The sequence below is a fragment of the Rhodococcus sp. MPR-R1B genome (assembly GCF_058793255.1).
Window position 1 is genome coordinate 1 of sequence record NZ_JBXAFO010000034.1, and the last position, 53,373, is coordinate 53,373.

The 53,373-nt window shown below is 63.3% G+C and carries 49 protein-coding genes; 39 read left to right on the forward strand and 10 right to left on the reverse strand.

The annotated features are described in order from the left end of the window. Window positions 1–104: 104 nt before the first annotated feature. The 3 genes from AC1Q61_RS29135 to cofC are packed head-to-tail and all read right to left on the reverse strand — an operon-like array spanning window position 105 to window position 4,093. Entirely contained in the window at window positions 105–1,031 is a 927-nt protein-coding gene (locus AC1Q61_RS29135; protein ID WP_007729338.1) for a bifunctional NUDIX hydrolase/histidine phosphatase family protein, read from the reverse strand. A 17-nt stretch (window positions 1,032–1,048) separates the two neighbouring features. Beyond that, window positions 1,049–3,292 carry an RNA degradosome polyphosphate kinase gene (locus AC1Q61_RS29140; protein ID WP_003942685.1) on the reverse strand — a complete coding sequence of 748 codons (2,244 nt, stop codon included), beginning with the start codon at window positions 3,290–3,292 and terminating at the stop codon, window positions 1,049–1,051. Between the two features lie 51 nt (window positions 3,293–3,343). Continuing rightward, entirely contained in the window at window positions 3,344–4,093 is a 750-nt protein-coding gene (gene cofC, locus AC1Q61_RS29145) for a 2-phospho-L-lactate guanylyltransferase (RefSeq protein WP_080552786.1), read from the reverse strand. Between the two features lie 126 nt (window positions 4,094–4,219). Between cofC and AC1Q61_RS29150 the strand changes: the two genes are divergently transcribed. The 3 genes from AC1Q61_RS29150 to AC1Q61_RS29160 all read left to right on the forward strand — a co-directional run bounded on the left by AC1Q61_RS29150 (window position 4,220) and on the right by AC1Q61_RS29160 (window position 7,544). Further along, complete coding sequence (locus AC1Q61_RS29150) at window positions 4,220–5,218, forward strand: NAD(P)H-dependent glycerol-3-phosphate dehydrogenase (protein WP_003942670.1); 999 nt, start codon at window positions 4,220–4,222, stop codon at window positions 5,216–5,218. Next, a complete protein-coding gene (locus tag AC1Q61_RS29155) occupies window positions 5,215–6,366 on the forward strand; it encodes a cystathionine gamma-lyase (RefSeq protein WP_042925741.1) in 1,152 nt (383 codons plus the stop codon). Before AC1Q61_RS29150 ends, AC1Q61_RS29155 begins: the two co-directional genes overlap by 4 nt. A gap of 71 nt (window positions 6,367–6,437) precedes the next feature. After that, window positions 6,438–7,544: a D-alanine--D-alanine ligase family protein gene (locus tag AC1Q61_RS29160; protein WP_042450837.1), complete on the forward strand. Its 1,107-nt coding sequence runs from the start codon at window positions 6,438–6,440 to the stop codon at window positions 7,542–7,544. On the opposite strand, the gene AC1Q61_RS29165 is transcribed toward AC1Q61_RS29160, so the two are convergent. After that, window positions 7,545–8,237, reverse strand: a complete 693-nt coding sequence (locus AC1Q61_RS29165; protein WP_007729332.1) for a DUF3515 domain-containing protein — start codon at window positions 8,235–8,237, stop codon at window positions 7,545–7,547. Window positions 8,238–8,314: 77 nt separating this feature from the next. Between AC1Q61_RS29165 and AC1Q61_RS29170 the strand changes: the two genes are divergently transcribed. The 3 genes from AC1Q61_RS29170 to AC1Q61_RS29180 are packed head-to-tail and all read left to right on the forward strand — an operon-like array spanning window position 8,315 to window position 10,548. Further along, window positions 8,315–9,346: a thiamine-phosphate kinase gene (locus AC1Q61_RS29170; RefSeq protein WP_080961221.1), complete on the forward strand. Its 1,032-nt coding sequence runs from the start codon at window positions 8,315–8,317 to the stop codon at window positions 9,344–9,346. 9 nt (window positions 9,347–9,355) lie between these two features. After that, on the forward strand, window positions 9,356–9,877 hold the full coding sequence (locus AC1Q61_RS29175) for a gamma carbonic anhydrase family protein (protein WP_007729328.1): 522 nt from the start codon (window positions 9,356–9,358) through the stop codon (window positions 9,875–9,877). Further along, entirely contained in the window at window positions 9,877–10,548 is a 672-nt protein-coding gene (locus AC1Q61_RS29180; RefSeq protein WP_020907272.1) for a uracil-DNA glycosylase, read from the forward strand. The genes AC1Q61_RS29175 and AC1Q61_RS29180 overlap by 1 nt, the downstream gene beginning before the upstream one ends. 66 nt (window positions 10,549–10,614) lie before the next feature. On the opposite strand, the gene AC1Q61_RS29185 is transcribed toward AC1Q61_RS29180, so the two are convergent. After that, window positions 10,615–11,409 (reverse strand): enoyl-CoA hydratase-related protein, encoded by a 795-nt coding sequence (locus AC1Q61_RS29185; protein WP_003942812.1) that lies wholly within the window; start codon window positions 11,407–11,409, stop codon window positions 10,615–10,617. Between the two features lie 145 nt (window positions 11,410–11,554). Continuing rightward, window positions 11,555–11,746: a 50S ribosomal protein L28 gene (rpmB, locus tag AC1Q61_RS29190; RefSeq protein ID WP_003942669.1), complete on the reverse strand. Its 192-nt coding sequence runs from the start codon at window positions 11,744–11,746 to the stop codon at window positions 11,555–11,557. Window positions 11,747–12,079: 333 nt separating this feature from the next. Here rpmB and AC1Q61_RS29195 point away from each other — a divergent pair, with 333 nt between their 5' ends. The 24 genes from AC1Q61_RS29195 (at window position 12,080) to trmD (ending at window position 40,389) form a co-directional block, all read left to right on the forward strand. Then, the gene (locus AC1Q61_RS29195; protein ID WP_003942755.1) at window positions 12,080–13,789 is read left to right on the forward strand and encodes a DAK2 domain-containing protein; all 1,710 of its coding nucleotides are present in this window, start codon (window positions 12,080–12,082) and stop codon (window positions 13,787–13,789) included. Between the two features lie 73 nt (window positions 13,790–13,862). After that, window positions 13,863–16,124 (forward strand): ATP-dependent DNA helicase RecG, encoded by a 2,262-nt coding sequence (recG, locus tag AC1Q61_RS29200; protein WP_003942757.1) that lies wholly within the window; start codon window positions 13,863–13,865, stop codon window positions 16,122–16,124. Window positions 16,125–16,244: 120 nt separating this feature from the next. Beyond that, window positions 16,245–19,649: a pyruvate carboxylase gene (locus AC1Q61_RS29205; protein WP_042924446.1), complete on the forward strand. Its 3,405-nt coding sequence runs from the start codon at window positions 16,245–16,247 to the stop codon at window positions 19,647–19,649. Then, complete coding sequence (gene rsmD, locus AC1Q61_RS29210) at window positions 19,646–20,212, forward strand: 16S rRNA (guanine(966)-N(2))-methyltransferase RsmD (RefSeq protein WP_030535425.1); 567 nt, start codon at window positions 19,646–19,648, stop codon at window positions 20,210–20,212. Before AC1Q61_RS29205 ends, rsmD begins: the two co-directional genes overlap by 4 nt. Next, window positions 20,209–20,703: a pantetheine-phosphate adenylyltransferase gene (gene coaD / locus AC1Q61_RS29215; RefSeq protein ID WP_003942776.1), complete on the forward strand. Its 495-nt coding sequence runs from the start codon at window positions 20,209–20,211 to the stop codon at window positions 20,701–20,703. Before rsmD ends, coaD begins: the two co-directional genes overlap by 4 nt. A gap of 131 nt (window positions 20,704–20,834) precedes the next feature. Beyond that, entirely contained in the window at window positions 20,835–21,596 is a 762-nt protein-coding gene (locus AC1Q61_RS29220) for a DivIVA domain-containing protein (RefSeq protein ID WP_003942696.1), read from the forward strand. A 189-nt stretch (window positions 21,597–21,785) separates the two neighbouring features. Continuing rightward, window positions 21,786–22,346 (forward strand): YceD family protein, encoded by a 561-nt coding sequence (locus AC1Q61_RS29225; protein WP_007729319.1) that lies wholly within the window; start codon window positions 21,786–21,788, stop codon window positions 22,344–22,346. 2 nt (window positions 22,347–22,348) lie between these two features. Then, entirely contained in the window at window positions 22,349–22,531 is a 183-nt protein-coding gene (gene rpmF / locus AC1Q61_RS29230; RefSeq protein WP_007729318.1) for a 50S ribosomal protein L32, read from the forward strand. Window positions 22,532–22,550: 19 nt separating this feature from the next. Next, window positions 22,551–23,324 (forward strand): ribonuclease III, encoded by a 774-nt coding sequence (gene rnc, locus AC1Q61_RS29235; protein WP_003942759.1) that lies wholly within the window; start codon window positions 22,551–22,553, stop codon window positions 23,322–23,324. 8 nt (window positions 23,325–23,332) lie between these two features. Next, the gene (mutM, locus tag AC1Q61_RS29240; protein ID WP_003942752.1) at window positions 23,333–24,202 is read left to right on the forward strand and encodes a bifunctional DNA-formamidopyrimidine glycosylase/DNA-(apurinic or apyrimidinic site) lyase; all 870 of its coding nucleotides are present in this window, start codon (window positions 23,333–23,335) and stop codon (window positions 24,200–24,202) included. Window positions 24,203–24,244: 42 nt separating this feature from the next. Further along, the gene (locus tag AC1Q61_RS29245; protein ID WP_003942740.1) at window positions 24,245–24,697 is read left to right on the forward strand and encodes an OsmC family protein; all 453 of its coding nucleotides are present in this window, start codon (window positions 24,245–24,247) and stop codon (window positions 24,695–24,697) included. Then, window positions 24,697–25,620 (forward strand): SMP-30/gluconolactonase/LRE family protein, encoded by a 924-nt coding sequence (locus AC1Q61_RS29250; protein ID WP_042924442.1) that lies wholly within the window; start codon window positions 24,697–24,699, stop codon window positions 25,618–25,620. Before AC1Q61_RS29245 ends, AC1Q61_RS29250 begins: the two co-directional genes overlap by 1 nt. A gap of 5 nt (window positions 25,621–25,625) precedes the next feature. Further along, window positions 25,626–25,910: an acylphosphatase gene (locus AC1Q61_RS29255; protein WP_007729313.1), complete on the forward strand. Its 285-nt coding sequence runs from the start codon at window positions 25,626–25,628 to the stop codon at window positions 25,908–25,910. A gap of 26 nt (window positions 25,911–25,936) precedes the next feature. After that, entirely contained in the window at window positions 25,937–29,524 is a 3,588-nt protein-coding gene (gene smc, locus AC1Q61_RS29260; RefSeq protein ID WP_211920387.1) for a chromosome segregation protein SMC, read from the forward strand. Window positions 29,525–29,566: 42 nt separating this feature from the next. Then, window positions 29,567–30,991, forward strand: coding sequence for a signal recognition particle-docking protein FtsY (ftsY, locus tag AC1Q61_RS29265; protein WP_211920385.1), 1,425 nt, complete (start codon window positions 29,567–29,569; stop codon window positions 30,989–30,991). A gap of 247 nt (window positions 30,992–31,238) precedes the next feature. Further along, window positions 31,239–32,498: an ammonium transporter gene (locus AC1Q61_RS29270; RefSeq protein ID WP_051649690.1), complete on the forward strand. Its 1,260-nt coding sequence runs from the start codon at window positions 31,239–31,241 to the stop codon at window positions 32,496–32,498. Between the two features lie 56 nt (window positions 32,499–32,554). Continuing rightward, the gene (locus AC1Q61_RS29275) at window positions 32,555–32,893 is read left to right on the forward strand and encodes a P-II family nitrogen regulator (protein ID WP_003942772.1); all 339 of its coding nucleotides are present in this window, start codon (window positions 32,555–32,557) and stop codon (window positions 32,891–32,893) included. Next, window positions 32,883–35,390, forward strand: a complete 2,508-nt coding sequence (locus AC1Q61_RS29280) for a [protein-PII] uridylyltransferase (RefSeq protein WP_003942689.1) — start codon at window positions 32,883–32,885, stop codon at window positions 35,388–35,390. Before AC1Q61_RS29275 ends, AC1Q61_RS29280 begins: the two co-directional genes overlap by 11 nt. A gap of 115 nt (window positions 35,391–35,505) precedes the next feature. Further along, window positions 35,506–37,083: a signal recognition particle protein gene (ffh, locus tag AC1Q61_RS29285; RefSeq protein ID WP_042924437.1), complete on the forward strand. Its 1,578-nt coding sequence runs from the start codon at window positions 35,506–35,508 to the stop codon at window positions 37,081–37,083. A 3-nt stretch (window positions 37,084–37,086) separates the two neighbouring features. Continuing rightward, complete coding sequence (locus tag AC1Q61_RS29290; RefSeq protein ID WP_050656640.1) at window positions 37,087–38,169, forward strand: amidohydrolase family protein; 1,083 nt, start codon at window positions 37,087–37,089, stop codon at window positions 38,167–38,169. Between the two features lie 209 nt (window positions 38,170–38,378). Further along, a complete protein-coding gene (rpsP, locus tag AC1Q61_RS29295) occupies window positions 38,379–38,849 on the forward strand; it encodes a 30S ribosomal protein S16 (RefSeq protein ID WP_003942818.1) in 471 nt (156 codons plus the stop codon). Further along, on the forward strand, window positions 38,846–39,088 hold the full coding sequence (locus AC1Q61_RS29300; protein WP_003939023.1) for an RNA-binding protein: 243 nt from the start codon (window positions 38,846–38,848) through the stop codon (window positions 39,086–39,088). Before rpsP ends, AC1Q61_RS29300 begins: the two co-directional genes overlap by 4 nt. Before the next feature lie 14 nt (window positions 39,089–39,102). Next, window positions 39,103–39,675 (forward strand): ribosome maturation factor RimM, encoded by a 573-nt coding sequence (gene rimM / locus AC1Q61_RS29305; protein ID WP_042924434.1) that lies wholly within the window; start codon window positions 39,103–39,105, stop codon window positions 39,673–39,675. A gap of 9 nt (window positions 39,676–39,684) precedes the next feature. Then, window positions 39,685–40,389, forward strand: a complete 705-nt coding sequence (gene trmD, locus AC1Q61_RS29310) for a tRNA (guanosine(37)-N1)-methyltransferase TrmD (RefSeq protein ID WP_003942745.1) — start codon at window positions 39,685–39,687, stop codon at window positions 40,387–40,389. On the opposite strand, the gene AC1Q61_RS29315 is transcribed toward trmD, so the two are convergent. Continuing rightward, window positions 40,386–40,961 (reverse strand): dihydrofolate reductase family protein, encoded by a 576-nt coding sequence (locus tag AC1Q61_RS29315; protein ID WP_042450814.1) that lies wholly within the window; start codon window positions 40,959–40,961, stop codon window positions 40,386–40,388. The genes trmD and AC1Q61_RS29315 overlap by 4 nt on opposite strands. A gap of 68 nt (window positions 40,962–41,029) precedes the next feature. On the opposite strand from AC1Q61_RS29315, the gene AC1Q61_RS29320 reads away from it, so the two are divergent. Beyond that, window positions 41,030–41,608 carry a TetR/AcrR family transcriptional regulator gene (locus tag AC1Q61_RS29320; protein WP_042450812.1) on the forward strand — a complete coding sequence of 193 codons (579 nt, stop codon included), beginning with the start codon at window positions 41,030–41,032 and terminating at the stop codon, window positions 41,606–41,608. Window positions 41,609–41,612: 4 nt separating this feature from the next. Here the strand turns inward: AC1Q61_RS29320 and AC1Q61_RS29325 are convergent, their stop codons facing one another. Next, the gene (locus AC1Q61_RS29325) at window positions 41,613–42,059 is read right to left on the reverse strand and encodes a GtrA family protein (protein ID WP_030535434.1); all 447 of its coding nucleotides are present in this window, start codon (window positions 42,057–42,059) and stop codon (window positions 41,613–41,615) included. After that, window positions 42,056–44,254 carry a hypothetical protein gene (locus AC1Q61_RS29330; RefSeq protein ID WP_215515851.1) on the reverse strand — a complete coding sequence of 733 codons (2,199 nt, stop codon included), beginning with the start codon at window positions 44,252–44,254 and terminating at the stop codon, window positions 42,056–42,058. Before AC1Q61_RS29330 ends, AC1Q61_RS29325 begins: the two co-directional genes overlap by 4 nt. 172 nt (window positions 44,255–44,426) lie before the next feature. On the opposite strand from AC1Q61_RS29330, the gene AC1Q61_RS29335 reads away from it, so the two are divergent. Together AC1Q61_RS29335 and rffA are read left to right on the forward strand one after the other, a co-directional pair. After that, window positions 44,427–45,413, forward strand: a complete 987-nt coding sequence (locus AC1Q61_RS29335) for a glycosyltransferase (RefSeq protein ID WP_042924429.1) — start codon at window positions 44,427–44,429, stop codon at window positions 45,411–45,413. Further along, window positions 45,403–46,545: a dTDP-4-amino-4,6-dideoxygalactose transaminase gene (rffA, locus tag AC1Q61_RS29340; protein ID WP_003942806.1), complete on the forward strand. Its 1,143-nt coding sequence runs from the start codon at window positions 45,403–45,405 to the stop codon at window positions 46,543–46,545. Before AC1Q61_RS29335 ends, rffA begins: the two co-directional genes overlap by 11 nt. 26 nt (window positions 46,546–46,571) lie before the next feature. Here rffA and AC1Q61_RS29345 read toward each other — a convergent pair whose 3' ends face one another. Continuing rightward, the gene (locus AC1Q61_RS29345; protein ID WP_007729299.1) at window positions 46,572–47,558 is read right to left on the reverse strand and encodes a serine hydrolase; all 987 of its coding nucleotides are present in this window, start codon (window positions 47,556–47,558) and stop codon (window positions 46,572–46,574) included. Between the two features lie 75 nt (window positions 47,559–47,633). Between AC1Q61_RS29345 and AC1Q61_RS29350 the strand changes: the two genes are divergently transcribed. The 6 genes from AC1Q61_RS29350 to AC1Q61_RS29375 all read left to right on the forward strand — a co-directional run bounded on the left by AC1Q61_RS29350 (window position 47,634) and on the right by AC1Q61_RS29375 (window position 53,329). Beyond that, the gene (locus AC1Q61_RS29350; protein ID WP_047271289.1) at window positions 47,634–49,973 is read left to right on the forward strand and encodes a Tex family protein; all 2,340 of its coding nucleotides are present in this window, start codon (window positions 47,634–47,636) and stop codon (window positions 49,971–49,973) included. 104 nt (window positions 49,974–50,077) lie between these two features. Further along, window positions 50,078–50,965, forward strand: coding sequence for a hypothetical protein (locus AC1Q61_RS29355; RefSeq protein WP_003942742.1), 888 nt, complete (start codon window positions 50,078–50,080; stop codon window positions 50,963–50,965). Window positions 50,966–51,054: 89 nt separating this feature from the next. Next, window positions 51,055–51,396 carry a 50S ribosomal protein L19 gene (rplS, locus tag AC1Q61_RS29360; RefSeq protein WP_003942791.1) on the forward strand — a complete coding sequence of 114 codons (342 nt, stop codon included), beginning with the start codon at window positions 51,055–51,057 and terminating at the stop codon, window positions 51,394–51,396. A gap of 55 nt (window positions 51,397–51,451) precedes the next feature. Further along, on the forward strand, window positions 51,452–52,255 hold the full coding sequence (gene lepB, locus AC1Q61_RS29365; RefSeq protein WP_003942787.1) for a signal peptidase I: 804 nt from the start codon (window positions 51,452–51,454) through the stop codon (window positions 52,253–52,255). A gap of 50 nt (window positions 52,256–52,305) precedes the next feature. Next, window positions 52,306–52,986 (forward strand): ribonuclease HII, encoded by a 681-nt coding sequence (locus AC1Q61_RS29370; RefSeq protein WP_076948478.1) that lies wholly within the window; start codon window positions 52,306–52,308, stop codon window positions 52,984–52,986. Between the two features lie 37 nt (window positions 52,987–53,023). Further along, window positions 53,024–53,329 carry a DUF2469 domain-containing protein gene (locus AC1Q61_RS29375; RefSeq protein WP_003942715.1) on the forward strand — a complete coding sequence of 102 codons (306 nt, stop codon included), beginning with the start codon at window positions 53,024–53,026 and terminating at the stop codon, window positions 53,327–53,329. Window positions 53,330–53,373: the final 44 nt, after the last annotated feature.

The following is a 53,373-nucleotide window of genomic DNA, read 5'->3' on the forward strand; positions in this document are numbered from 1 at the left end:
CCCCCCACCTCTTTTTTGCTGTCTGGGAGAAGTGTGAATTCTCCTGTGTTTCAGTGCTTTGCAAAACTACCGAATCGAGCTGGGTGTCGGTTGGTCCAAATCCCTCAGGAGTTGGCGACTTTGGGGAGCGGGCTGTCGAGGTGATCCGCGGCTACCAGACGGCCGTCGAGGAACGAGAGCACCCAAGTGCTCGCCTTACGGTTGCGCGCCGAGGGCAGTGTTACACCGGCCGTATCAGCCCACCAGCGCATTAAATCGGGGATGACGCCTCCTTGGCTGCAGATTACGGGAGTGCCCTCCAGCGCGGCGATCTGCAGCGCACGCGCCCTGGCGGCGTCGGGATCGGCCTCGTAACCTTCTTCGGTCAGAAGAGGTTCCGTCGAAATCTCTACACCCAATGCCTCCGCCAATGGCATCACAGTGTCGATGCAGCGCGTACGGTCAGCCGCGAAAACCGAATCGGCTCCGAAGATTTTCAGCTGTTCGACCAAGGCGGCGGATTGCTCTTTGCCCTTGGCATCGAGTGGACGCACATTGTCGTCGCCCTTGTATCGCTTACGGCTCCCAGCTTTTGCGTGGCGGACGAGTAATACCGTTTTCGTGTCAGGCCGAAGGGAAACGAAGCGGCGAAGAATCATTCGATCCATCGGGTAGGAAAGATGATCGGCGACCTCGGTGACCGGAAGCCAATAGAGAACATCCACTTCGCTATTCGGCCCGAAATCTCCGTCCACTGCTTCGGCCGACCAGTATTCGACCCGTTTGAGTTTGCGATGTCCCGGGATCGGGTACGTCACGCCACCGAGGTGCCTTCCGAAACGTCCGGTGATCGAGGTCTCTTCGCGGACCTCCCGAACTGCTGCGGTCAAGAAGGTCTCGCCGGGATCGAGCTTTCCTTTGGGGAATGACCAGTCGTCGTACTTCGGTCGATGTACGACGGCGATCTCGATGGCGGAAGGATCCTGAGGAGCCTTCCGCCACAGAACCGCGCCTGCGGCAAAGATGTTGGCTTTGACCGGCTTGTCGCTCATTGTGTGATCCGAGCCCGTCAAGACCCGCTGGCGGTGCGGCTGCGCATCAACGACTGTTGATGCTCACGTACGTCCTCACCGCGTTCGGGGGCAGCGACCCAACTCCCGTCCGGATGCAGTACCCAGCAGCGAGTTCGGGGATCGAGCGCGGAGTCGAAGATGTCACCGAGTTGCTTCGACAGTTTCGGGTCCTTGACCTGCACCATGACCTCGACGCGGCGATCGAGGTTGCGGTGCATCATGTCTGCGCTGCCGATCCAGAATTCGTCGGCCGAGCGGAAGTGGAACATTCGCGAGTGTTCGAGGAAGCGTCCGAGAATGGAACGTACTTCGATGTTTTCGCTGAGGCCGGGAACGCCCGGCTTGAGCGCGCAGATTCCGCGGACCACGATCTCGACGGGGATACCGGCCTTGGACGCGCGGTACAACGCGTCGATGACCTGCTCGTCGACCAATGCGTTGGCTTTCAAGCGGATACCGGCATCGCGGCCTGCAAGCTTGTGAGCGATCTCGTTGTCGATCCGCTCGATGATCCCGCGGCGAACTCCGTACGGCGCTACGAGAAGGTTGCGGTAGCTCGTCTTTCGGGAGTATCCGGTCAGCGAGTTGAAGAGGTCGGTGAGGTCTGCACCGATCTCCGGTGCTGCGGTGAGCAATCCGACGTCCTCGTACATGCGCGCGGTCTTCGGGTTGTAGTTGCCCGTGCCGATGTGGCAGTAACGACGAATGGTCGAGCCCTCTCGTCTGACGACGAGGCACGTCTTGCAGTGAGTCTTGAGACCGACGAGACCGTAGACGACGTGAACGCCGGCCTGCTCGAGTTTGCGTGCCCACTTGATGTTGGCCTGCTCGTCGAAGCGGGCCTTGATCTCCACCAGCGCGACAACCTGCTTGCCCGCTTCGGCGGCGTCGATCAGTGCATTGACGATGGGGGAGTCGCCGGAAGTGCGGTACAGGGTCTGCTTGATCGCGAGCACCTGCGGGTCGGCGGCGGCCTGTTCGATGAAGCGTTGAACGCTTGTGGAAAACGAGTCGTATGGGTGGTGGACGAGCACGTCGCCTTCGCGCAGGGTCGAGAACACGCTCTTCGGAGTCTCGCGTTCACCGAACGCCGGATGCGTTGCCGGGACGAACGGAGCGTCTTTGAGAGCGGGGCGGTCGACGGCGTAAACCTGCCAGAGGCAGGACAAGTCGAGGAGACCGGAAACCTCGATCACGTCGGCCGGATCGACGTCGAGTTCACGCAGAAGCAGTTCGAGCATGTGCTCGGTCATGTCGTCGGCAACTTCGAGGCGAACGGGTGAACCGAAACGACGACGCGCCAATTCACGTTCGAGTGCCTGCAGCAGATCCTCGTCCCGATCTTCTTCGACCTCGAAATCGGCGTTGCGTGTGATTCGGAAAGCGTGATGTTCGACGATTTCCATTCCAGGGAACAGCACGTCCAGATGAGCCGAAATCAGTTCTTCCATCGGGAGGAAAGAATCGATGGTGGACGAAGATGTCGTGCTCTTGACTCGCACGAACCGGCCGACGTTGTCGGGAACCTTGACGCGAGCGAAGTGTTCGCCGCGGGTGACGGAGTCCTTCACCGTCACGGCGAGGTTGAGGCTCAGCCCGCTGATGTAGGGGAACGGGTGAGCGTGATCGACTGCCAACGGCGTCAGTACCGGGAAGACCTGCTCGTGGAAATGCGCCGAGAGTCGGCCGTGATCGTCGGCGCTGAGGTCGGCCCATCGAACGATTGAAATGCCTTCTGCCGCCAGGGCAGGGCGGACCGAGTCGAGAAACACGTGTGCGTGCTTGTCGGCGAGTTCCTGGGTGCGACGCGCGATGAGCGCCAATTGTTCGCGTGGGGAGAGGCCGTCGGCGGACCTGACCGACAGTCCCGTCTCGTCGCGGCGCTTGAGTCCGGCGACCCGGACCATGAAAAATTCGTCGAGATTGGAAGCGAAGATGGCGAGGAACTTTGCGCGTTCGAGCAACGGCAGTGACTCGTCGGCGGCCAATGCGAGAACACGGGCATTGAAATCGAGCCAGCTGAGTTCGCGGTTGAGGTAACGATCCTCGGGAAGTCCGACGAGCAATTCGGGTAGCTCTGCCTTGGTAGCTGCAGGGGGAGCGCCCGGGATGTTGGTGGCGACCGCGACGGCCTGAGATCGCGGCGAGGTGGCCGCGCCGTTCTCGTGCCGGCCGGAGCTGTGGTCTCCGTCCGACTGGTCTTCGGAAATACGGTTTTCGAGTGCTTCGCCATTGCTCACTCGTCGATCATCCCCCACAATCGCGCGGTCCGACAATCGATGAAAGAAAATTCATCGACTGTTCGACGGCGTGGCCTTGAGTCTGGTCAACGAAGCCGATGTCGCGGGGCCTACTCCCAGTGCTCGCACAGTGCCGAGATCGGCATGGGTGTCGACGTCGGTGCGCAGTCCCGGCCATTGGCCGTTGAGTGGACGAGCGCCTGAATTGGCATGTCCAAGTGCGGATTCCGGCCCGAACCGGGGGTCGAGCGCGCTTTCGCCGCACGCAAACAATGCGGAAGTGCCGGTGCCGTGGTGATCGACGACGACTGAACGTCCGCCGCTTCGGGCCGCGGCCACGGCTTCCGTCAGTTCGCTCGGTTGCATGGCGGGCAAGTCGGCTTGCAGCACAACGAGGTCGACCACTCCGCGCTTGGCTCGGATATCGGCGGCCGCTGCACTCAACGCCGCGTTGAGGGTTTCCTCCGTGCGCGGTGTTGCGCCGTTGGTTCGGGCGCCGTCGGGAGCTGGATCGGCGTAGACCGTCACGCCGACGGAATATGCAAGGGCGGCAACGGTGGGGTCTGGGGTGACCACTGTGACGCTGTCGATGGCCGAGACGGCTGCAACTGTGGCGAGGGTGTCGTGAAGCATGGCCAACACGAGGTCTGCACGCGCGTCCGAGTCGAGTTCGCCCGCGAGGCGGGACTTGGCCGATCTCAAGGACTTGACGGCCACTATCGCATGCATGGGGCGTTCGATCTCCGTGCGCGCATGCGGTGTCTCCACGGCGTGTGGGTACGGGGGTTCCGCGCTGTCCATCCCTCGATCTTGCCAGTCATCACGCTCGGTGTCCGCGGCTGCCCACCGCAGTGCACCACAGGCGATACTCTGTGCAGACGATTTTTCTGGCGGCGACCCGCTTCGCCGGGTAGACGGGGTGAGCGTGTGAGTAAGGCAGCTGTATTGGGCGCAGGTTCGTGGGGAACGGCGTTGGCGAAGGTGATGGCCGAGGCCGGAACCGACGTGACGATGTGGGCCAGGCGTGAAGAGGTCGCGAAGCGCATCGACACCACGCACGAGAACAGCGACTATCTGCCAGGCATTGCTTTGCCTTCGTCGATTCGCGCGACCCACCACCACGAGGAGGCGATGGCAGGTGCTGACTTCATCGTGCTGGCGGTTCCCTCGCAGTCGCTACGGGGAAACCTGGAGCAGTGGAAAGGCTCGATCGGGCCCGATGCGACTCTGCTGAGTCTGGCCAAGGGTATCGAGACCGGGACGCTCATGCGCATGAGCCAGGTCATCGTGTCGGTGACCGGCGTGGAACCGGGGCGCGTCGCGGTGCTCTCGGGCCCGAATCTTGCACACGAGATCGCCGGCGGGCAACCCGCGGCGACGGTGATCGCCTGTTCGGATTCCTCGCGTGCCCTCGCTCTCCAGGATGCTTGTGCTACCGGCTATTTCAGGCCGTACACCAACTCCGACGTCATCGGATGCGAGATCGGTGGTGCGTGTAAGAACGTGATCGCGCTGGCCTGCGGCATGGCCGCCGGCAGTGGATTCGGCGACAACACGGTCGCCAGCATCATCACCCGTGGGCTCGCCGAGACGATTCGTCTCGGCGTTGCGCTCGGCGCCAAGGCGTCGACTCTTGCAGGCTTGGCGGGTGTCGGTGACCTGGTAGCGACATGCACGTCCGAGTTGTCGCGAAACCGGACGTTCGGAGAGCGGCTCGGACGAGGCGGGTCGATGGAGTCGGCACAGAAGGCAACCAACGGTCAGGTCGCCGAGGGCGTGAAGTCGTGCACGTCGGTACGCGCACTCGCTGCCGGATACGACGTGGAGATGCCGTTGACCGACGCGGTCCACCGGGTGTGCCACGAAGGCATGGCCGTCAGCGATGCGATCGGTCAGTTGCTCGGACGCCGGACGAAGCCGGAATGAGTGAAATCGGTGTGGGTCGCTTCGAGGATTACGGGGATTCGACGCGCAGCGTGAGCGCCGTCGCGCGCGAACACGCCGCGGGTCAGCCCATGCAACTGGGCCCGATATTCGCTGCGCCGTACCAACTTTCGGCGGACGAAGGTTCCGAGTCCGATACCTATGCACGTGCATCGAACCCGGGTTGGCGCGGACTCGAATCCGCGCTCGCGGCGCTCGAGAGAGCGGACCACGCCCTCGTCATGGGATCGGGGATGTCCGCGATCACCGCTACCTTGCGCAGCGTCCTCGTCGCGGGGGATACCGTCGTCGTGCCCTCGGACGGGTATTACCAAGTGCGGTTGTACGCGAACGAGCGCCTCGCGCCGTTGGGAATCACCGTTCGCGAGGTTTCGACTCTGCAGATGGGCGACGCGAGCTTCGTAGATCTGCTCGACGCGTCACCGGGCCGCGTGGTCGTCGTCGCCGAGACGCCGTCCAACCCGGTGCTGGACGTGGTCGACCTTCGCGTGCTCGCCGACGTGTGCCACCGTTCGGGTGCGCTGCTGATCGTCGACAACACGACCGCGACACCGCTGGGTCAGCGCCCGCTCGAATTGGGTGCCGACGTCGTGGTGGCCAGCGGTACCAAGGCTCTCAGCGGGCACAGTGACCTCCTGATGGGTTACGTCGCCACCTCCGATACGGCGGTGAGTCGGCAAATCGAGCGTGAGCGACTTCTCTCGGGAACGGTGCTCGGCCCCTTCGAGACGTGGCTTGCGCACCGGAGTCTCGGCACGGCAGGCCTGCGATTCGGGCGTCAGTGCGACAACGCGCTGGCGCTTGCCGAGATGTTGGTGGATCACAAAGCAGTCCGGTCCGTTCGTTACCCCGGCCTTCGCGGTGACCCGTCCTATGCAACGGCATCCGGTCAGATGAATCGATTCGGTGGATTGGTGAGCGTCGAGTTGGATTCGGCTCAGGCATTCCACTCGTTCGTCGAAGCGAGCGCTCTCGTCACGGCTGCTACCAGCTTCGGCGGGATCCACACGACGGCGGATCGCCGTGCGCGCTGGGGCGATCCGGTCAGTGCGGGGTTTGTCCGAATCGCTTGTGGCATCGAGGACACCGCCGATCTCCTGGCCGACATCGAGCGCGCACTCGACGCGTAAACGGGCCGGGTCGACGAAATCGGTCCGGCCCGATCGCGTGCCGCAGTCGATTCGGCGGTACGGTTTGACGCGTGAACAGCAGTCGTACCCGCGTGGCCGTGATCTTCGGTGGCCGGAGCAATGAGCATTCAGTGTCCTGTGTTTCCGCCGGAAGCGTCCTGAGCAACCTCGACCCCGATCGGTACGACGTCGTACCGATCGGCATCACCGTCGACGGTTCCTGGGTGCTCGGTTCGAGCGACCCCAGTTCCCTCGCGATCAGCGGGCGCGCGCTGCCGTCGGTCGACAAAGACGGAACGTCGGTGGTCCTCAGCGCGGACCCCACCCGCGAGGGCGAGGTCATCTCCTTCGACGGCTCCGACGCCGGTGCTGTGCTCGCGTCGGTCGACGTCGTGTTCCCCGTTCTTCATGGGGCTTACGGCGAAGACGGCACGATCCAGGGTCTGCTCGAACTTGCCGGGGTTCCGTACGTCGGACCCGGAGTTCTGGCCAGCGCCGCCGGCATGGACAAAGAGTTCACGAAGAAGCTTCTTGCTGCTGAAGGACTTCCCGTCGGAGTGCAGGTCGTGCTTCGACCGGGAACCGCAACGCTGACCGAAGAGCAGAAGGCGGAATTGGGCCTTCCGGTTTTCGTCAAGCCCGCTCGTGGAGGCTCGTCCATCGGCATCACTCGGGTGAGCAATTGGGACGGTCTGGACGGGGCGATCGCTCATGCACGCCTGCATGATCCCAAGGTGATCGTCGAAGGCGCGATCATCGGCCGCGAGGTGGAATGCGGCGTCCTCGAATTCCCGAACGGCGACGTCAAGGCGAGTGTGGTCGCCGAGATCCGGATGCCGGATTCCGACGCCGATTCGGACGCGTTCTACGACTTCGACACCAAGTACCTCGACGACGTCTGTGAATTCGACATCCCCGCGAAACTCGACGAGTCGGTGAGCGACCAGATTCGAGAGCTTGCTGTCCGCGCGTTCAAGGCACTCGATTGCCAGGGACTCTCGCGGGTCGATTTCTTCGTCACGGCTGACGGCCCGGTGATCAACGAGATCAACACGATGCCCGGGTTCACTTCCATCTCGATGTACCCGAAGATGTGGAACGCCACCGGAATCGATTACCGCACTTTGATTTCGACTCTGGTCGACACCGCCGTCGCTCGCGGCACCGGCCTTCGCTGATCAGGGAACCGCGACCGGCGCCGGGTCGAGAGGCTTCTGTTCGAGAGTCGCCGTGATGGTGTCGGAGATTTCCTGAATCGGCGTCGGACCGGTCCCGTCGGGGATCGTGATACCGATGTATTCACCGCGGTCTACGGCAAACCAAGTGCTCGCCGCCAAACCGATGTCGGTTCCCGAGACCTGGAACCACTGGACACCGTTCACGACCTGTAGTGCTGCAGCCTGGTCGAACTCGGACGGACGGTCGAGTCCGCAGCGCAAGACGATCGGCTCTCCTTCGCTGCGCTGCCACGCTGCCGCACCGGCCGGAGCAGGTTCTACCAATTCGGCTTTCGTGAAGTCGTCGATCTTGTCGGGGAGCGCGCCGAGAAGGGAAACGCAGGCCGGCGACTCCGCTGCCGGTGCCGGCACGGGTCCCAATGCAACCGGCGAGAGTTCAGCGTTGTTTCCCGCGACGACGGCCGCGATCACTACTCCGACGATCAGGGCTACCGGGAGTGCGATGGCGGTGGCGATCAGCGCCGGACTGCGGCGCTCTGACGGATCGTCGTCGCCGTCGGGGTCGATGTCGGCGTTGTCTGCGGTGGAGGTGTTTTCTGCCATGCTCAGTTCTTCGCTCGGGTCCTGGTCCAGTCGATCAGCGGTCTTGTCACTTCTGAGAGCATGTCGGTGAATCGGTAGGATTGCCGACACACGCGTGAGCTTGCAGAAGCATTCACGACCACAGCTAGAAGGTACCGCAGGCCGCTTACGAGCGAATTGCGTCGGCATTGGAGAGACTCATCGCATCATCGGAGTTCACTGCATCATCGGAGTTCGGGTCGGAGCCCACTGTCGAGCAGGTGGGGGAGTTCGACGTGATCGCGCGATCTCTTCTCGGCCGAATCCAACCGGTCACCACTGAATTGGGGCCGGGTGACGATGCCGCCATCGTGACTTCCGGAGACGGCCGTGTGGTTGTCTCGTCCGACATGTTGGTCGAAGGTCGACATTTCCGAATGGATTGGTCTTCACCACGCGACATCGGCCGGAAGGCAGTGGCACAGAACGCTGCTGATGTGGTCTCGATGGGAGCGCGGCCGACGGCCTTCACGGTGTCTCTGGGGTGCCCGCCTTCGACACCCGTCGACGTGGTCGACGCAATCTCCGCGGGAATCTGGGACGCGGCAACCGATCTGGGTGCCGGTGTGGTCGGCGGTGACCTGGTCCAGTCACCGGTGATCGTGGTGTCGGTGACCGTGCTCGGCGATCTCGGTGGCCGTGCGGCAGTTCTGCGTTCGGGAGCAAAGATCGGTGACAAGATCGCGGTCGCCGGGTTGTTCGGTTGCTCGGCAGCAGGGTTGGCACTACTGCTCGACGAAGCCGTACTGCTCGACAAGCCCGCAAACTTTCCAGATTTGCTTGCCTCCCATCGCGTTCCGAATCCTCCGTATCAATCGGCATGGGACGCCGCAGAATCAGCACATTCCATGACGGACGTGTCCGACGGATTGATCGCGGATCTTCGACATCTCGCAGAGGCCTCGCACGCGCGGTTCGACATCTTCTCGGCTGCGGTTCCGACCTCACCCGATGTCGCATCGGCGGCCGAGGCGCTCGACGTCGATCCGCTGGACTGGATCCTCTCCGGTGGTGAAGATCACGGATTCGCAGCAACTTTCGGGCCTGAGGTCGAGATTCCGTCGGGTTGGATCGTGATCGGTGAGGTTGCCGCCGGTTCGGGCGTGAGCGTCGACGGTTCGCTTCGCGAGAGCGGCGGGGGCTGGCACAGCTTTTCGACCACCGGTACCACCGCGGTATAGGTTGCTTTCATGGCTGTATACGCACTTGGAGACAGAGTTCCGGACATTCATCCGGACGCATACGTCCACCCGGACGCGGTGGTGATCGGCGCCGTGACTCTCGCAGCGGGTACCTCGATCTGGCCGCAAGCGGTATTGCGTGGTGACTACGGAACCATTTCGGTGGGAATCGGATCGAACATCCAGGACGGAACCGTCATCCATTGCACCGCCATCGACGCGACTGTCATCGGTTCCGGTTGCGTCGTGGGCCACAACGCGCACATCGAGGGATCGACCATCGAGGACCATTGCCTGATCGCGTCGGGGTCAGTTGTTCTCAACGGAACGGTGATCGGGACGGGGTCGATCGTCGCCGCTGGTGCGGTGGTGGCCAACAAGATGCAGGTTCCCCCGCGCAGCATGGCACTCGGTGTGCCCGCCAAGGTCCGTGCGGGATACGAAGTTCCGCTCGGCCACCTCGACGGAAACGTCAAGATGTACGCAGCCAATGCGGCGTACTACCGCGACGCGTTGCGCAGGCTCGACTGATGGCGCCGCTTGCAGAGATCGTCGATCCAGGGTGGGCGCGGGCACTCGAACCGGTCTCGGAGCAGATCTCCGCGATGGGTAAGTTCTTGCGCGAAGAGATCGCTGCGGGACGGGAGTATCTGCCTGCGGGAGAGAACGTCTTGCGTGCATTCACGAATCCGTTCGACGACGTTCGGGTGCTCATCGTCGGTCAAGACCCCTATCCGACGCCCGGTCATGCTGTCGGGTTGAGCTTTTCGGTTGCCCCGGACGTGCGGCCGGTTCCGCGAAGTCTCGGTAATATCTACAAGGAGTATCACCAGGATCTCGGGTTGCCGATACCGCCGAACGGCGATCTGACGCCGTGGTCGAAACAAGGTGTGCTGCTTCTCAATCGCGTACTCACTGTGCAGCCGGGTCAAGCCGCTTCTCATCGTAAGAAGGGCTGGGAGCCGGTGACCGAGCAGGCTATCCGCGCTTTGGTGGCGCGGTCGTCACCGATGGTGGCGATCTTGTGGGGTCGTGACGCGGCCACTCTCGCGCCGATGCTGGGCGACACACCGATCATCGAATCAGCGCACCCGTCACCGCTTTCGGCTTCGCGCGGGTTCTTCGGTTCGCGCCCGTTCAGTCGTGCGAACGAACTCTTGACCGGACTCGGAGCTGACCCGGTGGACTGGAATCTGGGCTGATCGATCAACGTCTGCACTCACCCGGCATGCCGAACGTCGTGACACGACATTCGGCATGCCAGCTGACTAGGCCTGCTTTGCGGAAGTGAAATCGGGCCGACGCTTGTCGACGAACGCGTCGACGCCCTCGCGTCCGATCGGGCTGTTCGCTGCGATGGCGATGGACGCGGCTTCGGCGTCGAGTTGCTCGGCGAGCGAGTTCGTCCGCGACGAACGCAGCAGTGCTTTGATTCCCGAGTACGACGTACTCGGTCCGTTGGCCAGAGCGCGGGCGAGGCGAGCTGCCTCTTCTTGGACCTCGTCGTCACCGACGAGTCGGGTGAGGATCCCCAGGCGGACGGCTTCGTCGCCACCGATCACCGAATCGTTGAGAAGAATCTCGCGAGCGCGTGCCACGCCGACGATGCGTGGAAGCGTCCACGACATTCCGCCGTCCGGGGTGAAACCGATGGAGGGGTACGCGGGGCGAAGCTTGGTGCCGGTGCCGCCGATTGCGACGTCGGCGAGGCAGACCAGGCTCATTCCGGCGCCGGCAGCCCATCCGTGGACCCCGGCCACCACTGGAGCGGTCGCAGCGTCGAGCGCGCGAACGAACACGTGGAAGACGCGGGCAACCTCGGCGACGTACTCGCCGCGGTCAGGGGCTGCGGCGAACGCACGGACGTTGCCGCCGGCACAGAAGTTTGCGCCTTCGCCGACCAGAAGGATGCTCCCGATGTCGTTTCCGACTGTCTCGAGCGCCTGCGCGCCCTGAACCAGTCCTTCGTCGTCGAGGGAGGTGCCGTTGGCGGCGGTGGAAATGGTGATGCGGAGTACGCCCTCGTCGAGGGTCACTTTGCTCAGGTCATCGATGGAAGTCACTCAACGCACATTACGGGTGTCCGACAGCCATACGAAACACGGGGACACATAGATACAGCCACATAGATACAGCCACATAGATACAGCTCTGCCCCCGTCACCGAAGTGACGGGGGCAGAGCCTGCAATAGTTTGTGCTCGGGCAATCAGCCCCGAGCGACCTTGCCTGCCTTCAGGCAGGAGGTGCACACGTTGACCTTACGGGTGTTACCCGGGGCAACCTCGGTACGAACAGACTGAATGTTCGGGTTCCAGCGACGATTGGTACGCCGGTGCGAGTGCGAGACCGACTTACCGAAGCCGGGCCCCTTGGCGCATACGTCGCAGACGGCAGCCATAGTCGCGAACTCCTTGTTAGAAATGAATATTGAAGTGGTTACCCTACACGGTAGGGCAGCCAGAATTACAATCCGAATATACTCGACTTCGAACCGATCCTTGACCGCTCACTGTGCAGTCGAACGTGAAAACAGTCAATCAGCAACAAACAAAGTGCAGCATTATTTCGTGTAGCCCGTTCGAGGCAACCGTGTAAGAGTAACCGCTTCCGGCCCGAATGGCCAAACCGCCCGGTAATGACGGTTGCGCAGAAGCGTCGGACTACCCTCGACTGCACCGATCACCGATCTCTTTTTCATCGTCAGTCTTTCCATCGTCGAGGGGAACCGTCAGTGGGGGAAGTGCAACGCGTCGCCGAGGAAGCGGAATCCGTCGCGGACGGACATCTGCTGCGGCGCTGGGCCCGCCGGGCGGTCGACAGCCTCCAGAAACGTCGCGGTGAGATCAACAGCCTCAACGTCTTTCCCATCCCTGATTCGGATACCGGCACCAATCTGCTGTTCACGATGCGGGCTGCACTCGATTCCGCCGAGACGATCGAGGACGACGTCCGCAGTGCGGGCCGCGTCGCCAACGCTCTGGCTCGGGGCGCCGTGTCCGGTGCTCGCGGTAATTCCGGAGTGATCCTCTCCCAGGTGATCAGGGGCATCGCCGAGAGCGTTCAAGGTGAGCACATCGACGGCCGTAGCTTCGCGAACTCGCTGACCACGGCGACGACGCTGGCCTCTCGGGCTGTCTCCGATCTGGTGGAAGGCACCATCGTCACGGTATTGCGTGCATCGGGAGAAGCAGCGCAGGAGTGCGTCGACACCAGGACACCGAGCGGCGAGGATCTTGCATCCGTGGTTGCCGCCGCTGCCGATGCCGCTGCGGTCGCACTGAACAAGACGCCGGAGCAACTGGACGTTCTCGCGTCCGCCGGGGTGGTCGATGCCGGGGGATTCGGTCTGGTTCTGATCCTCGACGCCTTTGTCGAGGTGCTGACCGGGAAGCCGCAGGTTCGCGAAGATCTGGGGACGCCGGACCCGAGGTCGAGCGCAGTTGTCGACGTCAGCGCATTCGATCACGATTGGGCTCACAAGAGCCCGATCGAATGTGGTGATCACTCGGAACAGGATTTCGAGGTCATGTACCTCGTCGACGACTCCGACGACGATCGCATGACGGCGCTGCGCACGCGGCTGTCCGTCCTCGGAGATTCGACGGTCATCGTCAGCGACGGTTTCGGCGGCTGGTCGGTGCACGTGCATTGCTGCGATGCCGGTGCAGCCGTGGAAGCCGGCCTCGAGGCCGGGAAGGTGCACGGTATTCGCATCAGCAGTTTTCTCGTCGACGAACGCGACCAGTTGGTGGCACGGGCGGAGAGGCGATTCCCCGGGGCCGGCGCGCGCGGCGTACTGGCCGTCGTTGCCGGTGACAGCGCGGCGGCGTTGTTCGAGAGTGAGGGTGCGACGGTTCTTCGGTGCGACGATGCGCCGGTGACACGCGCACAACTGCTCGGCCGCATTCGTCAGATGGAACGCAGCGAAGTTCTGGTGCTTCCGAACGGAGCTTTGACCGCGCAGGAACTCGTCGCAGTCAGTGCCGCTGCACGCGATCCGCTTCACCAGGTTCTGCTGCTGTCGACGTCGTCGATGGTCCAGGGCTTGGCAGCACTTGCCGTTCACGACCCTCAGCGCAACGTCGCCGACGACGGCTTCACGATGTCCGAGGCGGCGGCCGCCACGCGCTGGGGATCGTTGCGGATCGCGGTCGAGCGTTCGCTGACCTACGTCGGGACATGTGATCCGGGTGACGCGATCGGTCTGATGGGGCACGAGGTGGTGCTCATCGGTCCCGACGTCGCGGAGTCGAGTGCGCGACTGGTCGACCTCGCGCTCGGATCCGGCGGCGAACTCGTGACCCTACTCATGGGCGCCGACGCGCCGGACGACCTGGCCGGGCAGCTCGAGGCGCACGTCGTCGCGCACCACCCGGGCGTCGACGTGCTCGTCTATCAGGGTGATCAGCCGGGTGACCTGTTCCAGTTGGGTGTGGAGTGATCGAACCTGGTCTGTCGGTGACTGCTGATATACGAACACATGTGCTTACCGCGACACTGTGCTGGAGGAACTGATGGCGACGCTCGCCGACCCACTCGATCGGCTGCTGGGAAAGAAGACCGCGGACGCGCTCGACGAGGCATTCGAGATCCGCACCGTCGAGGACCTGCTGCGTCACTACCCACACCGGTACGCGTCGGCAGGCAAGGAACTCGCCGAGAAGGAGCCGCCCGAGGGTGAGCACATCACCATCATCGCGCGGGTGGCGTCGGCCGCCGTCGTGAAGATGAAGAACCGTCCGGGGCAGATGTTGCGAGTATCGCTGGCGACTGATTCGCAGACCGTCGACGTCACGTTCTTCAACCCGCAGAAGGTGCGGCACGTCATCAAGCCCGGCGTTCGGGCGATGTTCTCCGGGACGGTGAAGTACTTCCGCGGCAAGTGGTCTCTCACTCATCCGAGCTACCTGATTCTCCCGGAACCTCGTGTCGGCGAAGAGGATTCGGTAGTTCCGCTTGCATCCATCAAGGGAGCCGGTGACCTTGCGGGCCTGGCTCGCGCAAATCAGGATCCCGGCGCCGAACTCGATCTGTCCGTCTTCGACCGCGCGTTGATCCCGCTGTACCCGGCGACCCGCGAGGTCGAGAGCTGGACCATCATGCGGTGCGTGCGGCAAGTGCTCGACCAACTCGATCCGATCGAGGAGCCGTTGCCCGCCGAGACTCGGGCCGAGCACGGATTCATCGGTTTGGACGAGGCGCTGCGCACCGTTCACCTGCCAGATACCAAGGAAGACATCGAACGAGCACAGGATCGTCTGCGTTTCGACGAGGCGCTGTCTCTGCAGTTGGTCCTCGCGATGCGTCGTCACGACAATTCCGAGCGTGTGGCTCCGGCCTGCGCTCCGGTCGCCGGCGGGATCGCGGACCAGTTCGAGGAGATGCTCCCGTTCACTCTGACGGAGGGACAGCAAGCAGTCGCGGAGGAGATCTCCACCGACCTTGCCCGCCCACACCCGATGAGCCGCCTTCTTCAGGGCGAGGTCGGGTCAGGCAAGACGATCGTGGCTCTGCGCGCGATGCTGCAGGTCGTCGATGCGGGTTATCAGTGCGCGTTGCTCGCACCCACCGAGGTCCTGGCAAATCAGCACGCGCGATCACTGCGCAAGATGATGGGCTCGCTGGCTGCAGGTGGTGAACTCGGTTCTGCCGAACATTCCACCCGTATCGCCCTTCTTACCGGCTCACTGCCTGTCGCTGCGAAGCGCGCAGCGCTGCTCGAAGCCGTGACCGGCGACGCCGGGATCGTCATCGGTACCCATGCGCTCATTCAGGACAACGTCGAGTTCTTCAACCTCGGCATGGTTGTCGTCGACGAGCAACACCGCTTCGGCGTCGAGCAACGTGATCAGTTGCGATCACGTGCCCGTGAAGGACTGAGTCCGCATCTGCTGGTGATGACGGCAACGCCGATTCCGCGAACCATCGCCATGACCGTGCTCGGCGACCTCGAGGTCTCGACCCTGCGAGAGCTTCCACGTGGGCGAACCCCTATCAAGAGCAGTGTCGTGCCCGCGAAGCAGAAGCCGCAGTGGGTCGATCGCGCATGGGAACGAATCCGTGAGGACGTCGCCGACGGCCGTCAGGCGTATGTCGTGTGCTCGCGGATCGGTGACGGCGAGCAGGGTGCAGGCGAAGATCAGTTCACCGAGGAGAAGCAGCCCGAGACCAAGTCGGCGGTCGACGTCTTCGAAGAGCTGTCGAGTGGTCCGCTGGCCGATCTGCGAGTCGGGTTGCTGCACGGTCGACTGCCTTCCGACGAAAAGGACGTGGTGATGAGCGCGTTCAACGTCGGTGACATCGACGTCCTCGTCTGTACGACCGTTGTCGAAGTCGGTGTCGACGTTCCGAACGCGACGGTGATGGTGATCGTCGACGCCGAGCGGTTCGGCGTCAGTCAGCTCCATCAGTTGCGTGGCCGCGTCGGTCGAGGGAAACACCAGGGACTGTGCATCCTCGTCACCGGAAGCAATCCCGGGGGGCCGGCGTACGAGCGGCTCTCGGCGGTGGCAGCGACCAACGACGGGTTCGAACTGGCTCAACTCGACCTCGCGACCAGACGTGAAGGAGACATCCTCGGTGCGGCGCAGTCGGGCACAACCTCGAATCTGCGGCTGCTTTCCCTCATGGCCCATGGAGACATCCTCGAGTCCGCCAGGGAGTTCGCTCAGGGAATCGTCGACTCCGATCCGTCGCTCGACGGTCATCCCGCCCTCGCTTCCATGGTGACCGCTGCCCTGGACTCCGACCGGATCGAGTACCTCGAGAAGTCGTGAAGGGTATGACGACAAGCTGAAATCGAATAGCACGAGGACCGCCGGGTTGGTTTCTCGATTCAGTCCGAAATATGAGACTCCGCATGTAGACGCAAGATGAAATCGGGGTAGTTTTCTCGAATGTTCTCCAAAGTGCTCGTCGCGAACCGCGGCGAAATTGCGATCCGTGCCTTCCGCGCCGCCTACGAACTAGGTGCCGGAACCGTCGCGGTGTTCCCGTACGAGGATCGGAATTCGATCCACCGTCTCAAGGCAGACGAGAGCTACCAGATCGGGGAGAAGGGTCACCCCGTTCGCGCGTATCTCTCGGTCGAGGAAATCGTCGCCGCCGCCAAGAGCGCCGGAGCCGACGCCATCTACCCCGGTTACGGCTTCCTCTCCGAGAACCCGGACTTGTCGGCGGCGTGTGCCGAGGCAGGCATCAAGTTCGTCGGCCCGTCCGCCGAGATCCTCGAGTTGACCGGAAACAAGGCTCGGGCCATCGCAGCGGCAAAGGCCGCCGGTCTCCCGGTGCTCGCGTCTTCGGAGCCGTCAGCGGACATCGACGAGTTGCTCGCAGCCGCCGAGGACATGAACTTCCCGCTCTTCGTCAAGGCTGTCGCAGGCGGCGGTGGGCGCGGAATGCGCCGTGTTGCGGAGCGCTCACAGCTCAAGGAATCGATCGAAGCCGCAGCGCGCGAAGCGGAATCGGCCTTCGGCGATTCGACGGTCTTCCTCGAGCAGGCCGTCATCGACCCGCGGCACATCGAAGTGCAGATCCTCGCCGACGAGCAGGGCAACGTCATCCACCTCTTCGAGCGTGACTGCTCGCTGCAACGTCGCCACCAGAAGGTGATCGAGCTCGCTCCGGCGCCCAATCTCTCGGAAGAGTTGCGCGCCAAGATCTGTGCCGACGCCGTCGCCTTCGCGAAGGAGATCGGATACACGTGCGCGGGCACCGTCGAGTTCCTTCTCGACAAGCGCGGCAACCACGTCTTCATCGAGATGAACCCGCGAATTCAGGTCGAGCACACCGTCACCGAAGAAGTGACGGACGTGGACCTGGTCCAGTCGCAGCTCAAGATCGCGTCCGGTTCGACGCTTGCAGAACTTGGTCTGTCACAGGAGACGATCAAGCTTCGCGGCGCGGCGCTGCAGTGCCGCATCACGACCGAGGATCCGGCAAACGGATTCCGCCCGGACACCGGCCGTATCACCGCGTACCGCACCCCGGGCGGAGCCGGTATCCGCTTGGACGGTGGCGCCACACTCGGCGCCGAGGTCGGAGCGTACTTCGATTCCATGCTGGTCAAACTCACTTGTCGCGGTCGCGACCTCGAAGCCGCTGTGGCGCGAGCTCGCCGCGCGGTCACCGAGTTCCGCATTCGTGGTGTCTCGACCAACATTCCGTTCCTGCAGGCGGTTCTCGACGACCCGGACTTCCGGGCCGGACGTGTGACGACCTCCTTCATCGAGGAACGTCCTCAGTTGCTGACTCTGCGTTCTTCGGCAGACCGCGGCACGAAGATCCTGACCTACCTCGCGGATGTGACGGTCAACAAGCCTCACGGTGAGCGGCCCTCGGCGGTGTACCCGCAGGACAAGCTGCCCAAGATCGATCTTTCGACGCCTCCTCCTGCCGGTAGCCGTCAGCGCCTGCTCGAACTCGGACCCGAAGGTTTCGCGAAGGCACTGCGTGAGCAGAAGGCCGTCGGCGTCACCGACACCACCTTCCGTGACGCGCACCAGTCGTTGTTGGCCACGCGAGTTCGAACCAGCGGACTGCTCGGAGTTGCCGGGCACGTTGCGCGGTTGACGCCGGAACTGCTCTCGATCGAAGCCTGGGGCGGCGCGACCTACGATGTGGGACTTCGCTTCCTGCACGAGGATCCGTGGTACCGGCTTGCCGCACTGCGTGAGGCGATTCCCAACATCTGCCTCCAGATGCTTCTTCGCGGTCGAAACACGGTGGGCTACACGCCGTATCCCGAAAAGGTCACGCGCGCATTCGTTCAGGAAGCCACCGACACCGGCATCGACATCTTCCGAATCTTCGACGCGCTCAACAACGTCGACCAGATGCGCCCTGCCATCGACGCGGTGCGTGAGACCGGAACGGCTCTCGCCGAGGTGGCGTTGAGCTACACCGGCGATCTGTCGGATCCGAACGAAACGCTGTACACGCTCGACTACTACCTGAAGTTGGCAGAAGAGATCGTCGATGCGGGCGCTCATGTGCTCGCGATCAAGGACATGGCGGGCCTGCTGCGCGCTCCGGCGGCCACCAAGCTCGTGACGGCGCTACGCAGCAACTTCGATCTTCCGGTTCACGTCCACACGCATGACACCCCCGGTGGACAGTTGGCCACGTATTTCGCCGCGTGGCAGGCGGGCGCCGACGCAGTCGACGGTGCTTCGGCGGCACTGGCCGGAACCACCAGTCAGCCTGCGCTCTCGGCCATCGTCGCCGCTGCCGCGCACTCCGAGTTCGACACCGGACTGAACCTGCAGAACGTGTGCGACCTCGAACCGTACTGGGAGGCGCTGCGAAAGGTGTACGCGCCGTTCGAATCCGGACTGCCGGCGCCGACGGGACGTGTGTACACGCACGAGATTCCGGGCGGCCAGCTCTCCAATCTCCGGACCCAGGCCGTTGCTCTCGGTCTCGGCGACCGGTTCGAAGAGGTCGAAGCCAAGTACGCCGACGCGGACCGCATGCTCGGGCATCTCGTGAAGGTGACGCCGTCGTCGAAGGTCGTCGGCGACCTCGCCCTCCACCTTGTCGGCGCCGGCGTGCCTTCGGAGGAGTTTGCCGCAGATCCGGCGAAGTTCGACATTCCCGACTCCGTGGTGGGCTTCCTGCGCGGTGAACTCGGTACGCCTCCCGGTGGTTGGCCGGAACCGTTCCGCAGCAAGGCACTCGAAGGACGTGGCCAGGCCAAGCCCGAAGCGACGTTGTCCGCTGAGGACGAGGTGCTGCTCGAGGGCTCGTCGAAGGACCGTCAGGCGACGCTGAATCGTCTGCTGTTCCCCGGCCCGACAAAGGAATTCCTCGAACACCGCGAGAAGTACGGTGACACGTCGCGGCTTTCGGCGAACCAGTTCTTCTACGGTTTGCGGCGCGGCGACGAACACCGCGTCGAGTTGGCTCCCGGCGTTGAGCTGATCATCGGTCTCGAAGCGATCTCCGAGCCCGACGAGCGCGGCTACCGCACTGTCATGTGCATCCTGAACGGTCAATTGCGCCCGGTCTCGATCCGCGATCGCTCCATTGCCAGTGACGTACCGGTGGCGGAGAAGGCCGACAAGAACAACCCGGGCCACGTGGCTGCACCGTTCGCGGGCGTCGTGACGCTCGCGGTGAAGGAAGGCCAGAAGATCGAGGCCGGCGACACCGTGGCCACGATCGAAGCAATGAAGATGGAAGCGGCGATCACCTCGCCGCGCGCCGGCGTCGTCTCTCGGATCGCGATCAGCGCCGTCCAACAGGTCGAGGGCGGAGACCTGCTGGTAGTCGTCTCGACGGGGGAGAGCGCCGCAGAGTGACACGCATCATCTCGGGACTCGCGGGCGGTCGACGCCTGCGAGTCCCGCCGAGCGGCACCCGTCCGACGTCGGATCGGGTTCGTGAGGCGCTGTTCAGTGCTCTCGAAGCGCGCATCGATCTCGAAGGGTGCGCGGTTCTCGACCTCTTTGCGGGTTCGGGTGCTCTCGGCCTCGAGGCGCTCTCGCGGGGAGCCGAGCACGTTGTTCTCGTGGAATCGGATGCCAAGGCTGCTGCCGTCATCAAGGCGAACATCGGCACTGTCGCGTTGCCTGGGGCGACGGTTCGCGCCGCTCCGGTTGCGGCCGTGGTCTCGGGTCCGAGCGCGCGTGAATACGACATCGTGATCGCGGACCCACCGTATGCGGTGACCGACGAGGCCGTCGTGTCCATGCTCACCGATCTGCAGGCCAACAAATGGGTGGGGGAGGGCACGATCGTGGTACTCGAACGATCGTCGCGCTCGCCGGAGACCGTGTGGCCTCAGGGCTACGAGCCGATCAAGGCCAAGAACTACGGTGAAGCCCGCATCGAGCTGGCCACCTGCTACGGTCTGGACTCATGACTGGCGCCGTCTGCCCCGGATCCTTCGACCCTGTGACCAACGGTCACCTCGACGTAATCGGAAGAGTTGCTGCGCAATTCGACGAGGTCGTGGTCACCGTGCTGATCAACAAGAGCAAGCGTGGCATGTTCACGATCGACGAGCGGATCGAGATGCTCGAAGACGCGACGAGTCACCTGCCCAACGTTCGCGTCACGTCGTGGCACGGATTGTTGGTCGACTACGCGAAACAAGAAGGCCTCAGCGCGATCGTCAAGGGTCTGCGCGGCGCGAACGACTTCGATTACGAGCTGCAGATGGCTCAGATGAATCAGAAGCTCACGGGCGTCGACACACTGTTCGTCGCCACGAATCCGACGTACAGCTACCTGTCGAGTTCTCTGGTGAAGGAAGTCGCGACTTTCGGCGGCGACGTCTCCGACATGTTGCCGGCCAAAGTGCATTCTCGGCTACTCGCACGTATCGCCGAGCGAGCAGCCGAAAACAGCTGATCCCCGACACACCGACCACGACGACACCCCGTTGGCCGTTCTTCCGGCAAACTTGGACAGGAACGGGCACAGGTCCGAGTGGACCGGTGACGATGTGGGCCGATTTCGGCCGGTAGAGATTGGGGTTGCTTGTGTACCGCGTATTCGAGGCACTGGACGAACTGGTCGCAATTGTCGAAGAGGCGCGCGGTGTTCCCATGACCGCAGGGTGTGTTGTGCCTCGCGGTGACGTACTCGAGCTACTCGACGACGTCCGGGACGCAATTCCGAGCGAGCTGGACGACGCTCAGGACGTCCTCGATCATCGCGACAAATTGGTCGGTGACGCGCGAGCAAACGCCGAGAAGACGGTCAGCAGCGCCAATGCCGAGGCAACGTCGACTGTGGAGAACGCACGCGACGACGCCGACCGGATTCTGTCCGATGCCAAGGCTCAGGCCGATCGCATGGTTGCCGAAGCGCGTGCGCACGCCGATCAGTTGGTCGAGGACGCCGAAGCAGAAGCGGAACGGACCGTCACCGACGGCCGTCGTGAGTACGAGGCCGTCACCGGACGGGCGCGTGCCGAGGCCGATCGGATGATCGAGTCCGGCCAGGCCTCGTACGAACATTCGGTGGCGGAGGGAACGGCGGAGCAGGCTCGTCTGGTGTCGCAGACCGAGGTTGTCCAGTCCGCTCACGCGGAATCCGCGCGAGTGATCGACGCCGCTCATGCCGAGTCCGACAGGATGCGTTCGGAGTGTGACCTGTACGTGGACACCAAGTTGGCCGAGTTCGAAGAGTTCCTCACCGGGACCGTTCGGTCGGTCGGGCGTGGTCGTCAACAGCTTCGAACGGGTTCGGGAGTTCCCGATTACCAGGACGACGATCGTCGTTCCGAGCGGCGCCGATAGAGCAGACAAGTCAGTCGAGGGTGGGTCGTCCGATATGGGGCGGCCCACTTTTTCGTGGATCGAATTGGGATTTGCCTTGTAGCTGCCGTATTGTGGAGTGGTTGCCCATACCAGTTTCAACAGTTAGGTGAGTTCTCTTTGTCAACGCATCGTCGTAGTTCGTCGCATCAGTCAAGTGATGCGGGATTTTTGCTGGACACGGTCAAGCTCGGTCGTCGTCCAGGGTCGATGCGTACCGTCGAGAGAACAATTCAGTCCCCGAACCGTATCGGTCTCGATCTGATCGCGATCGAAGCGGGCGCGGACATAGATCTCGATCTTCGTCTCGAAGCAGTGTCCGAAGGCGTTCTCGTCACCGGAAACGTGCACGCACCCACCAAGGGTGAATGCTCGCGGTGCCTTGAACCTTTCACCGACACCGTGGACATCTATCTCACGGAGTTGTTCGCTTACCCGGACAGCACCACCGAGGAGACGACGGAAGAGGGAGAGGTCTACGCGGTCGAAGACGACGAAATCGACCTCGAACCAGTCATCGTCGATGCAGTCGGGCTGGCGCTTCCGCTCCAGCCTCTGTGCAGTGACGATTGCCTGGGATTGTGCTCAGAATGTGGCATTCGCCTGGCGATTGCGGAATCTGGGCATGGGCATGACATACTTGATCCTCGCTGGGCTGGTCTCGCGGCCAAATTTGGCGTGGAATCAAACACCAGCGAAAATCTTGTGATCACCGAAGCCGAGGAGAAGTAGAAGTGGCTGTCCCCAAGCGCAAAATGTCGCGATCCAACACGCGGTCGCGTCGTAGCCAGTGGAAGACCACTGTGCCCACCCTCGTTACCTGCCCCAACCGTGGCTGTGGCGAGCAGACCCTTCCCCACATCGCATGCCCGTCATGCGGTACTTACAAGGGCCGCCAGGTAACCGCTGCTGTCTAGTTCTCCCCGGAGAAAGACTATGACGAGCGAAAATACAGTTTCAGCCGCCGGCGGCGAGGGCAATCACGACAAGCTCCTCGCCGCTGTCGGCGTAGATATAGAGCCCGGTCTTCTGACCCTGGCTCTCACGCACCGCTCGTACGCGTACGAGAACGGCGGACTGCCCACGAACGAGCGCCTCGAGTTCCTCGGGGATTCCGTTCTCGGCGTCACGGTGACCGAAAATCTCTACCTGTCCCACCCGGACAAATCCGAAGGTGATCTGGCGAAGATCCGTGCCAGCGTGGTCAACATGCATGCACTCGCCGAGGTTGCCAGGACTCTGGGTGAAGGTGGACTCGGAGCACACCTGCTGCTGGGTAAGGGCGAGGAAATGACGGGCGGCCGTGACAAGCCGTCCATTCTCGCCGACGGTATGGAGTCGATTCTCGGCGCCATCCACCTGCAGCACGGCATCGAGACTGCGCGACGCGTCGTCCTCGATCTGTTCGACGATCTCCTCACTCGCGCACCGCTTCTGGGCGCGGGTCTGGATTGGAAGACGAGTCTGCAGGAACTGACCGCAGAACACGGTGCCGGAGTTCCCGTTTACGAGATCACCGCCACCGGACCCGATCACGACAAGGAATTCACGGCCACCGTTCTCATCAGTGGCAAACCCTTGGGTGTCGGTGTCGGTCGTTCCAAGAAGGAAGCCGAGCAGAAGGCAGCAAGTTCGGCATGGAAGACGATGTCGGAGAATGCCGCTGCTACCGCAGTCGCTGCTGACGACACGCCTGATCTTGCCGGCTGAGTTCACTCTTGCCTGAGCTTCCCGAAGTCGAAGTCGTTCGCCGCGGCCTACAGTCTCATGCTGTAGGTGCGGCGATCGAGGCCGTCGAGGTACTCCATCCCCGCGCGATCAGGCGCCACATTCTCGGTTCCGAGGACTTGATCGGCCAACTCACCGGGCAGACCATCGCTTCGGCAGAGCGTCGCGGCAAGTACCTGTGGCTGGTTCTCGAGCCTGCCGGTGTCGGACTGGTGGTTCATCTCGGGATGAGCGGACAGATGCTGGTCCAACCCCCGACAGTCGACTGGGAAAAGCACCTACGCATTCGGTTGGCCCTCGATTCCGGGGCCGATCTTCGATTCGTCGATCAGCGGACCTTCGGTGGCTGGTCGATTTCACCCCTCGTCGAGGTCGACGGAACGATGCTGCCCGAGTCGGTGGCGCACATCGCTCGCGATCCCATGGATGCGGCGTTCGATCTCGAATCCGTCGTGAAAGTCCTGCGGGGCAAGCACACCGAGATCAAGCGCGCGATTCTCGACCAGACGGTGGTCTCCGGAATCGGAAACATCTACGCCGACGAATCATTGTGGCGCGCCAAGATTCACGGCAACCGAATCGCCGAAACGCTTACCAGGCCCAAACTTCGAGAACTGTTGACCGCGGCACACTCGGTGATGGGTGAAGCGCTCGATCAGGGCGGTACGTCCTTCGACGCGCTGTACGTGAACGTCAACGGGGAATCGGGCTACTTCGACCGGTCGCTGTCGGCGTACGGGCAGGAAAACCTCCCGTGCCCACGATGCGGCGCGCCGATCAAGCGTGAGAAGTTCATGAATCGATCGTCGTTCAGTTGCCCGCGGTGCCAGCCGACCCCGAGGGCACGGCGAATCGCCTAGGTCTCCCACCCCTTCGGTTCGGCGGAGTGGCAAGATTGCGTCATGGCTGAACAGACTCCCGACACCACTGCAACCGCCCCGGCTCACACGGAGCTTTGGGTCGAACGAACCGGAACCCGCCTCTACACCGGCAAGAGTTCGCGCGGCGCAGAGGTTCTCATCGGCTCCGAATCGGTGCCAGGAGTCTTCACGCCCGGCGAACTCCTCAAAATTGCACTGGCCGCATGCACCGGGATGAGCTCCGACTTCCCGATCTCGCGCCGGCTCGGTGACAACTACGACGCGACGGTCCGAGTGTCCGGAGCCGCCGATCGTGAAAACGAGGTCTACCCGCAGCTCGACGAGGTCCTCGAGCTCGATCTCAGCGAGTTGGATGCCGAGGCACAGCAGCGCCTCATCACTCTCGTCGAGCGTTCCGTGGACAAGGTATGCACGGTCGGGCGCACGCTCAAGGCCGGAACCAAGGTCACTCTGTCGTTCGACACGGAAGCCTGATGTTCCGCGCCGGCAGCGTTGTCGCTGCGATCGCACTGGGTTCCGTTGTGGCGCTGAGTGCTCCAGCGCAGGCCTCGGTCCCGGCCGACCGCTCGGCCGGTAGTTGCGGCACATGGACGTCGAGCGTCGTGGCGACTGGTGCCGGAATGCTCGAGAACCTCGAATTCGACGGCAACGGATCGATGGTGTTGTCGCAGTCGGCTCTGATCGGGCCGGGTGCACTGCTGAAAGTAGCGCCGGACGGAACACGGACAACTTTGGTCGGTGACGTCACCGGATCTGGCGGTCTGGTCGCGCGTGAGGGATCCGTGTACTTCACCACGGGCAACTCGACTGTCTCGGGACTGTTCGGAATCGCCGACGGCAGCCTCCGCAAGGTCGACGTCGCAGACGGGTCGGTGACAACGATCGCCGACGGTCTGGTGATGCCGAACGGGCTTGTGCAGCTGGACGATAACCGTTTCCTCACTGCCCGCACACTCACCAGGCCGGGGCTCACGGTCGTCAACAGTGACGGAAGCAGTTCGATCGTTCGTGAAGACCTCGGCACCGTCGACGGCCTCGCACGCTCCGGTTCGACGATCTACGTGAGCACGACCTTCGACATGGTCACCGCCGTCCACATCCTCGACGCAAACGATCTGGGCGGGCCGGTGCGAACGATCACGCTCCCCGGGTTCGGTCCGGCAAACATGGCGGACGATCTGACCGTCGGACCGGACGGCGCGTTGTACGTCGCATTCAATGCCGGCGGCAAAGTTGTTCGCGTCGATCCGGATTCGGGATCTTCGTGTGAGATCGCCTCGGGTCTGCCGTTCACATCCGCGGTCAAGTTCGGCGCCGGACCGGGCTGGGATCCCAACGCGCTCTACACCACCGGTTTCCTGGGTGACGTTCACCGTCTCGAACGTGTGGCGGGCTGAGCGTCATGGCTGAGGCAGCGCCCGTGCGGTTGACGGCGTGGGTTCACGGATACGTTCAAGGCGTCGGGTTCCGGTGGTGGACCAGGGCCCGCGCTCTCGAACTCGGATTGATCGGATATGCGTCCAATCAGCGTGACGGTCGAGTGCTCGTCGTGGCGGAAGGCCAACGCACGCAGCTCGAGCGATTGGTGGAGCTGCTGCGCTCCGGCACTACCCCGGGCACGGTGGATCTCGTGGTCGACAGCTGGGACACCGCAAGGGGCGACCTGACAGGGTTCGTCGAACGCTGACCGATTTGGCGGTAAAGTTTCCCCCCATGCACCTCAAGAGTCTGACACTCAAGGGATTCAAATCCTTTGCGTCGGCAACGACTCTTCGGTTCGAGCCGGGAATTACCTGTGTGGTCGGCCCGAACGGCTCGGGTAAATCCAACGTCGTCGATGCGTTGACCTGGGTGATGGGCGAGCAGGGCGCCAAGGCCCTGCGCGGCGGCAAGATGGAAGATGTCATCTTTGCCGGCACCTCCGGCCGCGCGCCGCTGGGCCGCGCCGAGGTGACCTTGACCATCGACAACGCCGACGGGGCGCTCCCGATCGAGTACTCCGAGGTGTCGATCACGCGCCGCATGTTCCGCGACGGCGCGGGGGAGTACGAGATCAACGGCTCGTCCTGCCGTCTGATGGACGTCCAGGAACTGCTCAGCGACTCCGGCATCGGCCGCGAAATGCATGTCATCGTCGGGCAGGGACGGCTCGCCGCGATCCTCGAATCCCGTCCCGAAGATCGACGCGCCTTCATCGAAGAAGCCGCGGGAGTCCTCAAACATCGCCGCCGCAAGGAAAAAGCGGTGCGCAAACTCGATTCCATGCAGGCCAATCTCGCTCGCCTCAGTGACCTCACCGCGGAACTGCGTCGGCAACTCAAACCGCTGGGACGCCAAGCCGAGGTTGCTCGGCGAGCACAGACGGTCCAGGCTGACCTGCGTGATGCAAAGATGCGTCTGGCCGCTGACGATCTGGTGACCCGTCGAAACCAGTTGAACGACCAGGCGCAGGACGAGAAAGCGGCCCGTGAACAGCACAACCAGGTGGCGGCTGCGCTCGACGAGGCCAACCTCGAACTCGGGCGCCAGGAGCAAGCTCTCGCTCGTCTGACTCCGGGATCGGAAGCGGCTGCACAGAGTTGGTTCCAGCTTTCCGCGCTTGCCGAACGCGTGAACGCCACTGTGCGCATCGCCCGCGAGCGTGCGCGTCATCTCGACTCCGAACCCGTCGGCAACCGCGGCCAGGACCCGGACGAGATGGAGGCGCGCGCCGAACGTCTTGCTGCCGAGGAGGCCGAACTCCTCGAAGGCGTCGAAATCGCGCGAGCGGCGTCGGAAGCTGCTCGGGACCAGCTCGCAGCCACCGAAGATGCTGCAGCAGAAGCGGAACGGGCGCACATGGCGGAAGTTCGTGCCGTCGCCGACCGCCGTGAAGGTCTTGCTCGACTCTCCGGTCAGGTCGACACTCTGCGTACCCGCGTCGAATCCGTCGACGCGGAAGTGTCTCGGCTGACCGAGGCGATCGACGAGGCTCGTCTGCGTGGCGATGCCGCACAGGCCGAGTTCGACACGGTGCAAGAAAGCATCGGGGACCTCGACGCCGGTGAAGTCGGCCTCGATACCAATCACGAACGCGCCATCGAGGCTCTCGAGATGATCGACGCGCGCGTCGAAGAGCTTCGTGAGGAAGAAAAAACGAGCGGGCAACGCATCGCTTCGCTCCGGGCGCGCATCGAGGCACTGTCGATGGGTTTGCAGCGCAAGGACGGTGGCGGCTGGCTGCTCGAACACCGCGGCGACGACGGCATCACCTCGCTGGTCGGATTGATTCACGTCGAACCCGGCTACGAGGCCGCGATCGCTGCCGCGATGGGGCCGGCGGCGGACGCCGTCGTGGCGCAGTCGCTGGACTCTGCTCGCTCCGCTGTCACAGCACTGGCCGATCAGGACGGTGGACGTGCATCACTGATCGTGAGCGGTGAACCGGCGATCAAGCGCGAGGCCGAGATCGCGCCGGGTAGTCGTCCGGCCGTCGACGTCATCGACTGCCCTGACGAGTTGCGTGCCGGATTGACCGCCATCCTCGATGGCGTCGTCCTGGTCGAGACTCTCGATGACGCGATTCGAGTTGTTGCTGACCACAAGGGAATTCGCGCAGTGACGCGTTCTGGCGATCTGCACGGTTCGGGGTGGATGATCGGTGGCTCGGATCGGCAACCGAGCACGCTCGAGGTGCAGGCGGCGATCGACGCGTCAGCAGCGGAACTGGCGGCAACGGAGAGCCGATCCGAGGAACTCGACGCGGCGCTGTCCGGCGCTCTGGCCGAACAGGCCGCTCGACGCGAGACCGCGGAGCAAACTTTGGCAGCGCTCAACGAGTCGGACGCCGCCATGTCCGCCATCTACGAGCAGTTGGGCAGATTGGGGCAGGCAGCACGAGTCGCCCACGCGGAATCCGAGCGGTTGACCGCCCAGCGAGTGCGTGCCGAGGAGGGCCGCGGGGAGTCGCTGACAAAGCTCGCGGATCTGGAGGAACGTCTGCGCGTCGCCGAAACCGACGGCAGTGCGCCGGGACACGGCGCGGAATCGACCGCTGCCGATCGTGAAATGGCCGCAGCAGCGCTCGCCGAAGTGCGCATCGTCGAAATGGATGCTCGCCTTGCCGTACGAACCGCCGAAGAACGTGCGGAATCCGTTCGCGGAAAGGCTGATTCGCTTCGCCGTGCCGCGGCCGCCGAACGAGAAGCGCGGATCCGCGCCGAACGGGCTCTGCGCGCCAGGGCGCACGCTGCGGAGGTCGCAGCTGCCGTCGCCGAATCGGGACAGCGCGTGGCGGTCGAACTCGAGACCGTCGTCGCCGCGGCTCTTGCCCACCGTGACGAGTTGGCTCGGGCCCGCGCCGAGTGCACGGCCAAGCTGGATCAGGTCCGCGAGACAGTCCGAGCACTGACCGGACAACTCGCTTCGCTCACCGACGCCGTCCACCGCGACGAGGTAGCGAAGGCACAGGCAGCGCTGCGCATCGAACAACTCGAGGAGTCGATCCTCGATCAGTACGGTATCGGCCTCGACGATCTGATCGCCGAGTACGGGCCCGAGGTCGAACTGCCGCCGACCGCTCTCGAAATCGAGGAGTACGAGCAGGCCAAGGAGCGTGGGGAGCAGGTCACCGCCCCCGCTCCGCTTCCGTACGACCGCGCGACTCAGGAACGGCGCGCCAAGCGGGCCGAGAAGGACCTCGCCACCCTCGGCAAGGTTAATCCGCTGGCGCTCGAGGAATTCGCAGCTCTCGAGGAGCGGTACACCTTCCTCTCCACTCAGCTCGAGGACGTCAAGACCGCACGCAAGGACCTTCTTGCTGTGGTCGCAGACGTCGACGCACGAATTCTGCAGGTGTTCACCGAGGCCTATGCCGACGTCGAGCGTGAGTTCGTGGGAGTGTTCGAGAAATTGTTTCCCGGGGGAGAAGGGCGGCTGGTCCTCACCGATCCCTCGGACATGCTCACCACCGGCATCGAAGTCGAGGCGCGTCCGCCCGGTAAGAAGGTCAAACGGTTGTCGTTGCTGTCGGGCGGCGAGAAGTCGTTGACCGCGGTGGCCATGCTGGTCGCGATCTTCCGGGCACGCCCGTCCCCGTTCTACGTGATGGACGAAGTCGAGGCGGCGTTGGACGACACCAACCTGCGGCGGCTGATCGGACTCTTCGAACAATTGCGGGAGAAGTCGCAGTTGATCGTGATCACTCACCAGAAACCGACGATGGAAATCGCCGATGCGTTGTACGGCGTCAGCATGCGCGGCGACGGCATCACCACCGTGATTTCGCAGCGACTTCGCGGTCAAGACATGGCCTCGACGTAAGCCCTGCTCACTTTCCGGGTCGGAGCCTGAAACAATGGGCCGGTGACTACCCAGGCTTGGATCATCATCGCGGCTGTAGCGGCCGTACTACTCGTCGTTCTCGTTGCCGGATTCCTGCGCTACCGCAAGGGGCAGGTATCGCTGAAGGCGCCCGAGACGAAGCCGGAGCTCGGCGCCCCCGAGAAGGACAAGTCAGGCGGCTACAAGGCCGGTGGCGGGTTCAACTTCAGTCAGGGGTCGACGGCAACGGCGCCACCTCCGGTGGTTCCGACACCGCCGGTCGCCGAGAAGCCGCCCGTCGTCGAAGAACCTGTCGTCGAAAAACCGATCGTCGAAGAACCGGTTATCGAGGAACCAACTGTCGCGGAACCGGTTGTCGAAGAACCTGTTGCGGAGAAGCCGGCCGCCGTCGAGGAGCCGGTTGTCGAAGAGCCGGTAGTAGAAGAGGCGCCGGTAGCAGAACCGGTTGTCGAAGAACCTGTCGTTCCCGAGCCCGTCGTCGTTCCCGCGCCAGTCGAGCCTGCACCGCGCGTGCTGGACGAGATCGACCCGACCGAGGGTCGGCTGGACCGACTGCGCGGGCGCCTTTCCCGCTCGCAGTCAGCAGTCGGCAAGAGCTTGCTGGGTCTGCTCGGTGGCGGCGATCTGGACGAGGACTCGTGGGAAGAAGTCGAGGACACCCTCCTCATCGCAGACCTCGGCTCCGCGACCACGGAAAAGGTCGTCACGAAGCTTCGTGAGCAGATGGCGGCCCGCAGCGTCCGGACCGAGGCTGCCGCCCGCGCCCTTCTGCGCGAGGTGTTGATCGCCGAACTGCGTCCCGAACTGGACCGCTCCATCCGCGCATTGCCGCACGATGATCACCCGGCTGTTCTGCTCGTCGTCGGCGTCAACGGGACCGGCAAGACAACCACCACCGGCAAGCTGGCTCGCGTGCTCGTCGCCGACGGTCGTCGCGTCGTGCTCGGTGCCGCGGACACGTTCCGCGCCGCCGCCGCCGATCAGCTCCAGACGTGGGCTGAGCGTGTCGGCGCTGAAGTTGTTCGTGGCAAGGAGGGTGGCGATCCCGCTGCGATTGCCTTCGACGCGGTCTCACGGGGCATCGCGGACGGCGTCGACGTGGTCCTGATCGACACCGCCGGCCGTCTGCACACCAAGACCGGTCTGATGGACGAGCTCGGCAAGGTCAAGCGGGTTATCGAGAAGAAGGCCTCGGTCGACGACGTTCTGCTGGTTCTCGATGCGACGGTCGGCCAGAACGGATTGGCGCAGGCTCGAGTGTTCGCGGAGGTCGTGGACATCACCGGCGTCGTACTGACCAAGCTGGACGGAACCGCCAAGGGCGGAATCGTCTTCCAGGTTCAGCATGAACTGGGTGTGCCGGTGAAGTTGGTCGGTCTCGGTGAAGGTGCCGACGACCTGGCGCCCTTCGAGCCGGGTGCGTTCGTCGACGCCCTCCTGGGCTGACGCCCCCGTGCGCCTTTTTGGTAGCGCGAACTACCGAAAAGGCGCACAGGGGCGGTAGAACTCCCTGGCGAAACCTGTTTGCAACAAAGTTGGGCAATTGGTTCACGTCTGCGAAACGCGACAGCGCCATGGACGAAACACCAGCCCAGCACTCTTCTCCTTAACGACGTGCTGCCCGGCACGTGCGACTAGGAGGTAGTAAGTGAGTACCGACGATTTGTTGGCGAACTCCGGTAACGCCGCATGGATGCTGATGGCTGCATCTCTGGTCTTGCTGATGACACCCGGCCTCGCTTTCTTCTACGGCGGGATGTCTCGGTCCAAGTCCGTCCTGAACATGATGATGATGTCCTTCGGGGCCATGGCCGTCATCGGCGTCATCTACGTTCTGTGGGGATGGTCGATGTCCTACGGCTCTGAGAACATCGGGGGCATTTTTGCCAACCCGTTCGAGTTCTTCGGCCTCAAGAACAGCATCACCGATGCTGACGGCAACTTCATCGCCGGCGCCTGGGGCTACCCCAACGTCATCGACATCGCGTTCCAGGTGACATTCGCGATCATCACCACCGCCCTCATCAGTGGTGCCCTGGCCGAGCGGGTCAAGTTCGGCACCTGGCTCCTGTTCTCGGGTATCTGGGTCACCGTCGTCTACTTCCCGCTCGCACACATGGTGTGGGGCGGCGGACTCCTCTCGGGCTCCGAGGACGGCATCGCGGCAAAGCTCTTCGGCACCACGGTCAACGACGACGGAGTCACCGTCGCCAACGTCGCTCCGATCGACTTCGCCGGTGGCACAGTCGTTCACATCAACGCGGGTATGGCCGGTCTGGTCCTCGCACTCATCGTCGGCAAGCGTCTCGGCTTCGGCAAGACCGCCTTCCGTCCGCACAACCTGCCCTTCGTGATGCTCGGCGCCGCACTCCTCTGGTTCGGTTGGTTCGGCTTCAACGCCGGCTCGGCATTCGCCGCCGACGGTAACGCCGGTCTCGCCTGGGTCAACACGACCACCGCGACGTGTGCCGCAGTCCTGGCCTGGCTCGCTACCGAGCGTATTCGTGACGGCCACGCCACCAGCCTCGGCGCAGCTTCCGGTGCGGTCGCCGGTCTGGTCGCCATCACCCCTGCTGCCGGTGCGCTCAACCCGGTCGGTTCCATCTTCCTCGGGGCAGTAGCCGGCATCCTGTCCGCTCTCGCAGTCGGCCTGAAGTTCCGCTTCGGCTTCGACGACTCGCTCGACGTCGTCGGTGTTCACCTTGTCTCCGGCCTGTGGGGCACGATCGGTATCGGATTCTTCGGCACCGCAACCGGCCTCTTCTACGGCGGCGACTACAAGCAACTGGTGGTTCAGATCGTGATCGCACTCGCAGCACTCGTCTTCACCGGCGTTCTGACGACGATCATCGGCTTCGCACTCAAGCCCCTGGGCTGGCGAATCTCGGCCGAGGACGAGGCACGCGGCATCGATGAGACCGAACACGCAGAGACCGCATACGACCTCGCGTGATCAGCACGTGATTAAAGTGAATTCAGGCACTTCAGAGTTTGGAAAGGGATGAGCACATGAAGCTGATCACAGCAATCGTCAAGCCGTTCACGCTCGAGGACGTCAAGACCGGACTCGAGCAGGCCGGAGTGCTGGGTATGACAGTCAGCGAAGTTCAGGGCTACGGCCGACAGAAGGGCCACACCGAGGTGTACCGAGGCGCGGAGTACTCCGTGGACTTCGTACCCAAGGTCCGGGTCGAGGTCGTCGTCGACGACGCGGCCGTTGACAAGGTGGTCGAGGTGATCGTCGAGGCCGCTCGAACCGGCAAGATCGGTGACGGCAAGGTGTGGGTCTCGCCAGTCGAGTCGGTCATCCGGGTTCGCACCGGGGAACGCGGTGGCGATGCACTCTGACCCGAAAGGGTCCGAGAACTTCGGCCCTGGTTCCGTCGCGAAAGCGACGGGGCCAGGGCCGGTCTCGTCAGGGGGATCCGACGAAGCTGCGGACCTGGCCCGCGCACGCAAGGCCCTACTCACCGGAGGCGTCAAGAACAGGAGGCTCGACGCCCCCGCGCTGCGACATGCACTGGTCGATCTGCACGAATTCTGGTTGACCACCAAGGGGACCGAACTGGGCATCAAACCGGATTGTGGGTTTGCCATCGTCGCCGTGGGTGGTCTCGGCCGACGCGAACTGCTGCCGTATTCCGATCTCGATCTGATTCTGCTGCACGACGACATGGACCCGGCGGTCGTGGCCCAGGTCGCGGACAGCCTGTGGTACCCGCTGTGGGACGCGCACATCAAACTCGACCACAGCGTGCGGACGCTTCCGCAGGCGCTTCAGGTTGCGGCCACCGACATGACGGCAGCACTCGGAATGCTCGAAGCACGCCACATTGCCGGCGACGTGGAGCTGAGCAACTTGTTGATCAGTGGTGTCCGACGACAGTGGCGCATGGACATCCGCAGCCGATTCGACGAATTGATCACCCAGACCCGTACGAGGTGGGAGCGCAGCGGCGAGATCGCCCATCGCGCCGAACCGGATCTCAAGAGCGGTCGTGGCGGGCTGCGAGACGTCCAACTGCTCAACGCCCTGTCCATCGCGCAATTGACCGACGGGATGCCAGGGCTGGGACCCAACTCGCCCGGCGGCGGTCTGGCACTTGCGCACAGGCGGTTGCTCGACGTGCGCACCGAACTTCACCGCGTTGCCGGTCGCGCCCGCGACCAACTGCGAGCACAGGACGCCGACGAAATCGGTGCGGCGCTACGGATCGGTGATCGCTTCGATCTGGCCCGCCTTCTCAGCGAATCGGCGCGCACCATCAGCTATTCGGTCGACGTCGGTATCCGTACCGCCGGAAACTCCTTGCCCCGGCGTGGTTTGTCGCGGCTGCGTCGCGCGCCGGTGCGGCGGCCACTGGACGAGGGCGTCGTCGAGCATGCCGGCGAAGTAGTTCTGGCGCGCGATGCGAGACCGAAGAAGGATCCCGGTCTGGTGATGCGGGTCGCGGCAGCGGCGGCCACCAACGGCATGCCGATCTCCGCGTCGACGCTCAATCGCTTGGCAGACAATGCCCCCGAACTGCGTGAGCCGTGGCCGAAAAATGCAGTCAACGATCTCTTGGTCGTGCTGGGTTCCGGATCGCGTGCGGTTCCGGTGATCGAGGCGATGGACCGGACCGGGCTCTGGGGTCGACTCCTGCCGGAGTGGGGGACCATTCGCGATCTTCCGCCGCGCGACGCCGTCCACACGTGGACGGTGGATCGGCACCTGGTCGAAACCGCCGCGTATGCAAGCGGATTCACCACTCGCGTCGCTCGGCCGGATCTGCTCATGCTCGGTGCGTTGATCCACGACATCGGGAAGGGGCGAGGGGGAGACCACAGCGTCGTCGGTGCCGAATTGGCCACCGCGATCGGAAATCGCTTGGGACTCTGGCCTTCCGACGTCGCGACGTTGACGGCGATGGTGCGCTACCACTTGCTGTTGCCGGAAACCGCCACCCGTCGCGACCTCGACGATCCGGCAACCGTGCAGCGAGTGGTCGACGCACTCGAGGGAGACGGGACCCTTCTCGATCTCCTGCATTCGTTGGCGGAAGCGGATTCGCTGGCCACCGGGCCTGGTGTCTGGGGCGACTGGAAGTCGTCGTTGATCGGCGAGCTGGTGCGTCGTTGTCGTTTGCTGATGGCAGGGGAGGAGCTCCCGCAACCCGATCCACTCGCTCCCGAGCAATTGGCCATCGCCGAGGAGGGCGGGGTTCACGTCTCGCTCGTTCCGGCCGAGAATGCGCACACCTACGTCGTGACCGTCATCGCGCCCGACGCTCCCGGGCTGCTGTCTCGGGCTGCCGGAGTTCTGGCGCTGCAGTCCTTGCGGGTGCATTCCGCATCGCTGGGGTCGCATGCAGGTTCGGCGGTCAACTCGTTTGTCGTGACGCCGAGGTTCGGCACACCCCCGCAGGCGGTGTTGCTCCGGCAGGAATTGATCCGGGCTTCGGCCGGTGAACTGAATTTGCTCGAACTTCTCGACGCGAAGGACGAGGAGGCACGGGCAGAGCAGTGGGACGACCCGATCCAGACCAACAAGGATTCCGCGGTTCCGGTGCTCTATGCGCAGGCGCCACCGCGGGTCATCTGGTTCGACGCGCCCGGTGACGGTCAGGCGATCCTCGAATTGCGTACCGAGGACCGCGTCGGCCTGCTCTGCCGACTGGCCGCAGCACTCGAACACAGTGGAGCCGACATCCGGTGGGCGAAGGTCGCCACCTTGGGTTCCTCGGTGGTCGACGCGTTCTGCCTCGACTTCGGTGAGGCCGATACCCGCGCGGCGCGAGAGCGCGTCGAGGAGGCGGTGCTGGCGGTGGTTCCGGTGCCACAACCCAAGAAGAAAGAGGATTGACGGACCGGTTTCGGCAGTTACGCCCGCATCGGCTGGGATCGGTGCGGGCGTAGCGGCTAGGCTGGTGCCCGAGAATATCCACGGCTAACTCGCACGACCTTCAGGAGCGCACTCGGTGTTCGAATCCCTTTCCGACAGATTGACCGGATCTCTCAAGGATCTGCGTGGCAAGGGTCGTCTGTCCGGCGCCGACATCGACGCTACGGCCCGCGAGATCCGCCTTGCCCTGCTCGAGGCCGACGTCGCGCTTCCCGTAGTGCGCAGCTTCATCGCCAAGATCAAGGAACGCGCCAAGGGCGCCGAGGTCTCGGGTGCACTGAACCCGGCTCAGCAGGTAGTCAAGATCGTCAACGAAGAGCTGGTCGAGGTTCTCGGCGGCGAAACTCGTCGACTGCAGTTCGCCAAGACTCCGCCGACGGTCATCATGTTGGCCGGTCTGCAGGGTTCCGGTAAGACCACGCTGGCCGGAAAGTTGGCCAAGTGGCTCAAGGATCAGGGGCACACGCCCCTCCTCGTCGCCTGTGACCTTCAGCGTCCCGGCGCCGTCACTCAGCTTCAGATCGTCGGTGAGCGTGCAGGCGCCGCAGTCTTCGCGCCGCATCCCGGTACCTCCATCGGCGGCGGCGAGAACGCACTGGGCGTGTCCGCAGCCGACCCCGTCGAGGTCGCCCGCGCCGGCGTCGAAGAAGCACGCAAAAAGCATTACGACGTCGTGATCGTCGACACCGCCGGTCGCCTCGGTATCGACTCGGAGCTGATGGCGCAGGCCGCCGGTATCCGTGACGCCGTCAACCCGGACGAGACCATCTTCGTCCTCGACGCCATGATCGGTCAGGACGCGGTCAGCACGGCCGACGCTTTCCGTGAGGGAGTCGGCATCACCGGTGTCGTCCTCACCAAGCTCGACGGCGACGCCCGCGGTGGTGCCGCGCTGAGCGTCCGCGAGGTCACCGGCCAGCCGATCCTCTTCGCCTCCACCGGCGAGAAGCTCGAAGACTTCGACGTCTTCCATCCCGATCGCATGGCCAGCCGGATCCTCGGCATGGGCGACGTCCTGAGCCTCATCGAGCAGGCCGAGCAGGTTTTCGACGCCGATCAGGCCGAAGCCACCGCAGCGAAGATCGGTTCCGGTCAGCTCACCCTCGAAGACTTCCTCGATCAGATGATGGCCGTCCGCAAGATGGGCCCGATCGGCAACCTCCTCGGTATGCTGCCGGGTGCCGGCGGCATGAAGGACGCGCTTGCCAACGTCGACGAGAAGCAACTCGATCGCATTCAGGCCATCATCCGCGGTATGACGCCGGCCGAGCGCGACGATCCGAAGATCATCAACGCCTCACGCCGACTGCGCATCGCGAACGGTTCGGGCGTCAAGGTTTCCGACGTCAACCAGTTGGTGGATCGTTTCTTCGAAGCCCGCAAGATGATGGCTGCCATGGCCGGCCGTATGGGCATGCCCGGCGCGCGTAAGCAGGTTCGCAGCAAGAAGGGCAAGAAGGGCAAGAAGGGCGGCAAGGGCCCGACGCAGCCCAAGATGCGCGGAGGATTCCCCGGCATGGGCGGATTCCCGGGTATGCCCGGCGGAATGCCGGCCGGCATGCCCGACCTGTCGAACATGCCCAAGGGTCTCGATCAGTTGCCGCCCGGACTGGAAGGCATCGATCTCTCCCAGCTCAAGCTGCCCAAGAAGTAGTCGGTGGCTGCGCTTCATCTGCGGGGTATCGGTCTGCCCGATGCCGAGCCGATCGAATTGTGGATCGTCGACGGGCTGATTTCCTTCGAGCCGGTGTCCGGTGCGGAGACGATCGTCGAATCGGGTTGGATCACACCGGGTCTCGTGGATGCGCACTGTCACGTCGGTATCCGCTACGGCGGTGGCGGCGGCGAAACCGTCGACGGCTTGCTGGGGCAGGCGAAGACCGAACGTGACGCGGGCGTGCTGTTGCTTCGTGACGCCGGATCGCCGGTCGACACCAGGTTCATCGACGAGCGCCTCGATCTGCCGCGGATCATTCGCGCAGGTCAGCACATCGCCGCACCGAAGCGGTACATCCCGGGCCTGCCGGTCGACCTGGACGACGAATCTCAGTTGCCGGCCGAGGTGGTGCGTCAGGCACGCGCCGGTGACGGTTGGGTCAAGCTCGTCGGGGACTGGATCGATCGTTCCATCGGTGACCTCGCCCCGTTGTGGAGCGACGAGATTCTGGTCGAGGCCATCGCTGCCGCCCATGCCGAAGGCGCAAGGGTCACCGCTCACGTCTTTGCCGAGGATGCTCTGCCCGGCCTGATCAACGCCGGCATCGACTGCATCGAGCACGGCACCGGATTGACGGACGCGACCATCGAGTTGATGGTCGCTCACGGCACGGCCTTGGTTCCGACGCTGATCAACATCGCAACTTTCCCCGAGATCGCGGACTCTGCCACGCGGTATCCGATCTACGCGGCGCACATGCGGGATCTGCACGCTCGTCGACATCGGACGATCGGTGCCGCTCACGAGGCCGGGATTCCGATCTATGCCGGAACGGATGCCGGCGGATCGATCAGGCACGGGCGGATCGCCGACGAGATCGCCGAACTCGAAGTTGCCGGTTTGACGGCGCATCAGGCGCTGGGCGCAGCCTGCTGGGACGCGCGGAGTTGGCTGGGTGCGCAGGGGATCGAAGAAGGAGCGCCCGCCGACCTGGTGGTTTATTCCGAAGATCCGCGCGGAAACCCCGATGTGCTCGCGAAGCCGATGCGTGTGATCCTCCGCGGAACCCCCGTGAGTGGTTAGGGAGTCCCCGCACTCTCGAAGCGCGCACAGGGTGGTTTCCGAACGAGCCCACCCATCTGGCACAATGGAGCATTGTTCGTCGCAACCGGTTACGTACCGCTGCGACGGTCACAGGATAGAGGCAAAACCGGGCTCACAAATCGTGTGGGTCGCTGAATTGCACGTGACATGCGCAGCACTGTTGTGCGCGCTGAAGGAGAACTGCAGCTGTGGCTGTCAAAATCAAGCTCACCCGCCTCGGCAAGATCCGCAACGCTCAGTACCGCGTTGTCATCGCCGACTCGCGCACCCGTCGTGACGGCCGTGCGATCGAGACCATCGGCAAGTACCACCCCAAGGAAGAGCCCTCGCTGATCGACATCGATTCCGAGCGCGCTCAGTACTGGCTGTCCGTGGGCGCACAGCCCACCGAGCCCGTCGAGGCACTCCTCAAGATCACCGGTGACTGGCAGAAGTTCAAGGGCCTGCCGGGCACCGAAGGCACCCTGCGCGTCAAGGAAGCCAAGCCCACCAAGCTCGAGCTCTTCCAGGCTGCGCTCGCGCAGGCCGAGAACGAGCCGGTTGCAGAAGCAATCACCCCCAAGAAGAAGAAGGCTGCAAAGGCTGACGAGGCCAAGGCAGAAGACACCGCGGCTGACGCCGAGGCTCCCGCTGCAGACGCCGAGGCTGCTGACAAGTGAGTGCCGTCGTCGCTGATGCGGTAGAGCATCTCGTGCGTGGCATCGTCGCCAATCCCGACGATGTGCGCGTCGAGCTGATCACCGGACGTCGGGGACGGACCGTCGAGGTGCACGTGCACCCAGACGATCTCGGCAAGGTCATCGGTCGGGGTGGTCGCACTGCGACCGCTCTGCGGACCTTGGTCTCCGGCATCGGTGGCCGCGGTATCCGTGTTGATGTCGTCGACACCGATCAGTAGACGGCAGTAAACAGGTGGAACTCGTAGTCGGTCGTGTCGCGAAGTCGCATGGCATCAAAGGTGAATTGGTAGTCGAGGTTCGTACAGACGAGCCCGAGGATCGTTTTGCCGTAGGTTCCGTGCTGCGTGGGCGCAAGCCGCGCGAGTCCACACTGAAGTCGTACACAGTGGAAGCCGCCCGGGATCATTCCGGGCGGCTTCTGCTGCGCCTCGAAGGCGTCAGTGACCGTGGCGACGCAGATGCGTTGCGCGGCACACTGTTTGTCATCGACAGTTCCGAACTCGAGCCTTCGGATGATCCGGACGAGTTCTACGATCACGAACTCGAAGGACTGAAGGTCGTCCTCACGGACGGTGCCGAGGTCGGTTCGGTCATCGAGGTATTGCATTCCGCCGCAGGCGAATTGCTTTCGATTCGCCGTACCGGTGAGGCATCCGGCGAATTGCTGATCCCGTTTGTCGCCGCCATCGTCACCTCGGTGTCGATCGCCGACCGCGTCGTGGTGATCGAGCCTCCCGAGGGACTGCTCGACCCGGACTTCGGCGACAAGTCGAACAGCGACAATTCGAACTCAGACAACGACTGATCGTTTGTTATGCGTCTCGACGTCGTCACCATCTTTCCCGAGTATCTCGAACCGCTTCGTGCTGCCTTGCTGGGCAAGGCAATCGAACGTGGCTTGATCTCGGTCGACGTCCACGATCTTCGGTCGTGGACCCATGACGTGCACAAAGCCGTCGACGATTCTCCGTATGGCGGCGGACCCGGCATGGTCATGAAACCCACCGTCTGGGGCCCGGCACTGGACGACGTGATCGGGCGCTCCGATTCTTCCGGCCCCGATGATGCCGAGACCATTCTGGTGGTGCCCACTCCCGCCGGCGTTCCGTTCACCCAGGAGACCGCGCACCGCTGGTCCAACGCCAAGCACCTCGTCTTCGCCTGCGGCCGATACGAAGGTATCGATCAACGGGTTTTCGACGACGCCGCCAAGCGGGTCAGAGTCGAAGAAGTCAGCATCGGCGATTACGTCCTGATCGGCGGCGAAGCAGCCGTGCTGGTGATGGTCGAGGCTGTCGTGCGACTGATGCCCGGCGTTCTCGGCAATCAGCTTTCACACCAAGAGGATTCGTTTTCCGACGGCCTTCTCGAAGGGCCTAGCTACACTCGCCCGGCTGTGTGGCGCGACCTCGAAGTTCCGCCGGTGCTTCTCTCCGGTGATCACGCGAAGATCAAAGCGTGGCGCCATGAGCAGTCGCTGCAGCGCACGGCCGAGCGTCGACCGGATCTTCTTCCTTAGGTATTTCGCTTCAACCAGGTGATGCTTGCGCCGTCGTCGAGCGATTCGGTTGCAGTCGGTGTGAACGGTGTCGGCTCGAAGTTACCTCTGATCATCGGTATGCCTGCGCCGGCGACTACCGGATACCTCTTGATGATCAACTCGTCGATCTCCGGTAGTAGTTCGCCGGCGAGAGTTCCGCCGCCACACAGCCAGATATCTTGTCCTTCTTCCTCTTTCAGAGATCTGACTACCCCAAGCGGATCGGCGCGAACGATGGTGACGGGGGGATCCTCGGCGTCAGGGATGGTTGTGGAGACGACGAACTGACGCAGGTGCGCGAAGGGGCTTTTCACTCCGGCGGCCAGCCCGGGCTCGTAGGAGCCGCGGCCCATGACGACCGTGTCGAAGGTCCTGTTGGGCGCGTCCTCGATTCCGAGAGCGGGCCGCACATGCGTTGGCACGGTTTCAGGATATCGATCGCATATCCAGGCCGTGATCTGTTCGGAGACCGGGAGGAAATCGAATTCGCCACCAGGCCCCGCGATGTATCCGTCGAGGGAAGCTCCCACGTAGTACACAAGCTTTCGCATATAACGCTCCGTTCGTAGTACTATGTTTGTAGTCGTTTAACTTAGGGTCGTGTCAGGAGTGATGTCAAGTGCGAAAGAACCCGGAACGCCGGCTTGCCCTGATCGACGCGGCAATCGAGGTGTTGGCCCGAGAGGGTGCTCGAGGCTTGACGTTTCGAGCCGTCGACGCCCAGGCAGCAGTGCCGAACGGGACAGCGTCGAACTACTTCTCCAATCGCGACGACCTGCTCACTCAAGCGGGTGGCCGGATCTACGAGCGACTGATTCCGGAGGACCTCGAAGGGATGATCGATCCCGTCAACGGCACCGATCGTGAGCGCCTGGTGACGCTCATGCTCGACGTGGTCGAGCGCGTCACCTCGTTCGGAACGGGTTTCCTCGCGCTCATGGAGTTGCGACTGGAGGCGACGCGTCGACCGGACCTGCGAGCGGTGCTGACCGTCCGCATCCGAGAAGACTTCGATCTGAACGTAGCCAATCATCTGGCGTCGGGCGTGCCGGGTGATGCGATGACCGTTCGCCTGCTCTATTTGTCGCTGAACTGGCTCGCACTGGATCGACTCACATTGCCGGACCTGTTCGGAGAGGAAGATATTCGGACGATCGTCGAGGCGGCGGTGGATCGAGCGTTACCCCGCGAATCGTAGAAGGTCAGTGTCGTTCGGCAGGTTTGCGGCGGAACGAGAAGTATCGATGACCGAAGAAGCTCACACCGGCGACGATCAGCATGACAACCGCCTGGGCGGGAAGCGGCGGGGCATGCAGAATCGACACCGCGATTGTTCCGAGTATCAGATTCAGCACCAGGCCACCGGAATTGACGACGATGAACGCTCCCAGGTCGCGTGCCACATGTCCGCGGACGCGGAAAACGAGAGTCCGATGCAGAACGAAAGCGATGAGGACGCTGATGGAGTACGCGCCGATCACAGCCACTTGATACAGATCCTTGTTGTCGAGGATCAGTGTCCAGATCACGAAGAGCACGTATCCGATCGCCGTATTAGCCACTCCGACAATGGCAAATGCGATGGGTTGATGCTTGACCACCCGAAGCAGTGGGCCGGGGTTCTCGGGTGATGCGATGTCTTCGGTCATGAAGACTCGGTTTTCACGGTGTTGATCCCGTCCTTGCGTCGGGTCCGCAGATACATCCACTCGAGCACGCCGAGTCCGAGGACTCCGGCGACCATCGAAGCGCCGCCGACCTTCCATCCCGGGGGACGCCACGTCAGGACAAGCTCTGCGTCCTTCGTCCCGGCGGGAATGTCCACGGTGACAAAGGACTTCGCGACGACGTCGATCGGGACAGGCTGACCGTCGATGCTCGCCCGATATCCGGGCCAGCCGAGCCGTGCGAACACAACCTTGCCGCCGGTCTCCGAACTGACACGAAGGGTGCTCGACATGTTCGATTCCGCGGTCGAAACAGCTTCGACGCCACGGGTATCGGCGATGCGGCCGTTTCGTGTCGAGACGGGGCCGTCGACGCGTTCGAGCACGGAGATGTAGTTCTCGTGACCGGGGTAGTCCACCCATGTCCACCCGTCGGGAGCCGGGTTCTTGCGTGCATCGGGGTAGAGAGCGTTCTGAAGTACGACGCGGTCCACGTTCATCAGGTCGACGATGGTGCGGCCGGTGGTGGGTTCGACGGTGAATGCGCGCCGAAAGGCGTCGGGGCAGACGCTCATGTCCCAGCGCATGCAGAGCAGATCACCGAAGTAGAAGTGCCCGTTGGGGGTGTAGCCGCTGGTGTAGGTCAGTTCGAGGTCTTTGGGGTAGTTGCCGAAAGCCAGGGAACCGTACGCTCCGTCGAGGGTTTTGTCCCCGGGTGCGATGAGTGCACGGTCGCCCAGTTGCAGTGTCGTGCCTTCGAAGTCGGGGAAGGCCTCTTTCATCTCCGAGCGGGATTCGGGCAGGTTCCAGCTCATCGGGGTTGGTTGCGCGGCCCGAACCTGGGCGTAGGCGATGGGGGAGACCGCGACGATCGCTACGAGGCATGCGAAAGCAGTGCCTTTGGTACGGCCGAGCCAGACCATCGCGGCGCCGAGTGCGGCAACGAGCAGGGCTGAGATCACATGCCATTTCGCGAGCCCGGGAGCTGCCGAGGCTGACCGAATCAGAAGCAGGCCCACGAGGATTCCCGCTGCAACGCAGCGCCCGCGCAACTTGTCGGTCGTGGCGTAACGCCCGAGCAGGATGCACACCAGAAGCAGGAGTCCGATGGCCACCATCGGAAGTACGCGCGCGGGCCACCGCAGTGGGCCGATCGTGCTCGGCCCGGCAGTCCACATGAGGACGGCGACCGTGAAGATCCCGACGGCGGTCAATTCGCGTGCCGCGGCGCGTGCCTTGCCCCAGTCGATGAATGCCAGGGCGGGTATGAGGAACCAGGCGATGTAGACCATGGGCATGGTCTGGATGTATCCCCACCACGAGGTGAACGCGGGCATCGTGCTCGGCAGGCTCGCGTTCAGCGATTCCGACCACGGGACGGCGAGGAATGCATCGTTCTTGACTTCGGATGCACCGCGCCAGGTGACGTCCGCGGTGAGCAGGCTCGGCAGATACGTCGCGAGACCGGCCAGAGCGGCACACGCGGACACCGCCAGAAGCCGCAGTGACGGCAGCCAACGCCGCTGATAGACAACTTCGCCGATTGCGACCGCGCCGATCATCAAGCCGGATTCGACTGCGGGGAAAACATATTGGACCGACATCGCGAGATACAAGAACACGAAGGTCGGGATCGGACCGCTCTTACCTCGGGCGTAGCGGATTGCCGACGCCCACGCCTGAACCATCCAGGCAGTGCCGGTGAAGGCAGTCATCCAACTGGCCGAGTCGAAGAACAGCAGGAAACCGGTGAACGGAATCGAGACGCCGGCGACGGCAGCCCACGTGGGCTTCGAGCCGTACTCGAGGCAGATCCGATAGACGCCGAGTGCAAGGATGATCGCGAAGATCAACTTCACGATCGTCGCGTACAACGCCAGGTTGTCGAAGGACGGTGCGATCAGGTCGATCAGGAGTTGCGGTGGATTGAGAAGGCCTGCTTCCTCGATCGCGTAGTTGCCCGCCATCCAGTTCTCGGGGACGAGCACCGGGAGGTGTCCTTCTCGCAGACTGCGGCCGAGCATGACCCACAGCGGCGCGTATTGGGACTCGGTGTCGTCGGTGTAGAAGTGACGAGCATTCGCGAGCACCACGGCCAGATAACCGGCGATGACACCGATCGCCGTGACGGCGCCCCACTTGTACACGTCTGCCCGGGCGAGAGTGCGAGTTTCCACCACGAGTTCCAGACCTTAACAGGGCAGGTGGGGCGTACGGAGACGCGAGCGCGTCACGCGCCGCCGGCATCCGAAGTCAAGACATCTCTGCGTGTTAAAGTTCGCGACGGTGTGGGCCCGATCGTGCCTGTCTCTCGGCGCCAGTCGAGCCCCCTGAAGGGAGTGGAAGCGAGTGCACTCGATTTCCGTCGTAGTGCCCGTTTATCAGGGCGAAAAGACGATCACGGCGCTCGTCGAGGAGTTGGACGGCCTGGGCACACCGAGTGCGACGCCCGGTGGTGCGCAGTTCTCCGTCGACGAGATCGTGCTGGTTCACGACAACGGCCCGGATCGCTCCGACGTCGTGTTACTCGAATTGGAGCGCCGTTTCGAGCAGGTGCGTGTCGTGTGGCTCAGCCGCAACTACGGCCAGGACGCGGCGACCATCGCCGGCATGGCCGCTGCAACTGGACAGTGGATCGTGACGATGGACGAGGACGGCCAGCACGACCCGGTGCACATCGGGGCTTTCCTCGACACCGCGCTGACGGAGCGATCCGATCTCGTGTATTCCAAACCCACGAACACACGCCCGCACGGATTCTTGCGGAACCTGACCTCGCGCGGCGCAAAGATCGTCTTGGCGACGGTATTCGCGTTCCCTGATTCGACGAGATTCGAAAGTTATCGCCTGATCCGCGGTGACATCGGCCGACAGTTGGCCGGCGTCGCGGCCAACGGCGTGTATCTGGACGTTGCGCTGACGTGGGTTGTCGGTAACACGGCCACGGCGCCGGTGACACTTCGAGCCGAAGGCCGCGAAGAATCCGGGTACAACTACCGCCGTTTGTTCTCGTTGTTCTGGAAGATGGTGTTGTGTAGCGGAACACGCGGTCTGCGGCTGGTCAGCCTGCTCGGAGTCACCCTGGCGTCGGCCGGCGTGATCATGGCCGCGGTGATCTTCATCGGGGCCATGACCGGCGACAACAATGATCCCGAAGGATGGGCGTCGATCATCATGGCGCTGCTGGTCTGTTCGGGTGCGATCCTGTTCTCGCTCGGGCTCATTGCCGAATATCTCGGTGTGGCACTGCACGTCCTTGTCGGAAAGCCGCTGTATCTGACTGTCGACTCCCCGCGGCCCGGAACCTCGATCGATCGGCGTAGTCTTGAGCACTGATCGCATCATCTTCTCCCGCCCCTATCGGGCATCGAACGAATTGTCGAATCTGGCAACGGTTCTGGAGTCCGACCACATTCACGGTGACGGACGTTTCACCAAGTCCGCGACTGCAGCGCTCAAGGCGATCACCGGATCCACGCATGCTCTGCTGACCACCTCGTGCACGCATGCACTCGAATTGGGTGCGCTGCTGCTCGAATTGGGCCCGGGCGACGAGGTAATAGTTCCGAGCTTCGCGTTCAGTTCGGCGGCGACCGCCGTCGCGTTGCGCGGGGCCACTGTTGTTTTCGTCGACATCGATCCGAGTACCGGCAACATCGACCCGGCGTGCGTCGCGGCGGCGATCACCGAACGCACCAAAGCTGTACTGGTCATGCATTACGGCGGAGTCGCCGCGGACATGGAACCTCTCCTCGACCTCGCGGAACTCCACGGCGTTGCGTTGATCGAAGACAACGCTCACGGACTCGGCGGAAAGTGGCGCGGGCGCTCGCTCGGCACCATCGGAACTATCGGAACGCAGAGTTTTCACGACACAAAGAACGTTCACTGCGGTGAGGGCGGCGCGCTGTTGCTCTCCGACGATCAGTTGATGACTCGCGCCGAAATCATCCGTGAGAAGGGGACCGACCGTGCGCGTTTCCTGCGCGGGCAGGTCGACAAGTATTCGTGGCAGGACATCGGGTCGAGTTATCTGCCCAGTGAACTCAATGCCGCCGTCCTCGACGCACAACTCTCCGAGTTCGACGCGATTCAGGCGGCCAGGCATCGCGTCTGGGATGCCTACAGCGTGAGTCTGGGCGAGTGGGCGGCCGCGAACGGTGTCGTGCCCATGGCGGTGCCCGATGATCGCGAGCACACTGCGCACCTGTTCTATCTCAAGATGCCGACCGAAGAGAGCCGTGACGGCTTGATTCGGCACCTTGCCGGTGACGGAATCGTGGCGCCGTTCCACTACGTTCCGCTCGATACGAGTGCGGCCGGTGTGCGCTACGGACGAACACCGCAGCCGTGCGTGCGTAGTGCCGAGTTCTCCGCGTCGATCCTTCGACTGCCGCTGTGGCCCATGCTCACGTTCGAACAACAGGACCGTGTCATCGGTTCGGTGCTCGAGTACAAGCAGGCTTGAGGACGAACACGACCGCGTGGATCGAATCAGGGCCCGGAAGCTTCGGGCATCGCCGAATCCGCGGTCGTGGATGCCGCTGCCCAGTCGTCGATGCTTCCGCTCGGGAAGAGAATCTGCGTGACGCCGGTGACCGTGTCGCGTGCGTGCAGTGCACTTTCGTCGTCGACGGCATCGGTGAACGAGGTGTCGGGATAGAAGCTGTCCTCATCCGTGTACTGGACGTCTTCTCGCGAACCGATCGCGATGATGTATCGGTTGTCGTCACCGACGATGCCGGTGGACAGATGGATCCACTTGTCCTCGACACAGCACATCCAGCCCTGTTTGACTCCTATGACGGGCTCGCCGAACAAGGCCTCGGGCAGGCCGAATCTCTGGTCGTAACCGTCGGTTCCTTCGGGAGTGGATTGCCGCAGGTACTCGACGAACTGCTCGACCCGTTCAGGTCCGAGTTGATCGGAGTCGTCGAGGACACCGCTGTAGAAGGTGACCAGGTCACGTGTCGTGGTCTCGGTGTTCCACCACATTCCGTCCCAGGGCGGCGTCGTCGCGGTCAGTGCGTAACGCTCGGCGACGCGGGTGATCACCTCTTGGCCGCCGACCTCGTCCCACAGGAGGTTGGCTGCGGTGTCGTCGGAGGATTCGAGCATCGCCGCCATGAGGGTGCGATCGTCGTCCGTGATGGGTCGCTCACCGCGCGCATCCTGATGAAGTAGATCCTCGGCGATGAAAAGTTTTGCCACCGAGGCTGTTTCGATCTGCTGGTCACCGGCGACGTCGAGGTACTTGTCCGAGGAGCGGTCGAGGATGGCGATGGAGACGTCCGCACCACGCCCGAGCGCAGCCACCTGAGCCTGTCCCAGACGGCCGTCGAGGGTCTCGGCTACCGGAACATTGGTGTCGGGAAAGGCGGGGGTCTGCATCGGATCATCCGGGTTCTGTCCACCGCTGCACGAAGCCGCAAAAGTAACTGCGGCCACCATTGCGGCAATCCGGACGTACCGCGTACTCATTTGTTTCCCCCGGTAGCCCTGACACGGCACTGTTGCCGATCTTCTTGTCTCAGGATAGCGGTAGGGTCGGATCTCGTGATTCTCAAGACCGTGAACCAGCGCATTGCCGAGGAACTCGACGTCCGCGAAGGCCAGGTTGCAGCAGCAGTCGACCTTCTCGACGGCGGAGCCACGGTGCCCTTCATCGCCCGGTACCGCAAGGAAGTCACCGGCACGCTCGACGACGCCCAGCTGCGACTCCTGGACGAGCGGCTGCGGTATCTCCGCGAGCTCGACGACCGTCGTGACGCCGTGCTCACGGAGATCGACTCTCAGGGCAAACTCGACGATCAACTGCGCGGTCAGATCATGCTGGCCGAGACGAAAGCGCGGCTGGAGGACATCTACCTCCCCTTCAAGCCGAAGCGGCGCACCAAGGCGCAGATCGCCCGCGAGGCCGGCCACGAGCCCGTCGCCGATGCTCTCATCGGAGATCCCACCACCGATCCCGCGAAGTATTCGGACGAGCAGCTCGACGGTGCCCGGTCGATCCTCGTCGAGCGCTTCGCCGAGGACGCCGATCTGGTCGGTGAATTGCGTGAGCTGATGTGGAATCGCGGCCAGGTCGTCTCCTCGGTCCGCAAGGGCAAGGAAACCGATGGCTCGAAGTTTGCTGACTACTTCGAGTTCTCGGAACCGTTCTCCAAATTGCCCTCGCACCGCATCCTCGCCGTCCTGCGCGGCGAGAAGGAAGAAGTGCTGTCGCTCAACATGGCGGCAGACACCGAAGAACTCGCGCCGGGGGAGCGCACGGTCTACGAAGGCCGCATCGCGTCGCGGTTCGAGATCGCCGACCGTGGTCGGGCCGCCGACGGGTGGCTTCTCGACACCGTCAAGTGGGCGTGGAAGACGAAGTTCGCCGTCACGCTCGGTATCGACACTCGGATGCGTCTGCGGCAGTCGGCCGAAAAGGACGCCGTCGACGTCTTCGCCACCAACCTCAAGGATCTACTCCTCGCAGCTCCCGCCGGCGCCCGACCCACCATGGGACTCGACCCCGGATTCCGCACCGGAACGAAGGTTGCCGTCGTCGATGGAACCGGCAAAGTTGTTGCCTACGAGACGATTTACCCGCACCAGCCGCAGAACAAGTGGGACGCGGCTCTCGCGACGCTTGCCCGACTGGTCGCCGAACACGGCGTCGAACTGATCGCCATCGGCAACGGCACGGCCTCACGCGAGACCGACACGCTCGCTACCGAACTGATCAAGAAGACCGGCGCGCCCAACCTGACCAAGATCGTCGTCTCCGAGGCAGGCGCATCGGTGTACTCGGCTTCGGCCTACGCGTCGCAGGAACTTCCCGACCTCGACGTCTCGATTCGCGGTGCGGTGTCCATTGCGCGTCGCCTGCAGGATCCGTTGGCGGAGTTGGTCAAGATCGATCCCAAGTCCATCGGCGTCGGTCAGTACCAGCACGACATCACCGAATCGCTGCTCTCGCGTTCCCTCGACGCCGTCGTCGAGGATGCCGTCAACTCGGTCGGCGTCGACGTCAACACCGCGTCCGTGCCGCTGCTTGCTCGGGTGTCCGGAATTGCAGGATCCCTTGCAGAGAGCATCGTCGCGCATCGGGACCAGAACGGTCCGTTCAAATCCCGCAAGGGTCTCAAGGATGTCTCCCGCCTGGGACCCAAGGCATTCGAGCAGTGCGCAGGCTTCCTGCGGATCACCGACGGCGACGACCCTCTCGACGCGTCGAGCGTCCACCCGGAGGCATATCCGGTGGTTCGCAAGATCGTCGCGAGTGCAGGCGGGGACGTGCGCACCGTGATCGGAAACTCGCAGGCACTTCGATCGGTCAAGGCGTCCGACTACGTCGACGAGCGATTTGGTCTACCGACCGTCACCGACATCATCTCCGAGTTGGAGAAGCCGGGACGAGATCCACGACCCGAATTCAAGACCGCAACCTTTGCCGCAGGTATCGAGAAGGTCGCGCATCTCAAGCCCGGCATGACCCTCGAAGGCGTGGTCACCAACGTCGCAGCCTTCGGTGCCTTCGTCGACATCGGAGTTCATCAGGACGGTCTGGTTCACGTCTCGGCGATGTCACACAACTTCGTCAAGGACCCACGCGAGGTCGTCAAGTCAGGTGACGTCGTCAAGGTGAAGGTCCTCGAAGTGGACGAGGCACGCCAACGCATCGGGCTGACGCTTCGTCTCGACGACGAGGTGGGAGCGCCCCGCAAGTCCGAAGGCCAGCGAGGTGGGCAACCCCAGCGTCAGGGCCAGCCGCAGGGCCAGCGTCAGGGGCAGGGTCAGCAACGAGGAAATGGCGGACGCCAGGGCGGACGCGAGCAGCGACCGGACAACCGCGCGCCTGCTGCCGGGTCGATGGCCGACGCTCTGCGCAAGGCGGGCTTCGGCAAGTAAATCCGTCCGCCGGGTTTTCGAAGTCCGTATCGTCACAATCGAGTCGGTTGGCGGTATGAATCCGATCAGGGTCGGATCATGAATTCGGTGAAGGGAGGACAGTGATGCGGGAGTGGCTCGAGCGCGAGATCATCGCCCATGGCCGATTGCCGTTGCTGTTCTTCCTGCTCGGGTTCCTGTCCGCCTTCCTTTTCATCCGCCTCAGCGTCCGGATGATTCGCGCGCAAGTGAAATGGTGGCCGGGCAACATCGCGCCCGGAGGCCAGCATGTGCATCACGTCGTGTTCGGTGTGATCGCCATGATGATCTCCGGTGGTGCGTTGATCGCGGTCTACGTCGATGGTTCGCAGACCACCGGTGCCGTCCTGGCGGCGATCTTCGGTATGGGTGCGGCGTTGGTGCTCGACGAGTTCGCACTGATCTTCTATCTGAAGGACGTGTACTGGTCCGAACAAGGTCGGACCTCGGTGGATGCGGTCTTCGTCGCGATCGCCGTGACCGGCCTGGTGCTGCTGGGTTTCCGCCCGCTCGAACTTCTCGACGTCGCCGGATTCCGTGAAGAACGCGATCCGTGGATCAAGTTGGTCTTCGTTTTCGTCGCGTTGATCAACTTCGCCTTGGCAGCCATCGTGATTCTCAAGGGGAAGATCTGGACGGGGCTCGTCGGTCTGTTCGTTTTCCCGTTGCTGGTAATCGGAGCGGTCCGCCTGAGCCGGCCGGGTGCGCCGTGGGCTCGCTGGCGGTACACGCGCAAGCCTAAACGGATGAACCGCGCGCTCGAGCGTGAGCGGAAGTGGCGGCGACCGGTCATCAGGGCCAAGATCTACGTCCAGGATCTGATAGCCGGATCGCCGAGCGTCGAACATGCGATGACCGCGGCCGAGCAGGAACTGGACCACACCATCCACGCAGCTCCGCCGCCACCGATTTCCCCGCTGGTATCCGCGTCTGGCACAATGGACGGGTTGCCTGGACCAGGCAGCAGCACTTGATCTGGGCACGAACCAGACGAGCGCCGTTTCGGGAGACCGAAACGCGTGCCGCTCGGTTCCTCTGCTCCTGCGAAATACAAGGATGACATATGAACACCCTGGACTTCCTGGACAAAAAGTCGCTCCGCGACGACATCCCCGAGTTCCGTCCCGGCGACACGCTCAACGTGAACGTCAAGGTTATCGAAGGCTCCAAGGAGCGCGTGCAGGTCTTCAAGGGCGTCGTTATTCGTCGCCAGGGCGGCGGCGTTCGCGAGACCTTCACCGTCCGTAAGGTCTCCTTCGGCGTCGGCGTCGAGCGCACCTTCCCGGTTCACAGCCCCACGCTGGCCTCCATCGAGGTTCTGACCCGCGGTGACGTCCGTCGCGCCAAGCTGTACTACCTCCGTGAGCTTCGTGGCAAGAAGGCGAAGATCAAGGAAAAGCGCTGATCTTTCCGATGAGCCCGGCACCGCGTACGCGCGGTGTCGGGCTAATCTGGTTTCTGTGGCAGATTCTTCGAAGGAGCAGGCATTGTCGTCCGGACCCGAGAATCACGAGGGATCAAGCGGTTCCGCGGAACCGACCTCACATCGGCCGCAGAAGAAACAGCGATCGTTTCTGCGAGAACTCCCTGTTCTGATCGGCGTAGCGCTGGTACTCAGCATCGTCCTTCAGGCATTTGTCTTCAGAGTTTTTCTCATCCCATCCGAGTCGATGGAACCGACACTGCACGGCTGTGCGGGATGTACCGGTGACCGCATCGTGGTGGAGAAGATCGGATACCGCTTCGGCGATCCGGAACCCGGCGACGTCGTCGTCTTCAAGGGACCCGATTCGTGGAACACGAAATATGTGTCCAATCGGTCCGACAACGTTGTCGTCCGCGGCATTCAAGAGGTCGGTTCGTGGGTCGGCCTCGTTCCGCCGGACGAGAACGACTTGGTCAAGCGAGTGATCGCTACCGGCGGCCAGACCGTCGAATGCTGTGACGATCAGGGCCGAGTCCTGGTCGACGGCAAGCCGCTCGACGAGCCGTACATCAAGATGGATTTCCCGTTCACCCCGGGAACACAGACGTGTGACACCGAACTGAAGTCGGGCCGCTGCTTCGGGCCGATCACCGTTCCCGAGGGCCACGTGTGGGTCATGGGTGACAACCGCAGCAATTCCGCCGACTCGCGCTACCACGTCGACGACGAGTTCCAGGGAACCGTCCCGATCGACAACATCATCGGTCAAGCGCGATTCATCGTCCTTCCCCCGTCGCGAATGGGCGGCATCGATGCGCCTGATATTCAGGGCAACTGAGTTGTCGGACCGCACACATGGATTCGCGTAGTTCCGAGTAGGCAGAGACAGTGAGTAGTTGGCCCCCTCGCGTTGTCATTCGCAGATCGGCAGGTCTGCGGACGATGGAGTCTGCGTTGGCGCGAACCGGACTCGGTCCGGTGGCCGGCGTCGACGAAGCCGGGCGCGGAGCGTGCGCTGGTCCACTTGTCATTGCAGCGTGTGTCCTGGCGCCGAAACCGCAAGCAGCCCTCGCGCGGCTCGACGATTCGAAGAAGCTGACCGAACGTGCGCGCGAGGAGCTTTTCCCGGCGATCAAGCGCTTGGCTTTGGCGTGGAGTGTCATCTCTGTTCCCGCTGCGGAAGTCGATCAGATCGGCATCCACGTCGCCAACATCGAGGGGATGCGGCGAGCAGTTGCGGGCCTCGACCTCGAACCGGGCTACGTTCTCACCGACGGATTCCGGGTTCCGGGTCTGACGGCTCCGTCGCTACCCGTCATCGGCGGTGACGGCGCCGCTGCATGTATCGCTGCGGCAAGCGTTCTCGCGAAGGTGACCCGAGATCGTGTGATGACCGAGATGGACGACACTCATCCGGGATACGGCTTCGCGATTCACAAGGGATACAGCACGCCACTGCACATGGACGCTCTCGACGCGCTGGGGCCGTGCCCCGAGCACCGCATGACCTATGCCAACGTGGTGGCTGCGGGAGTCCGGTTGGAACAACGCGCGGGCCGTACGGGATGATGGACGTTCAGACGAACTGGGAGGACTGGCTAAACCGATGAGTGCCGAGGATCTCGAGAAGTACGAAACCGAGATGGAGCTGTCGCTCTACCGTGAATACCGGGACATCGTCGGACAGTTCTCCTACGTCGTGGAGACCGAACGACGTTTCTACCTGGCCAACACGGTCGAGTTGCTGCCCCACAATTCAGACGGGGAGATCTACTTCGAGCTGCGGATGTCCGACGCCTGGGTGTGGGACATGTACCGCCCGGCGCGATTCGTGAAATACGTACGCGTCGTGACCTTCAAGGACGTCAACATCGAAGAGCTGGACAAGCCGGATCTGCGCCTTCCTGACTGATCTGCGCTTGCCAAACTGATCTCGACAACGAAGTGGGCCCCCCC

Coding starts and splice junctions, on each gene's coding strand:
- AC1Q61_RS29135 (WP_007729338.1), bottom strand. CDS start 1,031: ATGAGCGACAAGCCGGTCAAAGCCAACATCTTTGCCGCAGGCGCGGTT.
- cofC (WP_080552786.1), bottom strand. CDS start 4,093: ATGGACAGCGCGGAACCCCCGTACCCACACGCCGTGGAGACACCGCAT.
- AC1Q61_RS29155 (WP_042925741.1), top strand. CDS start 5,215: ATGAGTGAAATCGGTGTGGGTCGCTTCGAGGATTACGGGGATTCGACG.
- AC1Q61_RS29175 (WP_007729328.1), top strand. CDS start 9,356: ATGGCTGTATACGCACTTGGAGACAGAGTTCCGGACATTCATCCGGAC.
- AC1Q61_RS29180 (WP_020907272.1), top strand. CDS start 9,877: ATGGCGCCGCTTGCAGAGATCGTCGATCCAGGGTGGGCGCGGGCACTC.
- rpmB (WP_003942669.1), bottom strand. CDS start 11,746: ATGGCTGCCGTCTGCGACGTATGCGCCAAGGGGCCCGGCTTCGGTAAG.
- recG (WP_003942757.1), top strand. CDS start 13,863: ATGGCGACGCTCGCCGACCCACTCGATCGGCTGCTGGGAAAGAAGACC.
- AC1Q61_RS29205 (WP_042924446.1), top strand. CDS start 16,245: ATGTTCTCCAAAGTGCTCGTCGCGAACCGCGGCGAAATTGCGATCCGT.
- coaD (WP_003942776.1), top strand. CDS start 20,209: ATGACTGGCGCCGTCTGCCCCGGATCCTTCGACCCTGTGACCAACGGT.
- rnc (WP_003942759.1), top strand. CDS start 22,551: ATGACGAGCGAAAATACAGTTTCAGCCGCCGGCGGCGAGGGCAATCAC.
- AC1Q61_RS29245 (WP_003942740.1), top strand. CDS start 24,245: ATGGCTGAACAGACTCCCGACACCACTGCAACCGCCCCGGCTCACACG.
- AC1Q61_RS29250 (WP_042924442.1), top strand. CDS start 24,697: ATGTTCCGCGCCGGCAGCGTTGTCGCTGCGATCGCACTGGGTTCCGTT.
- AC1Q61_RS29255 (WP_007729313.1), top strand. CDS start 25,626: ATGGCTGAGGCAGCGCCCGTGCGGTTGACGGCGTGGGTTCACGGATAC.
- smc (WP_211920387.1), top strand. CDS start 25,937: ATGCACCTCAAGAGTCTGACACTCAAGGGATTCAAATCCTTTGCGTCG.
- AC1Q61_RS29270 (WP_051649690.1), top strand. CDS start 31,239: ATGCTGATGGCTGCATCTCTGGTCTTGCTGATGACACCCGGCCTCGCT.
- AC1Q61_RS29275 (WP_003942772.1), top strand. CDS start 32,555: ATGAAGCTGATCACAGCAATCGTCAAGCCGTTCACGCTCGAGGACGTC.
- AC1Q61_RS29280 (WP_003942689.1), top strand. CDS start 32,883: ATGCACTCTGACCCGAAAGGGTCCGAGAACTTCGGCCCTGGTTCCGTC.
- trmD (WP_003942745.1), top strand. CDS start 39,685: ATGCGTCTCGACGTCGTCACCATCTTTCCCGAGTATCTCGAACCGCTT.
- AC1Q61_RS29315 (WP_042450814.1), bottom strand. CDS start 40,961: ATGCGAAAGCTTGTGTACTACGTGGGAGCTTCCCTCGACGGATACATC.
- AC1Q61_RS29325 (WP_030535434.1), bottom strand. CDS start 42,059: ATGACCGAAGACATCGCATCACCCGAGAACCCCGGCCCACTGCTTCGG.
- AC1Q61_RS29345 (WP_007729299.1), bottom strand. CDS start 47,558: ATGAGTACGCGGTACGTCCGGATTGCCGCAATGGTGGCCGCAGTTACT.
- AC1Q61_RS29355 (WP_003942742.1), top strand. CDS start 50,078: ATGCGGGAGTGGCTCGAGCGCGAGATCATCGCCCATGGCCGATTGCCG.
- rplS (WP_003942791.1), top strand. CDS start 51,055: ATGAACACCCTGGACTTCCTGGACAAAAAGTCGCTCCGCGACGACATC.
- AC1Q61_RS29375 (WP_003942715.1), top strand. CDS start 53,024: ATGAGTGCCGAGGATCTCGAGAAGTACGAAACCGAGATGGAGCTGTCG.